Origin of the sequence: Cohnella sp. CFH 77786, assembly GCF_019400745.1 — a bacterium.
GTDB lineage: Bacteria > Bacillota > Bacilli > Paenibacillales > Paenibacillaceae > Cohnella.
This window is the reverse complement of record NZ_WJIB01000008.1, coordinates 230686-288356: the sequence shown is the minus strand read 5'-3', so window position 1 is coordinate 288356 and position 57671 is coordinate 230686. Positions and strand designations below refer to the sequence as shown.

The following is a 57671-nucleotide window of genomic DNA, read 5'->3' as shown; positions in this document are numbered from 1 at the left end:
CTGGCGGTCGGGCGGAATCGGCCTTGTTCGTCGATCACCGAAGCGTAATACTTTTCCAATGCTTCGAGGTAGGCCGGATCGAGCCCCAAGCGGTCTGCTTGGACGAGGGCGTTCACGATTCCGATATTCGGATCGGCGAACGGGGCGTCCACGAAATCGAATTTCAGGCTTTGCAGGGCGGATGCGATTTTGTCGGCCGGTTTGGTGAGGACAATCAGGGTCGGACCGGTATTTTCTTTGCTCGGGGGCATCAGCGAGATGCGATCGTCCGCGCGGATGGAAACGCCGAAATTCGCTGCTCCCCCGGTCCATTCTTTGACAAGCGGCGTCACATCCATGAACCAGGAAGGCTCCCATTTCACGATTCGGAATACCGTCTGCGCAGCTTCGTATTCCGATTCGTCTTCCATTCCTCCCTCGGCGGTCCAAAGATGCTTGCCGTCGTAGGTCAACCAATTTGCACCCGTAGTCCAGGGCTTCGTCAGCGATCGGATTCGTATCGTACGGGTTGCGTTATTTTCGAGCGTCTCGCCGTTATACAGCCGTAAATACGCTGCTTCAACCGGCGCTTGATTGATTTGCGATAAATCAAACTGGAGCAATGCGCTCCTGCGGAATCGATCCCCGGCACCTCCATCTAAATGAATGGCTTCTTCGGCGGAGAGGCTCTTTTCAGGAAAACCTTCATCGATGACCGCAACCTTGGAGGGTTTAATCAGGATGAATCCTTGCTTTTGCCGAATGAGGGATTTTGCATCGAGATTCCGTGCCGGATACGGACGCAAGGAAGCAGATTCGCGGGTGGAAAGAGCTGAAGGAAAGGTGTCGGAGGAAGCGGCGTTCTGCTTGGATAAGGCGAATGCGCTAGACAAAATCAGCAAGAAGCCGAGGATGGCCGCTAGGGATACAAGCCGGGTTCGCGACGCTTTTTTGGACCTCTTTTTGATCCAGGGCATGATCCATCTTCCCCCTTGTGCCACTGTCGGATACGTATTGTATTATGCCGGAACCCTCTCGAACATGCATGCATGCGCGATGCCGGTGCCCGCAGGAAAACGTTGCCTGCCCCGATCCGATTGACAGTGCCGCACGCACCCGGTAACATTACGTTATCGCAGTAACGCATCGGGATGGTGAGCGGACCGTGGACTCCTATTATCGGCCAACCGTGGCCGAGATTTCTCTTGACGCTCTGGCGCGCAATATCGGATCGTTCCGCAAGCGGATGCCGTCCGGTACGAAGCTGCTGGCGTCGGTGAAGGCGAATGCCTACGGGCATGGCGCCGTGGAGACGGCACGGGAAGCGGCCTCCGCGGGAGCGGAGTACTTGGGCGTCGCCTTTCTGGACGAAGCCCTGCAGCTTCGGAAAGCAGGCATCCGGACGCCGATTCTTGTGCTCGGATTTACGCCCGCGAACGGGTTGCCGATTGCACGCGAGCATGACATAGCCGTGACGATTTACCGTGAAGATATTTTGGAAGCCGCTTCGGCATTGCCCGGGGATGCGAAGAAGCTGAAAACGCATATCAAAATCGATTCCGGCATGGGCCGTCTCGGCCTGCTGCCGGGGCCGGCCGCCGAGTCGTTCCTCGAGCGGGCTTTTGGCGTCCCGCAGCTGGACGTGGAAGGGTTGTTCACCCATTTCGCGCGCGCGGACGAGGCGGACAAAACCTATACGGGGATGCAGACGGAGCGGTTCGCGAGCGTCGTCGACTACGTTCGGCGGCACGGGCTGCCGATCTCCGTGATCCATTCCGGCAACAGCGCCGCGGGGATCGACCTGCCGGAGCACGTGGGCGGCATGCTGCGGCTGGGCATCAGCATGTACGGTCTGTATCCGAGCGACGAAGTCGTTCGCGGAGCGGTGGAGCTGGAGCCGGTCATGTCGCTGAAGACGGAGCTCGTCCACGTGAAGAGGCTGTCCGCCGGCGAAGGCATCAGCTACGGGACCCGCTACTTCACGCGGCGGGAAGAATTCATCGGCACCCTGCCCGTCGGTTACGCGGACGGCTTCAGCCGGATGCTGAGCGGCAAAGCCGAGGCGCTCATCCGCGGCCGCCGCGTGCCCGTCGTCGGCACGATCTGCATGGACCAATGCATGGTCCGTCTCGACGGCGAAGCGGAAGAGGCGGCGCCCGGCGAGGAAGTCGTCCTGATGGGCCGCCAAGGCCGCGAAACCATCACGGCCGAGGAGATCGCGGCGAAGCTCGGGACGATCAACTACGAGTGGACGTGCATGGTGGCGAGCCGGGTTCCGAGGGTTTACGTACGGAACGGCGAAGTCGTGTCGGTCGTCAATCCGCTGCTGGGATAGATTGTGTTTCCGTTTTTTTCGAAGATCGGCAGGAAAACGTTCCTCTATCGCGAATGGATACGAAATAAGCCGTATAGAATGATTCTGTGACATGCATACTGGAAATTAGGTTCGGGGCTGGAAATTCTTTGGGGGTGCTCGTTCGGTGGCCAATTACCAACATACGAAACGCATTATGATCAGTTTGCCGGATCATCTTCTCCGGGAGGTGGACTTCGTCGTGGCGAAGGAAAATACGAACCGGAGCGAAATCATCCGCCAAGCGATGAAGCATTACTTGGTGGAACGCAAGAAGAGGATGATCCGCGACGCCATGCAGCGCGGGTATTTGGAAATGGCGAAAATCAACCTGAACATGGCATCGGAAGCGTTCCACGCCGAAGAGGATGCCGAAAGCACGCTCGAACGCCTCGTAAGCGGGGTGTAGCCTTTGATCGTCAAACGCGGGGACGTGTTTTATGCCGATTTGTCGCCGGTCGTAGGCTCGGAACAGGGGGGAGTGCGCCCTGTGCTCGTCATCCAGAACGACATCGGCAATCGCTTCAGCCCCACCGTGATCGTAGCGGCCATTACGGCGCAAATCCAGAAGGCGAAGCTTCCGACGCACGTCGAGATCGAAGCGAAGACGCACGGCATGGAGAAGGACTCCGTCATCCTGCTGGAGCAGATCCGCACGATCGACAAGCAGCGGCTGACGGACAAGATCACGCATCTGGAAGAAGAGACGATGCGCAAGGTGGACGAGGCGCTGCAGATCAGCGTCGGTTTGATCGATTTTTAAAGGGAAACGCCCGCGAGGGCGTTTTTTTTGTCGTATACGATCGTTAGTTACAACCGATTCGGGAGCGCTTAGTGACGCTCCGTTAATTGGACCCTCCGGAAGCGTCTACGCGTTCGGGGCTTCCAGCGTGATCCGTCTCGGGCGGAAGATTGTCCCGTTGTCTGCTATAATGGAAGTCGATTGCCAAGGAGGTTGGAAGGAAATGACGGATACGACGGAGACGGCCGCGCGGGAGGCCGCCGAGCGCATGAACCGGCAAATCGCCGCCGAGCTGGGGCTGTCCCCGGCCCAGGTGCGCACGGTCGCTTCCCTGCTCGACGAAGGGAATACGATCCCTTTTATCGCCCGGTACCGCAAGGAAATGACCGGCGAGCTGGACGAGAACCAATTGCGCTCCATTGAAGAGCGCCGGAACTATTTGAAAGGGCTGGAGGACCGCAAGAACGAGGTGATCCGGCTGATCGGCGAGCAGGACAAGCTGACGCCGGAGCTGGAAGACGCGATCCGGAAGGCCGTCAAGCTGCAGGAGGTCGAGGATCTCTACCGTCCTTACCGGCAGAAGCGCAAAACGCGGGCCAGCGTCGCCAAGGAGCGCGGCTTGGAGCCGCTCGCGGAGTGGCTGCTGTCCCAGCCGCGGCAAGGCGCCCTGTTGGCCGAGGCGGCGAAGTACGTTCGGGAAGACAAGGGCGTTACGACGCCGGAAGAAGCGATTCAGGGCGCCATGGATATTATGGCCGAGATGTGGGCCGACGATGCGGACATCCGCCGCTGGGTGCGCAAGTTCACCTGGGACCATGGCGTGCTGTACAGCAAGGCGAAGGACCCCGAAGCGGAATCGGTTTACGAAATGTATTACCAATACAACGAGCCCGTCAAACGGCTGCCGCCTCATCGGGTGCTTGCCATCAACCGGGGGGAACGCGAAGACGTGCTCAGCGTGGCGGTCGAGGTTCCCGTGGACCGCGTGGTCGAGGAGCTGCGGCGCCGCGTCATTCGAGGTCCGTCCGTCGCACGCGATACGCTTGCAGCGGCCGTTGAGGATTCATATAAGCGGCTCATCGCTCCATCGATCGAGCGGGAACTGCGGGGAGAGCTGACGGAGAAGGCAGAGGAGCACGCGATCGGCATTTTCTCGGAGAACCTGCGCAATCTATTGCTGCAGCCGCCGGTTAAGGGCCGGGTCGTCCTCGGCGTCGATCCTGCGTACCGTACGGGCTGCAAGCTGGCCGTCGTCGACGAGACCGGCAAGCTGCTGGAAGTGGCCGTCACCTATCCGACGCCTCCGCACAACAAGAAGGCCGAAGCCGAGGCGGTTTTCAAACGGATCATCGGCGGGTACGGCGTCCAGCTGATCGTCATCGGCAACGGGACCGCTTCGCGGGAGACGGAGCAATTCGTTGCCCAGGTGATCAAGTCGATGCCCGAGCGGAACCTGCAATATCTGATCGTCAGCGAGGCGGGGGCGAGCGTCTATTCCGCTTCCAAGCTCGCGCAGGAAGAATTCCCTGAACTGGACGTGGCGGAACGAAGCGCGGTGTCGATCGCCAGAAGGCTGCAGGATCCGCTCGCAGAGCTGGTGAAGATCGAGCCTAAAGCGATCGGCGTCGGCCAGTATCAGCATGACGTGACGCAGAAACGGCTGGACGAAAGCCTCTCCGGCGTCGTGGAGTCGGCGGTTAACCACGTTGGCGTGGACGTGAACACAGCTTCCCCTTCCTTGCTGTCCTACGTTTCCGGAATCAACGCCACGCTCGCCCGGAATATCGTCAAATCCCGGGAGGAAATCGGCAAGTTCACGGATCGCAAGCAGCTGCAGAAGGTGCCCCGCCTCGGCGCCAAAACGTTCGAGCAATGCGTCGGCTTCCTGCGGATCTCGGACGGGGACAATCCTCTGGACCGGACTCCCATTCATCCGGAGTCCTATGACGTGGTCAAAAGGCTGCTTCGGGAGCTTGATTTGGATGTTGCGGCCATCGGCACGGAGCCGCTCAAGGAGAAGCTGCGCGGCCTGAAGGCGGAAGAGGTGGCCGAGAAGCTGCAGGTGGGCGTTCCGACGCTTCGCGACATCGTCGACAGCCTGATGAGGCCGGGACGCGATCCCCGCGACGAGCTGCCGCCTCCTATTTTCCACACGGACGTGCTCGATATCGAAGACCTCAAGCCGGGCATGGAGCTGCAAGGAACCGTGCGGAACGTCGTCGACTTCGGCGCGTTCGTCGATATCGGCATCAAGAACGACGGACTCGTCCACATTTCCCAGCTGAGCGACAAGTTCGTCAAGCATCCGACCGAAGCGGTCGCCGTAGGAGACACGGTTACCGTGTGGGTGCTCGGCGTGGACGTGAAGAAAGGCCGGGTCAGCCTGACCATGAAGAAGCCCCGGTAAGCGCAATCTCCTTAACCCGGAATCGCCTTTCAACCGCCGCTTCCGCTTGGCGCTTCCGGGTTTTCATGGTACAATGCAGGAAAATCGCGACCCGCGCGACGGGACCGTGAGATGGCAAAGGGAGAAGCGACATGAATCCGGAAAAATGCACCGGGAACCATCATCCCAAATGGTTCGGCTTGGCGCTGCAGGCACTGGTCATTTTATCGAAGGAACAAATTCATACCTGCCCCAGCGCCGAATTGGCGAACTATCTGCAGTCCGAAGCGACGCTGCTGAGGAGAATATTGGCCGTGCTCGCGCGCGAGGGCATTCTGGAGACCCGGGAAGGCCGGGACGGCGGCTACCGCATGAAGCGCGATCCGAAGACGGTGACGCTGGCGGAAGTCTATTCGGCGCTGCAGGTGGGCGATCCGCTGTGTTACGGGATCAAGGAGACGACGGGCTCCCATCCGTTCGGGCAGGAGATGAAGGCGGCGTTTCAGGAACTGACCCAGGAAATGAACCAAAGCCTTAAGGAAGTGCTCAGCCGGTACACGATAGCGGAGTTGGCGGAGCGCACCGCGATCGGAACGGCGGAAGGCAAGGCGATTGACATCTCCCGTTAATGGTCGTATACTGTGATTAAATTCATTACAGTATCGGCCGTTTTTTTATCCCTTTAACTGTGTTTACTTTTGCGCAGTAAGGTTTTGCCGCGTTTAACTGTGCACAATCGTACGCAGTCTGGCGCTGCTTCACTTTAACTGTGTAAGAAGATACTCAGTATAAGGGGGTCGGCAATGCCGAGGCCGTACCCAAGGAGGAAAATTTGATGTCGACGACCGCAACGCAAGAGCAAGCCTTCCTCGAAGTGATCCAAAGCCGCCGCTCCGTCCGCCAGTACGATCCGCATACGGTCATTTCGAGAGAAGAACTCAAAGAAATGTTGACGCTGGCTGCCAAAGCCCCCTCTTCCGCCAATATGCAGCTGTGGCGGTTTCTCGTCATCGATTCCCCGGAACTGAAAGAGAAGCTCCTCCCCATCGCCAACTCGCAGCAGCAAGTTGTGGAAGCATCCGCGATCATTGCGATATTAGGCGACGTCGAAGGGTACCGGAAAGCCGACCGCGTCTTCGGCCAAGCGATCGAAGCCGGTTATATGCCTGAAGACGTGGCTAATTCGTTCAAGGAGCGCTACGTCTCCCTCTATTCTTCGCTGCCTTCCGATCGTATCCGCGAGGTCGCCGTGATTGACGCCAGTCTTGCCGCCATGCAGCTGATGCTCGTCGCCCGCGCGAAGGGCTACGACACAGTCCCCATGGGCGGCTTCGACCGCGAGAAATTCAAAGAGGCGTTCAACCTCGGCGAACGGTACGTGCCGGTCATGCTGTTGCCGATCGGCAAAGCGGCGAAACCCGGCCATCCAACCGCGCGATTGCCGATTGAAGACGTGACTTTCTGGAACGAAGTGAAATAATACGGAACAAATCCCCCAAAAGTGACGCGAAGCTTTATAGCACGTTCCGATTACTTTTGGGGGAGCCCCCATTCGGAAATAAAGGCCTTCGCGGGTCCTCGGCTGTTCGAGGCGACGCGAAGGCCTTATCGTTATGGTGGCGGCTTCCGTTCACGGAATTAGGCTGGCGCCGCCCGCGGAGTCCTTCGGCTTCTCCGGTTTGGCGCGGTAATAAAACCAGCAATCGTTAAGCAGACGGATTTGCCGGCGGTCTTTCTTCTGGAACGCTCTCATCAGCTGGTTGCTGAGCCACTGCGGCATCGAAATCGTCCTCCTCCCGTCGTTTCCTGTAGTATTATCATATGGGAAGGAACGTATCATCGTGCAGGTCCGACACGCGGAGTGGACGCCAGCCGCTTTCTATGCCAATCGAGTCGTTAAACCAGGCCCTCTTCCTCGTACCACTGCTCCAACTGTGCCTGAAGTGCCCGGATTTCGGTCAGCAGCGAAATGAGCGGATACGCTTGCTCGCGGACGCCGGCGAAGGCGCGCTCCAATTCGTTGACGTAATCGAGGCCGCCTGCCGGAACGACGGATTCGTCGAGCAGCTCCAGGCCGCGGCATTCCGCCACCGCTTTCGGCAGCTTCGGGACATTGTCCGCGGTTAGCTTCGACAGCTCTTTGTGCAAGCGCAAGTTCAGCGCGCTCAGCTGATACGCGTGAGAGGCGGGCATCTCCACGAACTGCAGGCTTCCGTCTTCTTGCTGGAACAACAGGTAGCTCATCTCGGACATGGCGGCGTTTTCTCCTCGGGCTTCTTCTTTTTACTACTTGACAGTGTAGCCCAACCGCAGCCTACAATTCAAGTAGTGCCGAAGGGCGGGAGGAGACGGGAAAATGAACGACCAACAGCTGCAGCAATGGGTGGAGAAGGTATCCCTGGACGCCTTCGGACTGCCGTTCCGCCATCGCGCCGTCTTCAATCCGCGGCTAAGGACGACGGGCGGACGGTATTTCATGAAAAGCCACAACATCGAGATCAGTCCGCACCAATTGGCCGTATACGGACGGGAAGAAACCGAGGCGATCATCAAGCACGAATTATGCCATTACCATCTGCACCTGCAGGGCAAGGGATATCGGCATCGCGACGCGGACTTCAAGGCGCTGCTCGTCCAAGTCGGCGCTACCCGGCATTGCCGAGCGCTGCCCGGAGCCGCCCGTACGCTGCCCGTGCGGTTCCTGCTGGTCTGCCGGGATTGCGGACAGGCTTATCCGCGCAAACGCAAGACGGACCCGCGGAAGTACGCCTGCGGAAGATGCCGCGGACGGCTCAAACTGCTTGCAGCCGATGCCGGAAGCGCGGCACGGGAAGGCTCGGCACCGGGAGCCGCCGGGAGCGCCCGCCGTTTGGCGGCAATTCCGTTCGAAAAATTGGCAGCAAAAAACGTGACGCCAGCGCTTGACTTCACTATGGGATCATGATAAATTAATCAATGTCACTTTTGATTGTTCCCTGATAGCTCAGTTGGTAGAGCACACGACTGTTAATCGTGTTGTCACTGGTTCGAGTCCAGTTCGGGGAGCCATATGGAGAGGTACCCAAGAGGCCGAAGGGGGCGCTTTGCTAAAGCGTTAGGGTGTAACAGCCGCGAGGGTTCGAATCCCTCTCTCTCCGCCAGTTTCCTTAACAAGTGACCATGATAGAGAGCCTGTCCGGTATATGCGCCGGCAGGCTCTTCTTAGTGATTCGGAAACTATAAAATCCGCCATCCTTTTCGGAATCACCGCCGATTATAAAACGTCTATCTCTATGCATCCGGTTTTCGGGGAGCGAGAGGGGGGCGTTTATGGGACTGGCGCTCCCCGTTGATGCTCTGTTGATCTTGCAGAGCGGACTTTATGACTTACAGGTTAAGCCGCACGCATGAGCGTTACAGGTGAATCTGATGTCGACAGGTCTCCGATCGTGGTGCCTCAGAGGGGGCGGGTGCCGTGAAGTCAAGTAGATGAAAGGGAAAACTTCCCTCTATTTATGCGTATTGGCCACAAGCGCGTGATTAGAAGGAAAACCTCCCACTAATTCCGGCTATATCCCCTCAATTGAAGTTTTTCACCGATATTAGTGGGAGGTTTTCCCACTAAACATCCCAAATCCGAGAAATTACCGAAATTAACGGGAGGGTTTCCCACTCAAGTTGAGCGGCGGGATGGATCCGGCATACGGTTTCGAGAAACTGCCATATTCGGACGGTATCCCAACCAAGGAATGCTGTCGCAAAGACCTTTCTAGGAATTGCTTGGCGGAACGTATGCCGGTACGTTCAAATCCGCATCCCGATCCGTGACGATTCCGCCGGCCTTCACCTGGACAACCCGGCGGGCGATCGATTCCGGTTGTTATCGTTCCCGATAAAGGGCTTCGTTTACTTGTGCTTTGGTTTGCGCTTACAGATTTTGCATGAAAAAAAGTGAGAGAAAAAGCTTGCCTTGGGCCTGGGATTCAGATATAATCATCCTTGTCGTCTGAAACAGGGTCCCGAACGAACCGGAGTCGGAAACCCGCAAATGGCCCGTTGGTCAAGGGGTTAAGACACCTCCCTTTCACGGAGGTAACAGGGGTTCGAATCCCCTACGGGTCACCATGCGAGCCATTAGCTCAGTTGGTAGAGCACCTGACTTTTAATCAGGGTGTCGAAGGTTCGAGTCCTTCATGGCTCACCAGTTTTTTGATCCGGGAGCTTCGCCTGGGTCGGACGGCAATCGAATATGCGGTCGTGGCGGAATGGCAGACGCACCAGCTTGAGGGGCTGGCGGTAGCAATACCGTGGAGGTTCGAGTCCTCTCGACCGCACCATACTTATGAAGATGAATCCCTTGCGAAGCAAGGGATTTTTTTGCGTATACGCCAATAAATCGATATTACGGAAGCGGGTGTTCCACCCGGACTGGCCTGAAACGGGTTTTGGCGGATAAATGGGAGAGCGAGCGGCGGAGGAATGGAACCAGTCCTCGCTTCGGCTTCTTTTGGCGTCCCGTGGACGTCATCGTTGGCTCACGTGACAGGCGAGACGTCTTATCTGGAGCGGATGGCGGATTGGTACGAGGAATATCTCGAAGCGGGTCTCCCGGGGTGGACGGTGAACACCCGCGCGATGGGGCACATGCTGCTCACCCTCTACGAACAGACGAACGACCGGAAATACCTCGACATCATTTTGAGCAAAATGGACTATCTCTCGAACAACGCATTGCGTTTCGGGGATCGGGTGCTTCAGCAAACGGTGTCGGCAAGAAACGATCCCGGAGCAGTGCTGGGCGGACACGCTGTTCATGGCGGGTTAATTTCATGCTGCGCGTCGGCGTGAAACTCGGGAAGAAGCCGCTCATCGGCGATGCGCTGCACCAATTCTTGTGGACAAATCGTAACAGGAGACGCTTGCATCCGATGAGAGGCAAGCGTCTTTCCCGTTCAGGCTTTCTTAGGGGATCGTTCCCTCCTGGATCAGCCGGATCAACGCATCGTATCGGTTTTGATCCTGGAGCATCTCCTGCAGCTTCGCCCCGTCCACAACGCCGAGCGATTGGATCCGGCCGTTCCGGTAATGAAGGCGGAAGGTGCCGTCGCCTTCATCATGGGAACAGAATAGAATCTGTTTCGATTCGATCGGAATCAGCATATAACCATCCTTCCGTCTCCGTCTTCGGAATCTGCTGAGCCTCCGGAAGGGGAACCGGACGACCGCCGATGACCGCCCCGTTCCCGATTACGGTGCCTTCCGGGACCCGGGCGCCGCTGCCGGCCCGGATTCCGCTGCAAAGCACGGAGTCGCGGACGTCCGTGTAAGCGGCCAACCGGTTGCCATCCCACAGGATCGCGCGCTCCAAACGACAACCGCGTTCGATCCGGTTCCCGCTGCCGATCACCGCATAGGGACCGACCCGGGCTTGCGTCCCGATGCTCGTGCCTTCGCCGATGAACGCCGGCCCTTCTACGACGCAGCCGGGTTGCAGCCTGACGCCGCCGGCGACGTATACCCCGGGTAGGATTTGCCGCGCCTGGATGTCCATCCGGATGCGTCCCTCCAGCATGTCGTACTGGCTGCGAACGTATTGCCGGATGGTGCCGATATCCGACCAGTAGGCGTTGCTCGTATACCCGTAGATCGGGATTCCCTTCTCCAGCAGCTCGGGAAAAAGCTGCCGGCTGAAATCGTAGGCCGACGCTTCGGGGATCCAATCCAACACCTCCGGCTCCATCACATAAATCCCCGTGTTCACGGTGTCGCTGAACGCCTGTTCCGGAGCCGGCTTCTCCAGGAAACGGACGATTCGTCCCTCCGGACCGGTCAGCACGATGCCGAAAGCGCATGGCTCGGCGACCCTGGACAGCATCAGGGTCAAAGGGGAGTTCCGGGTCTCGTGAAAGCGGACGAAAGCGGACAAATCGACGTCGGTGAGCGCGTCCCCGCTGACGACGACGAACTGCTCGTCCAGGAACGCGCGCGCGTTCTTCAAGCCGCCCGCCGTCCCGAGCGGAGCGGTCTCCGCGAAATAACGGAGCCGCACCCCGAACCGGCTGCCGTCGCCGAAATAATGCTCGAGGGCTTCCGGCCGATAATGGGTGGTTACCGCGATATCGCAAATGCCATACCTGCGCAGCAGCAAAATCGTATATTCCATGCAGGGCTTGCCGAGCAGCGGAACCATCGGTTTCGGCAGCGAACCCGTGAGCGGAAGCAGCCGCGTGCCTTTGCCGCCGGCCAGGATGACGCCTTTCATACGGAAACACCTCCTCTGGGATCGGGAATGGGATAGAGACGCGACAGGCGCTCCGCCAATACCGGCATATCGTACATTTCCCGCGTTTTCCGGTAGGCGCGGTCCGCCATGGAACGGGCACGGTCGGGATTGAGCAACGTCTCCGCCAAATGCTGGACAAGGGAATCGACATGGCCCGGCAGCGCTTTGAAGCCGTCTTCGCCGTGATCGATGATCTCGGCGAGGCCGCCCGTGTCGGATACGACGAGCGGCGTTCGGTGACGGATCGCTTCCAGGGCGACGATGCCGAACGGCTCGTACAGGCTGGGGACGACCGCCGCATCGGCTGCTTTCAGCCATGCTTCCTTGACAGAAGCGTCAACATGGCCCAGAAACTTCACCCGGTCTCCGTAAGGAGCTGCTTGTTCCCGCAGCTGCGCTTCCATCGGGCCCGCCCCGGCGATGACGAATCGGGCGTCCGGCACCTGCGCGAGAACGTGAGGCACGGCGTGCAGCAGGACGTGCACGCCTTTCTCGAAGACGAGCCGGCCGACATAGAACACCGTTGGCCCTTCCTTCACCACGAAGGTTTCAACCGTTTCCGTACCCGCATCCATATCGATTCCGTTCGGAATGATATGAATCCGCGATTCCGAGGGCTCAAACAACCGCCGAATTTCATCCGCCATGTGGCGGCTGCAGACGACGATTCGGTCCGCCTCCGCAGCCATCCAGGATTCCAACCTGTGAATGCGCCGCTGCAGCTCGCTCTCGATCCTTCCGCCGGTGCGGCCCCACTCCGTCGCATGGAAGGTGGCGACAAACGGCAGTCCGAAGCTGCTTTTCATTTCGCTTGCCGTATAATAGACCATCCAATCGTGAGCGTGCACGACATCGATGCGACCGCCTGCCTCCAGCCACTGCAGGAGATGATCGATCATGGCGAGGTTCATTTCGAACATCCAGTCCCAGAAATCGGTCGGCCCGGAGGCGACGACCGGCACCCGGTGAATGCAGACCCCTTCGCTCAGCTCGAAATAAGGCGAGCCGTAATGGGCGGTCGTCACGACATGAACCGCTTCGCCCCGGCGTGCCAATGCTTTGGAGAATTCGTACACCGAGCGGGAGAGCCCGCCGACATTGTGCGGCGGGTATTCCCAGGCCAACATGAAGACGTTCCTTCGCCCGCGTGTCTGTTCCTGTACGGCCAGCCACTGTGCTTCCGTCAGAATCGACACGGGGGAGAGGGGAAGAACGGACGCGAATTCCTCGAACCGGAGATCCGGGAATAGAGGCGATGCGCGTTCCAGTTCGGCGAGGTACGCCGGATCCGGTTTGTCCCGCTCGACGGCTTCGCAAAGGCGGCCAAACCGTTCCAAATGCCCTTTCGTCCTTCGCACCGCGTATTCGACGACCGTTCCCCCGTCCATGATGAACGCCCAATCGCTGCTTTGAGCCAACATCAACTCCCGGGCAGCCTGGTTCAGTGTGCGGCGAACCCAAGGAGAAAGCGCGTCCCGGTCGGCCATCGCCCGGTAATGGGTCGCAAGGCGGATCATCCGTTCCTCGGCTTGATGCAGATAGCGGTATATCCAATCGTTGCCGCCCTGCAGCCACACTTCCGCGGACGCGTTGCGCCCCCAGCTCGATTCTTCGATCCGGTCCGCCCGGACGGTCGTCTGTCCGGCCAAATATTCCGAAGGCAGAACGAGCCGGACGCGAGAGGACTCCCCGCTCAGCATGCGGCAGACCGTCTCCAGCCACTCGGGGCCTTCGTGCCACCAGTGGCCGAACAGCTCGGCATCATAGGGAGCCGTGATGAGCGGGAGGCCGCCCGTCCGGTTCAACGCTTCCTCAGCCTGCCGCTCGCGGCAGCGGACGAAATGTTCGGCGTGCGCGCGGACTTTGGCGGCTGCCCGCTCGGGGTCGTAAGGCTCCTTCCGGTCCTCGCGGCCGGTGATCCGGTAATATTTGATGCCGGTGTTGACGCGCGTGCCGTCGGCCAGGAGATAAGGGCGGATGTAGCCCCACGCGGATTCGGATTCCCATCCCAAATCCCAGCCGATATCCCGGTAGTATTCCCGGTAATCCTCGTCCCCCGGGTATCCTTCCGCAGCGCTCCACACCTGAAGAGAGGATTCCGGGTCCCGGGGAAAGACGGCGACTCCGTGCCGCGTGAGGCGCGGGACGATCAGGCCCTCTTGGAGGGGCGGGGAGGCGTAACGCACGCCGGCCGCTTCCACGAACGTATAAGAGATCCCGAGCTCCTTCAGAATCCGGTCGATTCCGCTGGTATATCCGCATTCGGGCAGCCACATGCCGGAGGGACGCCGGCCGAAATGCCGCTCGTAGTCCCGGACGGCCGTGGCGATCTGCGCCCGGATCGCTTCTTCGGTTTTGCACAGCGGAAGAAAGGCGTGGGTAGCCGCCGACGTGACGATTTCCGCGAAGCCGCGCCTCTGCAAGTCGGCGAAACGCGGAATCAGCTTCATCTCCATGCCGAGGTACAAGGATCGCAAGGAGCGGAACCGCTCCGCATACCGGCGGGCGAGCGGCAGGAAGACCGGATCGTTCGCCAGACGGCCGGTTTCCTTGTCCGCCAGCTCGATCAGGCGCTCCAGATGGTTCAGGAACCTGCCCTGCATAAGGGGGTCTTCCAGCATGGCAAGCAACGTCGGCGTCATGCCGAGCGTAAGGCGGAAGCCGGGGCATTCGCCGGCCAGCCGTTCCGCCATGTCCAGCAAAGGAAGGTACGTCTCCAGCATCGATTCGTAAAACCAGCGTTCTTCCAGGTAATCGTCGCGGTCATGATGGCGGATATAAGGCAGATGCAGGTGGAGGACCAGCATCAGGCAACCGCAGCTTGCGCCCCCCGGTTTCTTCTTCGGCGGCAGACTCATCGAACAGGTACACTCCCTTGCGCATCGCTTGGGCATAAGCCGTGAAATTGACCGGCCCGCCTGCCGGTTCGGCCGCATCGGGAACCGAATCCCGGGGGGTCACGACAACATTCGAACGCAGCAGCGGAACGAATTGCCGATGGATCGAATACGTGCCGAAGTCGGCCGTATACGTTATTCCCGGCTGAACGCCATGTATGTACCAGTTAACCGCTTCCGGCGTTGTCTCGATATCGAAATAGCCGTTCGCGTTATGTCCGTCGAAATAGACGCACGTCGTATCGTAGAGCCGGATGATTTTGGGCATCGTTCCCCAAGGGCAGCCGAAGTGGCGCTCGGTCAGATTTCGTCTCCGGCTGCCGACCTCCCAGTACAGATACAGCGATCGGGCGTTCTGAACCATCAAATGGAGCAGATCGGCGCCGGATCGGCCGTACTCTGCTCGAGCCGGGCTCCGCCGGTCGAAATGGGACACGGCTCATGGCTCCTTGTCTTCGTCTTTTGTTTACAAATCATGACCGAAAATACCGCCGTTTATGCGGAGCGGTGAGCGCGCATCTTCCGCCATTTTCCGGGCATTCTAGAACGAAAACAGCGGGAAGGCGGTGCGCGCGTGCCCAGAGATCTGCCGATCGGCAACGGCAATGTCCTTGTCAACTTCGATAGGAACTATAATTTGCGCGATATTTATTATCCTTACGTGGGCATGGAAAATCATACGTTGGGAGAAATTTGCCGCTTCGGGGTGTGGACGCCGGAAGGGTTCGGCTGGACGGACGATCCGGAAGTCCGAAGACAAGCGGCTTATGTGGAGGATTCCCTGGTAACGGAGGCGCGGTTCCGCCACGAGCGCCTGGGGTGGGAGCTGACGCTCCGCGATGCGGTCGACGCCCGCGACAACTGCCTGATTCGCCAAGTGACGGTTCGCAACGTTTGGGCGAACGAAAGAACGTTCAAGGTGTATTTTCATCTCGACCTGGATATTTACGGCTCGTCGTACGGAGACACGGCGTACTATGACCCGGATTTGCGCTCCCTGATTTTCTACAAAGGCAAACGGTATTTCTCCCTTTCCTGCCGCTCCGAGAACCCGTCGTCCGCGGATCCGAGCGGATTTGCCACCGGAAAGAAAGGCGTGGAAGGACTGGAAGGAACATGGAGGGACGCCGAGGACGGAAGGCTCGAGCGCAACCCGATTACGCAGGGCTCGATCGACGGCACGATCGAGATGACGCTTCGGGCCGCCGGCGGAAGCCAGGCGAAAGGTTGGTTCTGGATCGCCTTCGGGACCAGCATCAAAGAAATCGATCGCCTGGAATACGGCATCCGGCGCGAAGCTTCGCCGGACGCGTTCCTGGACCGTACGACGGCGTATTGGAGGGAGTGGCTGCGCAAGGACCGTCACGAGCTGGGGCTGCTCCAACCGGAGATGGCTTCGTTGTACAAACGAAGCCTGCTGATCATCCGCACCCATTTCGACAACCGGGGCGCCATTATCGCCGCGAACGACGCGGATATGCTCAAGTTCGCCAAAGACACGTACTCTTATATGTGGCCAAGGGACGGCGCGCTCATTTCCCATGCCCTCGACCGGAGCGGGTACGCCGACCTTACGGCTCTTTTTTTCCGGTTTTGCCGTACCTCCCTGTCGACCGACGGGTACATGATGCACAAATACAATCCGGACGGATCGGCGGGCTCCAGCTGGCATCCGTGGATCGATGCCCGGGGCAACAAGCAGGTTCCCATCCAGGAGGACGAGACGGCCCTCGTGCTGTTCGCCTTGTGGCACCATCATCAAATGGGCGGGACCCTCGACCGCTCCAAAGAGGATTACGAGCGTCTCGTTCAGCCCGCCGCGGACTTCCTCGTCCGCTACCGCAGCGGATCGGGGCTGCCGCTGCCTTCCTGGGACCTGTGGGAGGAACGGTACGGCGTCATGGCTTTTACCGTGTCGACCGTGTACGCGGGGTTGCTTGCGGCAGCCAGCTTCGCCCGTTGCCATGGGGATCATACGCGAGCCGGGAAGTACCAGGACACGGCGGACAGCGTCAAAACGGCCGTGGAGAACGAGATGTACTCGCCCGAGCTGGGGCGGTTCGTCCGCGCGCTCTACTGGAACGAACAGAAAGGCATGTACGAGCCTGATTTGAAGCTCGACGCCAGCTTGTACGGGCTGTTCGACTTCGGGTTGTTCGCGCCCGATGATCCGCGCATCGAACGGACGATGAGGGATCTGTATCTGGCTCTCTCCGTCAAGACGGAAGTCGGAGGCGTGGCCCGCTACGAGAACGACTATTACCACCAGGCGAGTCAGGATCTGGCGAACGTGCCGGGCAATCCGTGGTTCATCTGCACGCTGTGGTACGCGGAGTGGCTCATTGCCGTCGCACGGACGGAGCAGGATCTGGAGCAGGCCGCTTCGTTCATTCTGTGGGCGAACCGCCACTCGCTGCCGTCCGGCGTGATGGCGGAACAGATCCATCCGTATACCGGGGAGCCGCTGTCGGTGTCCCCGCTCGCTTGGTCGCACGCTTCTTACGTCAAAGTCGTTCAGGAGTATTTGTCGAAGCTGAAAAGCTTGCGCGATCGTCCGAAGCGGGAGCAGGATACGCCGGACATGAAGCTGCTTGCGGCTGCTCCATAAAGGAGATGAGCTCATATGAACACCGGTCATGAAGCCGAGATGAAAGCCGCCAAAGTCATCCGCATGAACGCCGGCCGGCAAATCGCCGTTGCCGGCCACCGGAAGCCGGAGCTCGAAGGGCCGTCCGACGTCCTCGTCCGCATCCTGTGCGTCGGTTTGGACGGCACGGATAAGGAAATCATCACGACGCCGTACGGCTGGCCGCCGGAAGGGGAGGACGAGCTGGTTTTCGGCCATGAGATGCTCGGAGTCGTAGTCGACGCGGGGAAGCAGGCCGGTCTGCGCAAGGGCGATCTCGTGACGATGATCGTGCGCCGGCCGTGCCACGACCCCGCCTGCGTCAATTGCCGGAACGGACGCGCGGATTATTGCCAGACGGGAGCCTACACGGAGCGGGGAATAAAAGGCGCGCACGGCTGCCTGACAGAATACGTGAAGGACGAGGACCGGTATTTCGTTAAAATTCCGCCGGCCTGCATGGCCTACGGCATGCTGGCGGAACCGCAGAGCATTCTCGAGAAGGTGTGGGATGAGGTGCAGCGCATCCAGCAGCGCTTGGTCTGGGAGCCCAAGCGCGCGCTCGTGCTGGGCTCGGGGCCGCTGGGGCTGCTGGCCGCATTGACGGCGCGGTGCCTGGGACTTGACGTCCACGTGTGGTCCATGGACGACAAGACGAGCCCGGAGGCGCGGATTGTCGAGCGGATCGGCGGAACGTACCAGCAAGCGCCGTCCCCCTCATCGGCCAGCGGGGAGGCCGGCCGGGAAGGTCCCGCCTCCCTGACCGATTATGTCAAACGGCAACAAGCGCCGTTCGATCTGATCTGGGAGTGCACGGGCTTCAGCCCGCTGGCGTTCGAAGCGATGAGCGCGCTCGGGCCGAACGGGGTGCTCGCTCTGCTCGGCATTTCATCCGGCGACCGGAAGGAAGACGTCCCGGCCGATCAGCTGAATTTGGGCATGGTGCTGCATAACAAGTGCGTGATCGGTTCCGTCAACGCGGCCCGGAAGCATTTCGAAACGGGGATCTACCGGCTGCAGCAGATGGAGGAACGGTACCCCGGCATCTTCCGGAGCATCGTGACGGAGAGGATTACGCTTGCGGATGTGCCAAACATCGATTTCGGAAAAGTGAAAATCAAAACGCTCGTCGACATCGTCCCGGAAGACCGTTGGGCGGAGATGGCGAAAGCCGCCTCCGAAGCCGCCTACAGCTTCTCCGTGTAGCGATTCGGATAACGGCGGCGATGCCGAATCTCAAACCAGCACAGCCATCCCTTGCAAGATATAGGGCATGGCTGTTTTGATATATTTCTCGGCCGGGAGCGTACTGTTCTGCTGCCAATCCGTACACGCCCCGTAAATCTCCCAACTGAGCAGAACCGACCATATTTTAAGCTTTTCTTTTTCGACGGCAAGGTTCTGATTGGTGAGCAGGAGGTAAAAGAGACCCTCCAGGTCTTTTTTGATTTTGTTTTCGATGATCGGACGGAACGACTCGTAGCTCTTTTTCCATTGAACGCTTAGTTCTTTTTGGAATCGGGTAATCGCGAGGAACACATTGGCGACCGTATCTTCATTCAGTCGGTCGTGGCAATTTAGGTGTTCATGCATGTTTTTGAAGAAAGTATCGGTCAGGACGGCATCCAGCAACTCGTATTTGTCCGCGAAGTGCGCATAGAACGTCGCGCGGTTTACGGTCGCGGCATCGGTGATGTCTTTGATCGAAATGCTGGCGAAATCTTTGGTCTTCGCGATCGTCATGAACGCGTCTAAGATCAGCTTCCTCGTCCGTAATATCCGCGGGTCGACCTTCTGTTCCGGCTGCATCATTCGGAGTTCCTCCCAAGTTAAACAACATTTGATATCCCATTGTTGCGTAAGCCACAGAATGCCAAAACTGACGATTGTGGTCCGAACGGTCTTCGAATACACTCAATTATACAACAGGTGTTGTGTAAGCGAAAGGTGTAAGAAAGAGGAGGGGACGGATTATGGAAATTGTCAGTTGGATTTTGCAGGGGTTGTTGGCCGCGATGTTCATCATGGCGGGGCTTGGGAAAGTTTCGGGCTCGAAAATGCACCGGGATTCTTTCGATCATTTGCGGCTGCCTCAATGGTTTCGCGTCGTGACGGGTCTGGTTGAGCTGGTTGGCGCGGCGCTGCTGATCGCCGGCTATTGGCAAACGGATTTCGCGATGGCAGGAGCCCTGGTGCTGGGCGTAACGGCGATCGGCGGAACCCTGGCTCATTTGCGGGTGAAGGACGGCTTCAAGCAAACGTTCATGATCGTGCTGCTGGGGATCGTCTCTTTTGTTTTGGTCGGTATCGTCTCCTAATCACGGGCGGGGTGAAACTCATGCTGGACCAAGTCATCGCCCCTGGAGCACTTTAAGAGGATAAGCATTCTCCGACGGCCCTTTCCCTTCGTTCGCAGGAGGAAGGGTCGAGTTATCGATAAGGGGGCACGTAAACGTGTTTAAACGGGAAATTATCGATCGCAAGGACGTCGTGCTTCGTCCAGTCAGTCCGGTGCACGCGGCTGCACCCGTGCTCGAACCGGGACTTTGGGAGAAGAACGATCCGTTTCTGGTCATGATGGAGGATCGGTTTCAACAAGGGGCGTTCGACGTTCATCCGCATCGCGGCATGGAAACCGTTACATTCGTGATCGATGGAGCCATCGAGCATTACGACAGCCATACGGGAGAACGCGGCGTGCTTGGACCCGGGGATGTTCAATGGATGACGGCGGGGAGCGGCGTCGTGCATAACGAGGTTCCGCCGCAGGGCGTCACGGCCCACGTGCTTCAGCTATGGGTCAATCTGCCCCGCGACAAGAAAATGACGACGCCGCGCTATCAGAATTTGAAGGGCGCGGATATGCCCGTAAGGCAAGAGAAGGGCGCGAAGATCCGCGTCTTTTCCGGCTCGTCACGGGGCGTCGTATCGGAGACCCTCAACCATGTTCCCGTCACGATGGTGGAGGTGAACGTGGAGCCCGGCGTATCGGTTTCGCAAGATTTGCCCGGCAGCTATCAGGGATTCCTCTATATTCTGGAAGGAAGCGGAGTGTTCGGCCGCAATGAAGTGAAGGCTTCGAAAGGCCAGGTCCTGCGGCTCGGCGAAGGCCGGGAACCGGAAAGCGAAATCGGGATCGCGGCGACGGCTCCGCTGCGCCTCGTTCTATTCGCGGGGGAACCGCTCCGGGAGCCGGTTGTGGCCCGAGGGCCGTTCGTCATGAATACGGAAGAGGAAATCCTCCAGGCTTACCGGGACTTCCGCGAAGGTACATTTTTGAGGAGTTAAGACTTCTGCGCCGGTGATCGTACCCTCGTCAATCCCGGATGTCGGGAATGGCGGTCCGAACTTCCTCCATCGTGAACGATACGCAAGGGAGGCGCTCGGAACGAACGGGCTCGTCCCCGGCGAACACGTCCAGCAAATCGTACGCGCCGGAGTCGGTCAATACGTACTGCTCCAGCGTCCAACTTGCGGGATCGATAATCCAGTATTCGGGAATCCCGTATTTGGCGTACGTGTTCCGCTTGCCGACCTTGTCCCTGCGGATCGAGGAAGGGGATAGAATTTCGGCAACCAAATCGGGAGGACCTTCGATTCCGCGCCGGGTCAGCAAGGAAAGCCGGCTGCGATGGAGGACAACAAGATCCGGTTGGCGCACTTCCCGGTCGGATAGGATCAAGTCGATGGGCGCGTCCAAAATGATATTATCCCGATCGCAGGTTTGCGTAAGCTTAAACTGGATACGGTGGCTGATCAACTGATGCAGGGTGGAGGCGCTGGGAGACATGAGCTCGAGGAAGCCGTCCACCAGCTCGTACCGGTTGCCGTCCTCCGGCAGGGATGCGTATTCGCCGTACGTCATCGGGGTTTCCCGGATGATGCCGGGTTTCTTCTCCTTTGTCACCAAACTCATCTCCTAAGCTTTGATGGCTGGTTCATGTTTTCATTATATCAAAATATGCAAGAAACAGCGGCCGTCCGGGAATGGAATCCCGTGTCGGCCGCTGCTTTGCGCTTCAGCTTAATTCCCGCTTATCATCAATTCCTGCATCTCCACGCACGCCATCACGAAAGCGCCGACGCCGTGCAGGTCGTTCTTGCTGACCGGCCGCGTGACGTAATTCTCGTAATCGCCCGCGGACGTTCCGATGCAGATATCGGGCAGCACGAGACGGCCCCGCTCATCCTGCTCCAGCCGCGCGATGAGCCCCCGATAACCGCGAACCGCCGCTTCCGCGCCTTCGCTTCCGAGCACCCCTTGGCGGACGGCCTTGGCCGCCGCATAGACGAACAAGCTGGTGCACGACGTTTCCAGCCAATTGTCCGGACGGTCGCCTTTGTCGACGACCTGGTACCACAAGCCCGTCGCCGGATCCTGGTACCGGAGGATCGCGCGGAGCAAGTCGCGTTGCACCTCCGCGAGCTCGGCCCGTTCGGCCTCCCGTCCCTCCGGCAGCAGATCGAGAAATTCCGCAAGCGCGAGCGCGTACCATCCGAGGGAACGTCCCCAGAACTCCGGGGAACAGCCGGTTTCCGGATCCGCCCACGGCATGCGCCGGCTCTCGTCCCAGGCGTGGTAGAACAGTCCGGTCCTGCCGTCGCGCATATGCCTCCGCATCAGCTGCTCTTGCAGCAGGATCAGATCCCGCAATCCGTCTTCGTCCCCATACACGTTCGCGTACCGGAGGCCGAACACGCCGCCCATGTACAAGCCGTCCAGCCACATATTATACGGGTACTTGTCCTTGTGCCAGAATCCGCCCTCGCTCGTCCGGTTCAGCGTGGCGAACAAGCCCTTGAGCTTATCGGCAGCGGCCCGGTATTTGCGCAGTCCGGTGCGTTCGTAGAGCCGGAACAGCAGCAGTCCGGCTTGGATCGCGTCCAGCTCGTCCCGTATGAACAGGAAATTGCCGCGCTCGTCCACCAAGCCGTCGACGTAGCCCCGGATGAACGAGTCGTAGCGGTCGTCCCGCGTTTTCTCCCACAGTTTCTCCATTCCGCACAGGAACACGCCCTGATGGTAGTGCCAGCGGCCGGCAGGCGGAAGCTGCAGCGGCTCGTAAGCGTTCATAAGCGAATCGCACGCGGCCGTAGCCCAATCGATCGGAAATTTCGTAACTTGTTCTCTCGCCATCTCCATTTTCCTTTCTTATCCTTTGATGGATCCGACCCAAAGCCCCTTTGGCAAAATGCTTCTGCAAGAAAGGGTATACGAGCAAGGATCGGCAGGGTCGCTACGACGATAACCGCCATCTTCACTGCCTGATCCGGCGGCGGAACGGCGAAGTGCGAAGGATGATCATGTTGAATGCGTTGATGGACAACGGCAGCACAAGCGCGGCATAAGTATCGATCAATCCGAGCTCCTTCACGACAAGGAACGTCGGAATGAGCCCTCCGCTGAACAGCATAAACGACCGGACTCTCCAGCTAAATCGTGTTCCGGTACTGGTTCGGCGTCATCCCCGTGTACTTCTTGAACACCTGGAAGAAATACTTCTCGTCGTTATACCCGACCTTCAGGGCGATATCCCCGATCCGTTTGCTGTTATCCTTCAGCAGCAAGCAGGCATGCTCAATGCGGATCTTGTGCAGATAGTCCAAGAAACCGGTTTTCAGCTGCTGCTTGAACAGCAGGCTCAGGTAGCCGGGGGTAATGTAGACTTCGCCGGCGACGGACTCGCGGCTGATGTCCTTATCGTAGTTGTTCCGCACGTATTCGAGAATGGATTCGAACAATTTGTGGTTATGCTTCTTGGCATTCAGCTTTTCGCCGATCGAAGCTGCGGTATCGAGCAGCTCCGCGAAGATGGACCCGATGTTCGACTTGGCCAGCTTGGCCGTCATTTCCTGGAGCTCCTCGCCGAATATATCGCTGACTTCGATGTCTTTATCGATACAGAGGCGGTACAGAGCGAAATAGAGCGTAAAGCAATATTTCAGCAAGAGGTCCTTGGGGGTGCTTTCCGGTTTGAGCGCGTTCCGGAACAGCTCCAGCTTCTCTTGGAGCTGCTCCGATTCGCCGGACAAAATCGCTTGGATGACGGCTCTTTCCAACTGGATGGGGTAGGCGGCGTTCATCCATTCTTCGTCCGCCGCTTCCGTATAATCGACGATTTTGCCGGGGCCCATGTAATATTTGGCGTCCAACGCGTTTGCCGCGGCCGTATAGGAAGGCCTCGCGTGCCGGATATGCCGTCCCGTGCTCCCGATTCCGATCGAGACGCTCAGGCTCAGGAATTCCGATGCGTTCTTCCGAAGGGATTCCGCATAAGGGAGAAGATCCGCGGCCTCCATGGGCGCATCGGCGTTCCAGATGACGAGTATGTCGTCGTGGTATTCGAAGGCGGCTCCATGCAGGGGCGTAGCGATCGTCTCTTCGCTGATGTTCTTCAGCCCGTATTTCAGAAGCTCCAGATCGAACGATCCGTATTGTTTCTGGAGAGCGGTGAAGTTATCGATTTGAACGACCAGCACGCCGAAGAAGGCAGACGGAAATTGAAGTCCGCTGAGCTGCAGGTTCTCGAGCAATTTGTCGTAGGGCGGCATCTCGGCGGCGACCAGCCTGCCGAGCGTCTTCTCCTTCAAAAGAGGCAGGCTTTCCCGGAAGCCTTGTTTCAACCGTTCGAGGTTCCGGTCGTGCCGCCTCTCTTTCTCGATGTCCTCGATCAGATGCAAGACGGTGTCCAGGATTTCTTGCCGCCGGCTCGGCTTCAGCAAGTAGTCGCTCGCCCCCAGCGTAAGCGCCTTCTGCGCGTAAGTGAATTCGTTATATCCGCTCATGATGATGGATTTGATGCGGGGATACGTTTCTTTGACGGCCGCGATCAAGGCGAGTCCGTCCATTTCCGGCATCCGGATGTCCGTCAGCAGGATATCCACGCGATGGATTTTCAGCAGCTCCAAAGCTTCCAAGCCGTCGCGGGCTTCGGCGACGATCGCCACTTGATGCCGCTCCCAATCGATCAAGGATCGAATGCCCGTGCGAGCGCGTTCTTCGTCATCGACGATCATGAGATGGATCATGGCCTGCGTCCTCCTCCGGCATCGTTCGAGCGGGAACGATGAGCTCCACCCGGGTTCCGACGCCCGGTTCGCTCGCATAGTTCAATTCGTAATCGTCGCGATAGTAATGCCTCAGTCTCTGAATGACGTTCTGTACGGCGTAGCCGCCGGTGTCCGGCGAAGTATAGACGTCGTTGTCGCTGCGGATTTCCGTGATTTCCTTCAGCGTGGACGCTTCCATGCCGGAGCCGTCGTCCTCGATCGTAAACCGGAGGTATCCGGACTTCAGCTCGCCATTCACGCGTACTGTTCCGCCCTCGCGTTTGCGTTCGATCCCGTGGACCAGCGCATTCTCGATGAAAGGCTGCAGCGTCAGTTTGAGCAGAATATAAGAATCGAGCTCCGGCGGAATGTCGATCTCGTATCGCAGCTTGTTTTTGAATCGCATTTGCTGAAGCGACAGATACAGCCCGATCAGCTCTTTTTCCTTGGCGACGCTCGTAAAGCTTTTTCCGCGGTTCAAGCTGAGCCGGAACAGCCGGGACAGATTGATCACCATTTCGCTGATCCGCTCCTGACCGGCGCTTTCCGCTTCCCAGAAAATCGTGTCCAGCATGTTGTACAGGAAATGGGGGTTGATTTGCGATTGCAGCGCTTTGAACTCCGCTTCCTGTTCCTTTAACCGAAGAACGTACACGTCATCGACCAGCGATTTGATGCTCGCGACCATCGTGTTGTATCCCCGGCTCAGCAGGCCGATCTCATCCCGGTACTTCACTTCGACCTTCTCGTCGAATTGGCCGTTCTGGAACCGTTTCATGGATTGAAGCAAATTGCGGATCGGCGCGGTCAGGAAAGACGTCAACACCATCATCAGGGGAACGCTGAGGGCGAGGCAGGCCAGGATGATGACGGCGACCAGCAGCTTGATCGAATTCAATTCCTTGGTCAGGGAGCTCATGGGAACCGCGTAGAGGATCCGCCATCCGTTATTGATCTGGCTGTAGGAGAGCAGCAAATCTTCGCCGCCGATGTCGACCACTTTCGAAGACGCCTGAAGCGGGGCGGCGCTGCGGGCAAAGGCCAAATCGGGATCGTCCGCGCGGTAGAAGGGCTTGCCGGCGGCCAGCAAGGGTAACCCTTGTTCGTCGAGCAGCAGGATGCCATGCTCTTCGTCGTACAGATTTTTCAAATACTGGTTGCGGATCGTGTCCTTATTGACGCCGACGAAGATGAAACCGATGTTTTTTCCCGTCAGCGTACTGCGGATGATGCGGCTCATGCCGATTTTTTCTTTGCGGTTGTTTTCGATGAACACGTTGTTCCGATCGGTAAGCGGGAACCAATACGAAGCCCCGCTCAGAGCCAAGGTTCGGCGGTACGTCTCGCTTTGCCGGATCGCGTCGAACGAGCCGGAACCGCTGCTGCCGTCGGTGGCGACTTCGTGCAGCGGGGCGTTGTCTTGGCCGTAAAGAGCCAAATAGTCGAAATTGCCGGTGATCAGCATCTGATTCATGATCGAGGACATCGTGCCGGAATACAGGGCGGCCGACAAGTCGTTCTTGTCCGAATCCGGGACCTGAAGGCTGTTCTGCACCGCGGACGACAAGCTGAAGACGGTCACCCAATCGGCGATCGTCCGCTGCATGCCGGCGATGTTGTTGTCGATGACCTTGAGCACGGCCAGGTTCGTCGAGCTGACCTTTTTGACGATTTGGGATTCCGAGGTTTGAAAAGAGTAGTAGCCCAGCGTCAAAGCCACGATCGTAATCGGCATGAAAAAGAGGATCACGATCTTATGTTTCAGGCTCATGTTCAGAAAATAGGATGCCACGGCGCGCCCCCGCTTTCTTCATTTGTTCCCCGAAACGACGAAGACGTTTTACTTGTGTAGTTTAGCTTGCGAGGACGGGTTTCACAACCGCTTCGCCGTCCGATTCGATGATTTTAAACCTTATCCGTCTATTCTCTACTGACCCGCGTCCTTCCCTGTTGCTATGATGCTATCAAGAGCCTTATCCGGTTCATACACGAAGGGGGAAATCCGATGTCGAAGCTCAGCCTGAAAACCATGGTCTCCGCGCTCGCGGTCCTCATGACCGCCCTGATCGTCCTTACCGCATGCGGCGGCAAGAACGATAACGCCCAGGAATCGAGCCCTGCCGCATCCAGCCCGGCGGCAAGCGGCGGCGCGTCCGCCTCCGCTCCGGCCGAGAACGTCACGCTCCGCTTTTTCTCCAACCTGCCGGACCGCAAATCGGGACAAGGCTTGGCCGAACAAACGGTCATCGACAACTACGTGAAGGAAAACCCGAACGTCAAGATCGAAGTCGAGGCGCTCGCCGAAGAACCGTTCAAGAACAAATTAAAAGCTTACATGGCTTCCAACGAGCCGATAGACGTCACGATGGTCCACTTCGGCGCGGAGGTCGGCACGCTCGTATCGGCCGGCTGGGTGGAAGAGCTCAACCCGAAGGATTACGAAGGCGAACAGTACAACTTCCTGCCCGGCGTCTTCAAGGGCTTCACGTTCGACGGCAAGCTGTACGGCCTGCCGCGCAACAGCGACTACGAAGTGATTTATTACAACAAGAAGCTGTTCGACGATAACGGAATCAAAGTTCCGACGACGCTGGAAGAACTCGTCGATGCCGCCAAAGCGTTCCGCGCCAAGAACATCGAGCCGCTCTCCATGAACGGCAAAGACCTGTGGAGCCTCGCGCTGCTGTACCAGAACATCGCCCAGCGCATCAGCGGCGACCAAGCTTCGATCCTGGACGCCACCGCGGGCAAGAAGAAATTCGCGGACGATCCGGCTCTGCTCGAAGCGGCCAAATGGATGAAGAAGCTCGCCGACGAGAAAGTGTTCAACACCGCGTATATGACGATGGACTACGGCGCTTCGCAAAACCTGTTTACCCAAGGCAAAGCCGCCATGTGGTACATGGGCTCCTGGGAAGCGGGCATGGCCGCCAACCAGCAGCTGTCCGAAGAGTTCCGCAAGAACCTCGGCGTGATCAAGTTCCCGACCGTCGCCGGAGGCAAAGGCAAGGACACCGACCTGCTGGCGTGGAACGGCGGAGGTTACGCCCTGGTCAAAGCCTCCCAGCATAAAGAAGAAGCCAAAAAATTCTTCAACTACCTGATGAGCGCGAACCAATGGGCCAAAGTCGCTTGGGATACCGGCGCCGCGGTGCCGGCCCAGAAGTACACGCTGACCGGCAAAGAAACGGAAGTCCAGAAGCAGCTGGCCGACATTCAGTTGAATGCGACTTCGACGGCGGGCATGACGTATATCGACGCAAGCTCGGCCGCTTACAAGGACGCGACCCAGAATGCGATCGGCAAGCTGGTGACCGGCGCGGATTCGCCCGAGAAATTCATGGAAGAGATGCAAGCGGCCGCCGATGCCGCCAATAAGAAATAAGAGGCACAATCACAATGGAAAAGGGCAGATCAAGTCCCGTCTGCCCTTTTCGATTTTATCCGGGGTTATCTGGAGGGAGTGAGATTTATGCATCGAGTATTGCGCGACAAGCTGGCGATCGCGATCTTCGTCCTGCCGGGACTTGCCTTCTTCGTCCTGACTTTCGTAGCGCCGATTCTCCTAAGCGGGTATTATTCGCTTACCGATACGCTCGGGCCGGGTACGGACGTGAAGATGATCGGGCTGGACAACTACCTGGAGCTGTTCCATGACGAGCGGTTCTGGCTGGCGCTTCGCAACGCGCTGCTGCTCGGAGCGGGTTTCGTCATTTTGCAGCATCCCGTCTGCATCGCGTTCGCCGTGCTGCTCGATCGGATCGGCGGCAAGGCGGAAAAATGGTTTCGGACGATTTTCTTTATACCCTGCGTCATTTCGGTCGTGGTGATTTCCCGGATGTGGCTTTCGCTTCTTGATCCTACATTCGGCATGTTCAACAAAGTATTGGCCGGCATCGGCCTCAGCTCTTGGCAGCATGTGTGGCTGGGCGATCCGAAGACCGCGCTGGGCTCTCTCCTGGGGATACTCATCTGGGCAGGTTTCGGATGGGGGTTGCTGTTCTACTATGCCGGCGTGAAGGGCATTCCGGAAGAGCTCTACGAAGCGGCCCGGCTGGACGGTGCGACGGGACTGAAGCTTCATCTCCGGATCACGGTGCCCCTGTTGTCTCCGGTGATTTCCGTTCAAGTGACCTTGGCGATCATTACCGCCCTGAAGCAGATGGAGACGGTGTTCCTGACGACCAACGGCGGTCCGGGAGACTCGACGCAATTCCTGGCGGTATACCTGTACAATCAAGCGTTTGCCGCAAGCCGGTACGGTTACGCGAACGCGATTTCGATCCTGTTCATCGTCGTTTGCCTGATCGCGACCTACTTGTCCAACCAATTCATCCGCGACAAAAGCACGGAATACTAAGGGGGAGAAGGACATGAGCACAACTCGGAAAAAGGTCCTGTGGGCGTTCTTCCTCTTGGTGGCGTTCGTGCAGCTGTTTCCGCTCATTTGGCTGCTCAATTTCTCGATCGTGGACGCCAATGCGTTTTTTTCCAGCAAAATCTTGCTCTGGCCCGAGGTTCCGAAGTGGCATAACTATGTCAACGCTTGGGTCGACGGCAAGTTTCCGAAATATTTCCTGAACAGCCTGATCGTCACGGGCTCCACCATCGTGCTTACGGTCGTCATGTCGATCTCGCTTGCGTACGCGTTCACCCGCATGCATTGGAAGTGGCGCAGCTTCTTCTATACGGTCATTCTGCTCGGCATCATGATTCCGATCCATGCGACGCTGCTGCCCAATTTCGCGATCTTCAAGGCGCTGGGGCTGACCGATTCCTATTGGGGACTCATTCTTCCGTACACCGCGGTGTCGGTGCCACTGAGCACGTTCATCTTAACGGGTTTCATGCGCAGCATCCCCTCCGCGATGGAGGAATCCGCCGTCATGGACGGAGCCAGCATCTACCGGATCGTGTTCCAGATCATTCTTCCGCTCACGATGCCCGCCGTCGTGACGGTCGCCGTGACGACGTTCCTCACGTGCTGGAACGAATTCATCATGGCCGCGACGTTCATCAGCAAAGACTCGCTCAAGACGCTGCCGTTCTCCGTGATGAACTTCGCCGGCTTGTACTCGTCGGATTACGGCTCGCAGTTCGCCGTCATGGTGCTGACCTCCGTGCCCGCGATCGTCATCTACGCCATGTTTAACGAGAAAATCACGAAGGGCGTTACTGCCGGCGCCGTGAAGGGCTAAGGGCAGGTACGGCCTTGGGTTGGGAAGCGAACGGGATGCCGCAGGCGTCCTCCGTTCGCTTTTTTTTCTACCGCTGACCAATTCGCTTACGGCACACATGCCAAGCAGTTTCTGATGGTGATGTCAAGCGGCAGGGCGACTTTTCGGCAGAATCCCCAAGATTCTATTCGAAATGGAATACCCTGGTCCGCGCACAAGAAAGCCGCTCTCGGTCCCTAACCTCCCGTGCCCGCACTTTAAGCCGCGCTCACCGGCTTCTCTTGTCGTTTTGCCTTGACGGATGCCCTTCCGCTGGATTTAAATAACATCGAATGGGATGACTCACCAACCAAGTCAGGAAGGATTGATGGATGATGCCGTTAGTCGACATGCCTTTGGCACAGCTTTACGAGTACAAGGGGGTCAACCCGCGCCCGGCGGATTTCGATGCGTATTGGGAGAAAGCGCTTACCGAAATGCGCGCCGTCGACCCGCAGGTGGAAATGGTCCCAAGCGCGTTCCAGACCCCGCAATGCGAGTGCTTCGATCTCTATTTCACGGGGGTCCGCGGCGCGAGAATCCACGCGAAATATTTGCGTCCGAAGAACGTGCCCGAGCCGCATCCGGCGGTGGTGCTGTTCCACGGGTATACCGGTAACGCCGGGGACTGGAGCGACAAGCTCGCCTACGCGTCCCTCGGCTTCTCCGTGCTGGCCATGGACTGCCGGGGACAGGGCGGTTCTTCCGAGGACAGCGGCGGGGTCAAAGGCAACACGCATCATGGGCATATCGTCCGAGGGTTGGACGATCATCCGGACCATTTGCTGTTCCGGCATATCTTCCTGGACGCGGCGCAGCTGGCGGGAATCGCCATCGCATTGCCCGAGGTCGATCCGAACCGCGTTTACGCGGCCGGAGGATCGCAGGGCGGCGCATTGACGATCGCTTGCGCGGCGCTCGAGCCCCGAATCAAGAAGCTCGCTCCTGTCTTCCCGTTTCTCTGCGATTACAAACGCGTATGGGAGATGGACCTGGCGAAGGACGCCTATCAGGAGCTTCGGACGTATTTCCGGTTGTTCGATCCGCTCCATGAACGGGAAGAAGAGATATTCACCAAGCTGGGATACATCGACTTGCAGTTTCTGGCCGACCGAATCCAAGGCGAGGTGCTCATGTTCGTCGGTCTGATGGACACGATCTGCCCGCCTTCCACCCAGTTTGCCGCCTATAACAAAATCAAAGCGCCCAAACGGCTCGCCATTTATCCCGATTTCGGCCATGAAGGCTTGCCGGGCTCGTCGGACCGCACGATCCGGTTCTTCCTGGAGTCCTGAAGCCTCGCGGCGATTCGAACGTTTCGTTTTGTTGGACAAAGATCGCATCAAATCATCCAAGGCCTGAACGCTTTGCGCTCCTGAAACGTAATACGGGCATGCGAATGACATCCGTACCGAAGGAGTGACCCCTGTGATACCGATCAAACCGAAATTATGGATCTTCACATCCCTCGCGGTCATGCTGGCCGTTGCGCCCGGACTTGCCGCCGCAGCCGGTGCCGCGCCCCAAGCTGCCGCAGCGGCGGAGCGGAGCGTACCGTCCGGCTACGTGCCCGTCCGCGCCATAGCCGAAGCGCTGGGCTCGAAGATCGAGTGGGAAGCGGCCAAGCGGAACATTACGGTATCGCGAGATGCCGCCGTCCTGGTAATGACTTTAGGAAGCGGGCAGGCGCTTCTGAACGGCAAACCGGTCAAAGCCGGCGGCGTCCCGGTTTCCGTGGGCGACCGTGCGTACGTACCGCTCGAACTCCTCCACACCGCATTCGGCGGCAGCTTCCAATGGGACGAAGCCGCAAAGGAATTGCGGTTTGACAAGGACGATTTCGCCGGTCTGGCCACCGCCTATCTCCATCGGCTTTACGCCGGCGAATACGGGAAGCTTGCGGCTCTCATGAGCCCGCAGCTGCGTCAGGCGCTCTCCGCCCCGGTTCTGGCAAGCATCTCGGAAAGCTATCCGAAGCTGTACGGCAGTCCGGCCATGCGGGTTTCGGCTTCCGTCGAGAAGAGCGGCGTACATACGAACGCGAAGCTTGTCTATGCGACGGACGGAGCCCCCGTGCAGATCACCGTCCGATTCGATCGCGCCGGTTTGGTAGACGACCTCGAATTCACTCCCTATGAACCGGCCCCGGCTTATTAGAAGCCGGCTTACGACAACGGCAATTACCGGGAACAAGAAGTCGTGATCGGCGAAGGGGAATTCGCCCTCCCGGGAACGTTGACCGTGCCTGCCGGGGACGGACCTTACCCGGTTGCGATTCTGGTTCACGGCTCCGGACCGCACGACCGGGATTCGACGATCGGGGGAACGAAGGTTTTCAAGGATTTGGCGGCCGGCCTCGCTTCGCAAGGAATCGCGGTTCTCCGGTACGAGAAGGTAACCGAGGAGCATACGTTCAAGGTCGCGATGCAGCCGAAATTCACCCTCGCGAACGAAACCGTGGACGACGTCTTCCGCGCGGCGAAGCTGCTCAAAACCAGAATAGAAATCGATCCGGCCCGAATTTATGTCATCGGCCACAGCCAAGGCGGCTTCGCGGTGCCGATGATGTTCGGCCGCGACGCCGCGGGCGATCTGGCCGGCGCCGTCCTTCTTTCCGCGCCCAGCCAATCGTTCGCGGAGGTGATGGTGGAGCAGCAGCATAACGTGTTGGAGCGGATGGAGGAGCTGGGATTGCCGGCCGAGGCGATCCAAGCCCAGAAGCAGACGGCGTCCATGGTCGAAACGGCGTCCAAAATGCTGAACGACCGCACCTACTCGACGGATAACTTGCCGGCGCGATTCCCGTTCCAACCCGCCTATTGGTGGTACGAACAGCGGGATTACGTCCCGGCGGCCGTCGCGGCGATCCAAACGAAGCCGATGCTGATCCTGCAGGGCGAGAACGATTGGCAAGTATCGATGAAGCAGTTCCAGGTCTGGAAGGATGCCCTGAAGAATCGAACAGGCGTCGAATTCGCGTCCTATCCGAAGGTGAACCATTTGCTGACGGAATACGACGGCATGTCCGTCGGCATGGAATATGGGACTCCGGCCCATGTGTCGCCAGCCATCGTTCGGGATATCGGGAAATGGATTCTGAAGCGGAAATGAAGCCCGGTGATACGAAACGCCCGCTCCCTGACCGGGAACGGGCGTTGCTCTTATCTCTTGCCTGCCGTCATGGCGAACCGGACGATCCGGTCGGCCACCGCTTCAGGCGTCAATCCGTCGGTGCGAACGGTGCAATGGCTGAGCCGGTAGGCGGCTTGCCGGGCGTCGAACAAGGCTTTGACTTCTTCCGGAGACTTGTTCTGGAGAATGGGCCGTCCTTCGATGAGCAGGTGATGCCGCTGAATCCAACTCTCCCAGCCGATTTCGAGAAACACAACGATAGACGTCGACAGACAGGCTCTCCGGACCTCTTCCTGCATGAAGGCTCCTCCGCCGAGAGACACGATTTTCTCCCGGGAGCCGCGGCATAGATCGACGATGAATTCCCTCTCCAGGCGGCGGAATTCCGGTTCGCCAAGCGTCGCGAAAATCTCGGTGACGGGTTTGCCGTGCCGTCTCTCGATTTCATGGTCCGCGTCGACGAATTCGCGGGACAGGTTGTCCGCGAGAAGACGGCCGACGGTCGTTTTGCCGCAGCCCATGAAACCGGTCAGCACGATATTCGTGTCCGGCATCGAATCCAGCGCGTCCGACAAGATGGCTGATCACTCTTTTCCGTAGGGTACCCCCATTATATGCGGAATCGGCATGCCGTTCAATCGGTTTGCCCGTCTGCCCGCCTCGACTCCAGGGTTACTCCTTCCTCAACGATGAAACGATTATCCAAGGAACGCGTATGTAAAGGTTAGCATTCCCGAGCAAGGACGGGGCATCGCTTAGGAGGAATATCGTTCTAGATGGACTCGGAAACGGCTCAAGTCTCATTCTGGCAACTTGTGAAAAAAGGAAACACTTCTTCGGCCGTCGCGGCGTTCGGCAACGCTTTTCTGGCGGTGGCCAAAGGGGCGGCGGCGGCGGTCACGGGCAACGGCGCCATGTTCGCGTCGGCCATGCACTCGATCGCGGACGCGATCAACCAGGCGTTCGTCTTCATCGGCAGCGTGCTTGCCGAGCGGAAGGCGAGCCGCAGGTTCCCGGCCGGCTTCGGCAGGGTCATCAACCTGTTCTGCATGGTTGCCGTGCTTGTCGTCACGTTCATGGCGTACGAGACGATCCGGGAAGGGATCCACCTTCTTCGCGAACCCGTCCATTCCACCGGCTTCTGGATCAATCTTGGCGTCCTGCTGCTTACCATGGGGATCGACGGATACGTTCTCGTCAAAGCCATGAAGGAAATCGTACGCGAAACGCGCGCGGAAGCAAGCGGATTCGCCGTCATAGCCGCCGCGTTCCGCAACGTGAATCGTGCCGCGCCGCCCACTCGGCTCGTCTTTTACGAAGATCTCGTCGCGACGTTGGGAGCGGTGCTGGCGCTTGGTTCCGTCGTCGTGGCGACCTTCACGGACTTCGCCATGATCGACGGCGCTGCTACGATCGCGATCGGATGCTTGATGGTGCTGGTGGCATTCCGCGTCGGATACGACAATATGGCGGGTTTGATCGGCGTCGCCGCGCCCCTGGTAGTGGAAGACAAGGTGGCTGCCATCATTCTGTCGGATAAAGACGTCACCGACATTTTCAAAATGAGAGTGCTGCAGGAGGGGCGCTACTACCACGTGGAAGGGATGATCGAGCTCAGGCCCGGTTTGTCGCTGGCCGACGCGGACGACATCAAGTTCAAGGTCATGGACAAGCTGCTGGCGGATCCGGACATCTCGGACGTGACGATCGGCATCCTGGAAGACAACGGGGTCCGCAACTGGAAGCCGGACCGCGAAGGGTAACGACACGAATGCAAAAAAACCGCCTCCCGGCGGTTTTTTCGCATTCGGGCGTCGATTACGAGGACAGGGCGGCTTGGGCCGATTTCTGGTCGTTCGCGAGCAGGCGGTCCAATTGGTAGGCGGGGTACAGGCCCCGTTCATGCATGAAGGCAAACGTTTTGCCGTGCAGCTGGATAGCCTTCAGCAGGTGCTTCTGGAACGTCTCGCGCAGCGCGGGCGTCGCCGTTTCCGTGATCGCAATCGCGTAGTTGCGCACGGCTGACTTGGCGTATCCCAGCAGGTGTCCGGCGAAGAAGGCGGTCATATCCGCGCCCTTAGCGGCTCTCATTTCCGCCTTCGGAGCCATCGGATAATAAGGGAGAAGATCCCGCAAGTTCTGCTCGGTTCCTTGGATCGCCTCGGTATACAGAGCTTTGAGCGCGGGGTCCTGTACGTTCGGGAGATGCATCTTGAATCCCGTCAAATGGTTGGCTTGCGAAGCGACCAATTCGTGCATTTCCAACGTTTCATGCCAGGCAAGGTGCTGCTTGGCTCTGGAGTTGTCGGACAAAATCGTATCCCTCCATCAGGTTGTTGATGGAATAACATATGCCTATTTCGGGGGATGGGAAGTTGTCCTCCGGCCGAACGTTCCGGATTTTCGTCATGTCCGCCGCCCATGGCTCGTATACTGTGGTGAAAAGGCTTCGGACTCTACGGGCGGGGATGCGTGGACCGGTGGACATGTGGGCGGTATGGCTGCTGGTCGGCGCGGCGCTGATCGCGGCCGAAATGCTGACGTTGACGTTTTATTTGCTTTGGCTGGGGATCGGCGCGTTGGCCGCCGCCGGGGTCGGGTTCCTTGTGCCTGGCAGCAGCCTGTACGCCCAGCTCCTTACGGCCGCGTCAGCGGCTCTGCTGCTGACCTTGCTCACCAAACCGCTAACCCGCAGGCTTCGACGCGGCCGGGGATACGAGGACGCGATCGACCGGATAGTCGGCCGGGAAGGGCTGGTCGTGGAGCCGATCGAACCGGGCAAGCCGGGGATCGTCAAAGTCGCCGGGGAAACGTGGAGCGCGACCGCGGATACGCCGCTGACGGCAGGCGAAACGGTCGAGGTCGTGAAGCGGGGGACGGCCGTATTGGAAGTAAGGAAAAAAGGAGGCTGACCGGATGGCAGGGCTCATCGTCGCGATCGCCGCGGTGCTGCTCGCGGCTCTGTTCGTCGCGTTATCGCTCAAAATCGTCCCCCAGCAGCAGGTGGGCGTGGTAGAACGGCTGGGGAAATACAATCGCCTGCTCACGCCGGGGATCAATCTCCTCATTCCGGTCATCGACTATGTCCGGGTGTACCACGATTTGCGGATCCAGCAGGCCAACGTGCCCCCGCAGACGGTCATCACGAAGGACAACGTGCAGGTCCAGATCGACACGATCATTTTCTACCAGGTGGTGGCGCCGGATCAGGCGACCTACGGCATTTCCGACTATGTGAACGGCGTCCGCAACATCACGACGGCGACGCTGAGGCAGATCATCGGCAAAATGGAGCTGGACGAAACGCTGTCGGGCCGCGAGAAAATCTCGACGGAGATCCGGCTCGCCCTGGACGAAGCGACGGAAAAATGGGGCGTCCGCATCGAACGGGTCGAGGTGCTCGACATCCGCCCGCCGGCCGACATCCAGGAAGCGATGGATAAGCAGATGAAAGCCGAGCGCAACAAGCGCGCGATGGTATTGGCGGCGGAAGCGGCGAAGCAGGATATGATCCTTCGGGCCGAAGGCGACAAGCAGAGCAAAATCCTCAAGGCGGAAGGCGACAAGGAAGCCCGCATCCGCGAAGCGGAGGGGCTGAGGCAGGCGCAGGAGCTGGAGGCGCTCGGCCGGGCGAAGGCGATCGAGGCGGTGGCGGAAGCGGAGAAAACGCGCGTCGAGCTGCTCCGGACGGCTGGGCTCGACGAGAAGGTGCTCGCCTATCGATCCTTCGAAGCGTTAGGCGAAATCGCCAAAGGCCCGGCGAACAAAGTCTTTCTGCCGGTACGCGCCGTGGAAGCGTTGGGCGGCGTCGGCGCGATCGGCGAGCTGTTCAAGGCGGAACCGGAACGGAAATAAGGGATGGCAGGAGGGAAAGACGCTCTAAACGGGCGTCTTTCTTTTCCTCTGTGCCAAGAGGGCGACGAAGCCGCTTTTACTTGTGAAATGATAGAGTTTATAAGTTTTCGGGGGGAGGGTAATGGTCGTGATCGTTTGAGGGAGGAGTTAACTTGGGAGCGTGGGAGTGCGTGGGAGTGTCGGGGGGTGAGATAAGCTCGCGAGAGGAGCTTAACGTGAGCGTGGGAGTGCCGGGGGCGAGATAAGCTCGCGGGAGGAGCTTAACGTGGGAGCGTGGGAGCGCCGGGGGCGAGATAAGCTCGCGGGAGGAGCTTAACGTGGGAGCGTGGGAGTGCCGGGGGTGAGATAAGCTCGCGGGAGGAGCTTAACGTGAGCGTGGGAGTGCCGGGGGCGAGATAAGCTCGCGGGAGGAGCTTAACGTGAGCGTGGGAGTGCCGGGGGCGAGATAAGCTCGCGGGAGGAGCTTAACGTTCGAGTAAGGAGGTACGAGGGGGCAGGAGGTCCGGATACGAAGAATGTGTTTGGGGTAATGTGGAACGAACGCTATCCAGGGTAAAGGACAAGTCCCGCTCCCGCGCCTTCGCTTGGGCTACGCCTTCAAGCAAAACGAAATCAAATCGGGCGGGCGTTGATGCAACTCTGATTGATCTTTGTTAAAACGTCTATTCGTCCTGGAAGGACGGCGTAGCCGGTTTCTTGTTGATTCAGCAAGGATGAGATCCGCCATCCTTTGCCTGAATCACCTCCGATAAAACGTCTATCCGTCCGCAAAGGACGGTGTAGCCGTTTTATTTGTTTTGCATTATATTCGTTTTGTTAGCGGTATGTTATAGTTGACCCATAACAAATTCCTCGAGAAGGTGGAACTGGACATCGATGAACGATCGCAAGCTGATTTTGGGGGATTGGCGTTTTCGGGAGGCCGGCGGCGCGGAGTGGAGGCCGGCTCAGGTTCCCGGCTGCGTGCATACGGATTTGCTTCGCAACGGGCTCATCCCCGATCCATTTGACGGCACGAACGAGATCGACCTGCAATGGATCGACAAAAAAGACTGGGAATACGAAACGGCCTTTGACGTACCCGGCGAGCTGCTGACGCACTCGAAACTGGAGCTGGCGTTCGAGGGACTGGATACGTATGCCGACGTGGAATTGAATGGACGGCAGGTGCTGTCGGCGGACAACATGTTCCGCGGGTATCGTGTCGACGTCAAACCCTGGATCCGCGGCAGCGGCAACACGCTGCGCATCCTTTTCCGCTCCCCGATCCGGGAAGGTCTCGCCAAGCTGGAAGCGCACGGCTATGGCCTTCCGGCCTCGAACGACGACTCCGAGACGGGCGGGATCGGGGAAAGCAAAGTCAGCGTGTTCACGCGCAAGGCCCCGTATCATTACGGCTGGGACTGGGGCCCTCGTTTCGTCACGAGCGGGATCTGGAAGGCCGTCTCCCTGGAAGGATGGAGCGGGTGCCGGATCCGCGACCTCTTCATCCGCCAGGAAGAAGTGACGGAAGCCGCAGCCCGGGTGACCGCGGTCGCGGAAATCGAAGCGGAAGCCGCAGGCGCGGCGCGATTGACCGTGACGACCGAAGGGTACGAATGGACGAAGGAGTTCGAGCTTAAGCCGGGCGTCCAAACCGTAGAACTTCCGGCTGAGATCGCGAATCCCAAACGCTGGTGGTGCAGAGGGTTCGGAGACCCGGCGCTGTACGATTTCAAGGCGGTCCTGGCGGCAGGCGGCCGGCCGATCGATGGACGCGCCGTCCGCACGGGGCTCCGCGCCATTCGCCTCGTCCGCGATCCGGATGCGCATGGCGCGGCGTTTTATTTTGAGCTGAACGGGGTTCCGGTTTTCGCCAAAGGGGCCAACCATATCCCGAACGACAGCTTCGTGACCGAATTGACGTACGAGCGCTACCGGCACGAAATCGCAAGCGCGGCGGAATCGAATTTCAACATGCTGCGGGTTTGGGGCGGGGGCGTATACGAAGCCGACGTTTTCTACGAGTTGTGCGACGAGTACGGCATCCTGGTTTGGCAGGATTTCATGTTCGCTTGCAGCATGTATCCGGGGGACGAAGCTTTCCTGGACAACGTGCGCCGGGAGGCCGAGGACAACCTGCGCAGGCTGCGCAACCATCCCTGCATCGCGCTATGGTGCGGAAACAACGAAATCGACACCGCTTGGGCGCATTACAACGAAGAAGGAGGTTGGGGCTGGAAGAAGCTGTACTCGCCGGAGCAGCGCGAGCGGATTTGGGCGGATTACGAAGCGTTGTTCCATGACGTGCTTCCGAAGGCCGTCGAACGGATGGCGCCCGGAGCCGATTATTGGCCGTCCTCCCCGATGCAAGCGCTCACCGGGAACATCGACCAGCACGCTACGAACCGGTCGGCGCGCGGCGACATTCATTTCTGGGCGGTGTGGCACGCGTCGGAGCCTTTCGAGAACTATAACGACAACATCGGGCGTTTCATGAGCGAATACGGCTTCCAATCGTTCCCCGAATACCGTACGGCCCGGTCCTACGCGCGGGACGAGGATATGGAGCTGGAATCCCGTGTCATGCTTCATCACCAGAAAAACAAGAGGGGAAACCAGCTCATCCGGGAATACTCCGACATGTATTTGAAAGCGCCGAAGGATTTCGTATCCTTCCTGTATATGAGCCAGGTGCTGCAGGCGGAAGCGATGAAAATCGCGATCGAAAGCCATCGCCGCAGCAAAAGCTATTGCATGGGCACGCTGTACTGGCAGGCGAACGACTGCTGGCCCGTCGCTTCCTGGTCCAGCATGGACTACTTCGGGCGGTGGAAGGCCGTGCAATATTATGCGCGCAAAAGCTTCAAGGACGTGCTGCTGTCGGCGGCGGAGAAGGACGGAGCGGCGTCTTTCCACGTGATTTCGGATCGGCTGGATGCCGTTCGGGGCCGATTGGCGGTCCGGCTTTACGATTTCGAAGGGCGCGTATTGAAGGAGGAAACGTTGCCCGTATCCGTCGGTTCGAATGCGGCGGAAATGGTTTTCGCGCTGCGCACCGCGGAATGGCTGGACGGACGGCAGCCGGAGCGCGTCTTGCTGGTTGGCGAGCTGACGGACGATGCCGGGGAAACGCTGGACGTGACGGCGCACTACTTCGTGTCCTCCAAACGGCTTGCCCTCGAGGAGCCGGGCATCCAGGTGCGGGAAGCAGCAGGAAGCGGAGGAACGGCGTTTACGCTGACGGCTTCGCGGCTTGCCAAGCAAGTGTATCTGGAGGCGGAGGAAGAGGGGATTTTCAGCGACAACTTCTTCGATCTGGTGCCGGGGATTCCGAAGACCGTTACGTTCCGGAGGCGGAGCGACGGGGATATCCCCTTCGTTCAGGGATCGCCGGGCAGCTTGACGGTAAGGTCGATGACGGATTTCGCGATCGTCTGAGCCGAGGGGCTGGACGCCCGCGCTTGGGATCGGGTACGATGGACGGGAATGGTCAAATCGGGGAGGATGGGTATGGCGCTTTTCCAATGCGATTTTTATTCGAACGTTCTCGGGATGGCGACGTCGATGAACGTCATCTTGCCGGGCGGTCCGGCGGGCGAGCGGCTGCCGGCGATGTTTTTGCTGCACGGCCTCTCGGACGACCATACGATCTGGCTGCGCCGAACCTCGATCGAGCGGTACGCGGAAGCCTACGGGATCGCGGTGGTGATGCCCAACGTTCACCGGGGTTTTTATACGGACATGAAACAGGGCTTTCCTTATTGGCGCTTTATCAGCGAGGAAGTGCCGGCGCTGGCGCAGTCTTGGTTTCCGTTGTCGCGGGAGCGGGAGAGCACGTTCGCGGCCGGCTTATCGATGGGCGGTTACGGCGCGTTTAAGCTGGCTTTGCGCTGTCCGGACCGTTTCGCGGCGGGGGCTAGCCTGTCGGGCGCGCTGGACATGGTGAACCGTTGGGAGGACTACGATTTCTTCCCGGACCAGGAGTACCGGCGCATTTTCGGAAGCCGCGAGGAGCTTGCGGGGAGCGAGGACGATCTTTTCTTCGTCGCCGAGAAGCTGGCGGCTTCCGGCGCGGAGAGGCCGAAGCTGTTCCAATGCTGCGGCACCGAGGATTTCCTGTACGACGCGAACGTGAAGTTCCGGGACCATGCGCGCAGGCTGGGCTTCGATCACGTGTACGAGGAAGGACCGGGAAGCCACGAGTGGGGTTATTGGGACCGGAACATCCAGCGGGTGCTGGAATGGCTGCCTTTGGGGAAACGGTAGTCCTGTCCGTCGAATGACGTTGACGGGGTTGGAAGATCGTGGTATGATTTCGATACGTTAAATTGACTTGGAAAAGCGGAAGCACCGCAAATTCCGGCCTGTGCCGGGGTTTGCGGTTTTTTTGTTTTTCCGGCGGATGGAGGGATGGGATGACCCGGAAAATCGTGCTCGCGATTCCGAATCGGGAGTATGCCGCGCGGCTCTCGGAATATTTGCGTGAAACGGAGCCCGGGTGGGAGACGTCGGTGTTTACCCACGAGACGGCGCTCAGGCTGCGGCTTCAGGAGCCCGGCGGCATCGACGCGCTGATCGGCCGTCCGGCGCTGCTTCGCCAGGCGGGCGCCTGGCTTCAGGCGTCGGCGCGAACGGCGGCATTGGTGGAAGATGCCGGGGAAACCGGCGGCGCGTGGCCCGAGCTGAACCTGTACCAGCCGCTGCCCGGCGTGGCGGCCGGCATCCGAGGCTTGCTGGCGGATGCTGCGCCGGCCTCGCAAGGGGGCTGCAGGATCCTCACCGTATTCTCGGCGACGGGGGGAGCCGGCAAGACGACGGCGGCGCTGAATTTGGTCCGCCAGGCCGGCGAGCGGGGCCGGCGGACGCTGTATCTGAACCTCGAGTCGCTCAATGTGACTTCCCGCCTGTTCGGGACCGGGGAACCGGACAGCCTTTCGAGGCTGCTGTACGCTTTCCAGACGGACCCGGAGCGGTTCCCCGAGCATTTGGCGCGGAACGTCCGCCACCATTCCTACTTGAGGGCGGACATCATCGACGCCCCGGACCATCCGGGCGAACGGGCGGCGATGACGCCGGATTCGCTGGAATCCCTGTTGGGGAGCATCCGGCAGTCGGGAAGGTACGATCTCGTGGTCGCGGACCCGGACAGCGGCATCGGCGAATGGCATGCCAAGCTGATCGGAATGAGCGATAAGGTTTTATGGCTGGTGGCGGACGATTGGCAAAATCTCGGAAAGACCGAGCGTTTGCTCGGCTATTGGCGGGAACGCGGGGCGGAGCCGCTCGGACGCGTTTCGTTCGTCCTGAACAAAGGGCACGCGACGATGTTGAACCGATGGACCCTGCCCGCGCCGCCGGAGGCGGTTCTCCCTTACGTCCCCCAATGGAAAGGCATGGACGATCCCGGAAGGGTGTTCGCGGCCGCCGCTTTCAGCGGGGCATTGGATTCGTTGCTGGACAAATGGGCATAGACGGTTGACGCGGGATAGGAGGAGGAGGCGATGGCGGAGACCTTGACGCCGGGAGAATTGTCCGAAATGCGGGAAGGCATCCGCTCCAGGCTGGCCTGGGACGCCGCGGTTTCCGACGAAGAGCTCCGGAGGCTGATCGAAACGGAGCTGTTCCGGAAGGAGCGGGCCAGACGGCTGACCGCAGCCCAGCGCAAAGCGGTTGTCGAGCGGCTGTTCCACTCGTTCCGGGGGCTCGACGCGCTACAGCCGCTGCTGGAGGATCCGGCGATTACGGAAATCATGATCAACCGGTACGACGAGATTTATATCGAACGTCAAGGAGAACTTATGTTGTCCGGCATCGCTTTCGAGACCCCCGAGCGGTTGGAAGATCTGATCCAGAGCATCGTGGGCCGCGTGAACCGGATGGTGAACGAAGCTTCTCCCATCGTGGACGCCCGGCTGCCGGACGGATCGCGCGTCCATGTCGTGCTCCCGCCCGTGGCGCTGAAGGGGCCGAGCGTCACGATCCGGCGGTTCCCGGAACGCCCGCTCGGCATGAAGGATCTGCTGGCCGCGGGCGCCCTGAGCGAAGAAGCGGCGAATTCGCTGCGGACGCTGGTGGCCGCCAAGTACAATCTCTTCGTCAGCGGAGGGACGGGATCGGGGAAAACGACGTTCCTGAACGCTTTGTCGGAGTGGATCCCCGCGGGGGAACGGATCATCACCATCGAAGACGCGGCGGAGCTTCGGCTTCGCGGGGCGTCCAACCTCGTTTCCCTGGAGACCCGCAACGCCAACAGCGAAGGGAAAGGACGGATATCCACGGCGGAGTTGATCCGGGCATCCCTGCGGATGAGGCCCAACCGGATCATCGTCGGCGAAGTCCGCGGAACGGAGGCGCTGGATATGCTTCAGGCGATGAATACCGGGCACGACGGCAGCTTGTCCACGGGACATGCCAACAGTCCGAAGGATATGATTTCGCGGCTGGAAACGATGGTGCTCAGCGGCGCCGACCTGCCCGTGCAGGTGGTCAGGAAGCAGATCGCGTCCGCGATCGACGTGATCGTTCACGTGAGCCGGTTTCGCGACGGCAGTCGGAGGGTGACGGACATTTGCGAGGTGGCGGGGATGCGCAGAGGCGAAGTGGAACTCAGGCCGTTATTCCGGTTCGCAGAAGAAGGGGAACGGAATGGACGCGTGATCGGGAGGCTTGCGCGCGTCGGCCGGCTGGCGGACGTTCGAAAGCTCCGCTTCGCGGGATTCCCGGAGGAGGACCCGGCATGACGGATTACGATAGGCTTGAACTTAGCCGAAGCCAGCGGATCTTCGCGATCGTCGCCGGCTGCGTCGCCTGTTTCGCCGCCGCGTGGCTGATCTTCCGGCATCCCGTCCTATCGGCTGCCGCCTCGCCCGCGGGGTTGCTGTACCCGAGAATGCTGCGGAACCGGCTGCTGATCAGACGCAGATCCAAGCTGCGCCTCCAATTCAAGGAAATGCTGCAAGCCTTGTCTTCGCTGCTGTCGGCCGGAAGGTCCGTCGAGAACGCTTTTCTGTCGCTGGAGAGCGACCTCGCGCTGCTCGTGGCCGATACCCGTTCGGATTTGATCCGGGAGCTGCGCGCGTTGTCGAACCGCCTTCGCAACGGCGAGCCTCTCGAGCCCCTGCTGCAGGATTTCGCCCGACGGTCCGGCTTGGAGGAGGTCCGCAGCTTCGCCGAAGCGTTCGCCGTCTGCAAGCGCGCCGGAGGAGACCTGGTCGAGATCGTCCGCCGGACGTCGCAGCTCATCGCGGAGAAGATGGAGGTGGAGCTGGAAGTAACGGTCTTGGTGGCGCAAAAACGGTTCGAATCCCGGATCATGATGGTCATGCCCTTTGCGTTCATCGGATTGCTCGGCTTCTTCGCTCCGGAGTATATGGCGCCGCTGCGCCAAGGGATCGGATGGCTGCTGACGGCCGCTTGCTTGCTGCTTCTGGGGCTATGCTGCTGGTGGATGGTTCGGATCATGAACATCGAGGTCTAACGGATGACGAGCGGCATCGTGTTTGGGGCCTTGGCGTCGCTGTATGTCGGACTTTTGATTTGGAGCTTGAGGAAGCGTCCGGCTAACCACAGAGGAGAGATTCTTGATGGAAAGCGTCCGTTTCTCGAGGTGCTGCGGCGGAGCGGGATGTTCGAACGACTGCAGCCGTTGCTGCAGCGTCCCCGGATCTGGTTGGCCGTGCTGGAAGGCGGATGCACGCCGGAGAGATTGCTGAGGTGGACCGCGGAGGCTGCGGCTTTGGCCTACGCCGCTTTGCTGGCGGCTTGGGCGATAGCCGCGGTTGCCGGCAACCCGGGAGTCGGATGGGTGGGAACGCTGATCGGGATTTGCCTGCCCGCACTCCGGGCGCGCGATTTGAACCGGAAAGTGGAGAGCCGCAGGCAGAACTTGATCATGGAGTTGCCCGTTTTCTTGAGCCGGCTGCTCGTGCTCGTGAGCGCCGGGGAGCATGTCCGCCGGGCATTGGTTCGATGCCTGGACGGGCGGCCGGCGGCCAAGCATCCCCTGTACGACGAGCTGTTTGCCGCTTTGTCGGCCATGGAACGGGGAGAGAGCATGAGCCTGGCCATGGAGGAATTCGGAAGGCGCTGCGCCATTCCGGAGGCGAAGCTGTTCGCCGCCGTGCTGCTCATGAACGCGAGACGGGGAGGAGAAGAGTTCGTGCCCGCGCTTCGCGATCTCACGCGCCAAATGTGGGAGAAACGCAAGGCGGCGGCCCGAACGCTCGGCGAGCAGGCTTCTTCCCGGCTGGCGTTTCCTTTGGCGGTTATTTTTCTGCTGATCATCGTTCTGGTAGGCGCGCCTGCAATATTCATGATGTAGTTCATTCAGGGAGGGTGTTCGAGGATGAAATGGCTGAAACGTATGAAGAAGTTCGCTTTCGGAGGCACGGCGCGTTTCTGGAAGGAGGAGGACGGGATCGGTACGCTCGAGATCGTGCTGATCGCGGCCGTGCTGATTTTGGTCGCCATACTGTTTAAGGATTGGATCATGCAATTTTTGCGGGATTTGATGGGAACCGCCGAGGAGAAGGCCGGTACGATATTCGAATAGGAGCGCGGGAGGAGCGGACGAATGGCCGGTTTCTGGAGCAAGATTCCCCGTTTATGGAGAGGCGAGAATGGGTCGATAACGCTGGAGGCTTCCATGGTTTTTCCGTGGGTCCTGCTGCTGACCTTCCTGCTGATCCTGTTCTCGCTCGTGATGATGGAGCAAGCCGCGCTCTACTATTCCGCTTCCGCGGGAAGCGAAAGGGCGGCCTTCGCCTGGTCTCACTCTTCCGCCGATGTCCGCACGGGAGCGTACCCGGCAGGCGGTTACGACGGCTTGTATTGGCGTTTGAAAGACGATGCTCTGCTTGCCGGGTTGTTCGGGTGGGAAACCGCCGGAGGCGAATCCGGAGTACGGATCGGCGGCCATGCACAGGGGGGTGGGGACGGAGGTTCGCTCGCGGAGAAGAAACTGCGTCAAGCCGCCGATTCTCTGCCCGCCGCTCTCGCCGGAAGGATGGATTACCGCAATCGGCTGTTGCTCCGCGAAGTTTCCGTGGAGGCCGAAGGCGGGCGCATCCCGGCTCCGTTGCTTCGTTTTCGGGGTACGACCCGCGGGAGAACGTCAGTCTCGGTATCGGCGGTCGTGACGGAGCCGGCCGAGTGGGTGCGAACGTTCGAGACGGTCCGTTATTACCAGGCCAAATGGAAAACCAAAGGCGAAGGCGCGGCGGCGGAGCGGGACAAGGCGGCGGACGTGCTGGGAGACAAGTGATGAGGGAATCCCTCGCGGCACAAGGCGGCCAATGTGCTGGGAAGCAAGCGATGAGGGAATCCCTCGCGCGACAAGGCGGCGGATGCGTTGGGAGACAAGCGATGAGGGAATCAGGTGAAGCCGTCCATTCGTTCGTGCATTCGTACACCGGAAGCGTATCTGTTTATTTCATCACGGTTACGGCCGCGTTCGTCTTGCTCACGGCGCTGCTCATCGACTTCTCCCGGATCGCGGCATTCCGCAAGCAAGCCGAGCTGGCCGTCCAGTCGGGCGCCCGGTCGGTGCTCTCTTCTTTCGATCCGGTTGTCTACGACCGTTATGGCTTGTTCGTCCGGGGAGGGGAAGACGGACGGGAGCTGTTTCGGACCGCGGCGGAAGGACACTGGGGAGGTCGGGAAAACGGCGGTGCTTTCCCTTACCTCGATGCGGATTGGACCGAGACCGACGTCACCGAGAGCCGTCCGCTCGGCGACCACGAGGTGTTCCGCCGGCAAGTGCTGGAAGAGATGAAGTATAAGGCGCCCATCGATTTGGCGCTGGAGCTCGCGGGCCGTTTTAGGGGTGTCTCCCCGGCCTTGAAGGAAGCAGCCGATACGGTCGATCTGCTGGAAAAGATGCGCAAGGCGTATGACCGGCGGGAGGCTGCGCTTGATCAAGCGTTGGAAATTCAGGGGAAGGCGGGGGAACGGGAGCTTACGTTGCTCCGGGAACTCGCGCCTTACCCTCCCGTTTCTCTGGGGGGCAGTCTGCCCGCAGGCGAGGTCCGACATGCGGCGGACGCCGCCATGCGGTATGCGGATTACGTCGCCAAGCGGCTGGAGGACGAGATGCCTCCCGGCCCGCCTGCCAAAGTCCGCGTAAGGAAGTATACGGCCGTCATCGCCGCATACGAATCGAGCGCAAGATCTTTGGCCTCAGCCTTGTCGGAAGCGGGAGGCCGGGTTCGCGCCGATGCCGAACAGGCCTACGGCAAGGCGGCGGAGGCGTTGCGAAGGGCACGGGCCGAGAATGAGGAGATGCGGAGACTCGCGGCGGAGGCGGCGTCGGCGGAAGGCTCGGGGGAACTGTCGGATCAGGGGGCATCGGGGGCAGTGGGTCAAGGGGCGCCGGGAATGGCGGCAGGCGGAGGGGATGTCGAAAAGGTGGATGCGGGCAAAGTGCGGACGATCGCGGATATCCGCCTAACGGCGCGGCAGCTCGTTCTTCCGGAAGCGTTCTTCGCGACTTGCGAGACCGAGCTTGCCTTGCAAAGAGACCGGGGCGCGAGTTTGGGAGCCGAAGCCGTGAACGCTTCGTCTGCGGTTTCCGGCGCTCCGTCTTCCACGGGGATGGAAGGCGCGCTTCGACAGGCTGCCGGCCGGCTGCAGGCCGCGTTGAACGGTTTCGCGGAAGCGTATGGCCCGAACGGCAGCGTCATTGGGGCTCGGCGGGCATCTTTCCGCGAACACCGGGCGCAGGATGGCGAACGCAAGTCGCTGGAGAAGGAGGCCGATGCGGAATGGTCCGGATGGAACCGGCTTCTCGGAGGGATCGGAAACGCGCAAGGTACGCCGGAGGAACGGGAAGCGTTCCGCAAGGCGGACCGGTTGTCCCGCGAGAATGCGGAATTCAACCGGAATCTGGGAACCGAGAGCGGAAATGAGAGTGGCACGGAAAGCGAAACCGGAACAGGAACGGAGAGCGGAACAAGAACGGAGAGCGGTTTCGGGGGTGGAGTGGAGAGTGGAGCGGAGAGCTTCGGGGGCAGAGAGGGAAGAGGTTTAGCGAGTGGAGCGGAGAGCTTCGGGAGCGGAGAGGAAAAGGGTTTAGCGAGTGGAACGGAGAGTGCTGCCGAAGAGAGAGACCGGGCCATGGAAGGCTCTAACGGGATGTTGGATGCCTTGGAGGGAGCTGTTACCGGACTCCGGGATTCGCTTTATTTCTCGGAATACGTTCACGGCCGGTTGTCCCGGTACTCCCCTGCCCAAGTGAAGCAGTTATTGGGTGGAGGAGAAGCGGAGCTGGCGCTGACGAGCCAGGAGGCGGAATACGTACTCTACGGTTTCGCCAATCCTTCGGGCAATATCGCGGCGGCATATGGGGAAATTTTCGCTTTCCGGCTCGCCGTCCGGACGATGGAAGGACTGGTTGAATGCCGCGGCATGGGGCATCCCCTGTTGATACTCGCGGCCGCTCTCCTCTATGGCTTGCGTGCCGCGGTACAAGATATACACTCGCTTCTGGAGCGGGACTCGGTCCCGTTATCCAAATATCTGAACGTCGAGACGAACTATGCGGATTATTTGAGGCTGTTCTATCTGTTGCACGGAGATTCGCCGAACGGCTTATCCCGCTCGATTGCGGTCATGGAGTACCGCACGGGCCTCGATTTCTCGCAGGCGTACACCTATGTGAGCGCGGAAGGAACCGCATCGCTCAGGCTTTGGTTTTTTCCGGGTCTGATGAAGGCGATCGGAAGAACGGGCCGATTGGGAGGCACGGTGAAAGGAAACCGTTATGAAGCGGCTTATACGGCGGACAGCTCTTACCAATGATCGCCTTGCGGGAGAACGGGGCGGCGTCACGCTGGAAACGGCGCTTGTGATGCCGGTCTTTCTCCTGCTCGTATTCTTCCTCATTTTTCTCGTAAAAACTTCGATAACGGCGATGGCGCTGCATGGGGCTGTCGCTCAAACGGTCCGGCTGACGGCTTCCGTCTGGTATCCGGTCTCGCTTCTGAAAGAAACGGAGCAACCGGCTCAGGATGAACGTGAACCGTCCTGGAGGGACAAGTTGAATGGGGTCAGGGAAACGGTCGGCGAAATCGGTCCGATGCTGCCTTCCCCTCTTCGCGATTGGGCGGAAGCCATTTCGGAAGGCGACTGGTCGCCGGAGGAGGAAGCGGCGAAGGCGGCCATGGGACAACTGGCGTTGCAATTGGCGGATTCGAAGGTGCTGGACGCCGCGCGCTTCCGGGTGACTTCCGTCGATCTCCCCCGCCAGGGCGACGCTGCGGAAGCTTATCTCACGATGGAAGCGGAATACCGGCTTCCGTTTCGAGTACCCTTCAGCGGACAGCCGCTGGCGATTCGGGCGTCCGCCCGCGAGAGAGTTTGGTCCGGCGGTTCCCCATCTCGGGCCGTGCAGCTGAATCCGGACGGGAACACGCTGGACGTATCGTTCGTTTCCTTGGAGCCGAACCCCGTCCGGCCGGGAAGGAAAGCGACATTGGTTCTGCGCACCCGGCCCGGCGCGGTGTTGGATCTGACTGTATTGTACAAGAGCGGGAACAGTCAAGCCAAACATTTGGGAAATGCCGTCGCGGACGATTCCGGCTTGATCACCTGGACTTGGCACGTATCCGGGAACACCACGTCCGGACAGTGGAACTGGTCGGTCCGCGGCGAGGGAGGCTCGAGTTTCTCGATGTCCTTCCAAGTTGAACGCAGGAAGTGAATAAGGGGGAGCGGTAATGGAAACCTGGATCGCCGCTATCGCGTTCGTTTTGACGGCGGCCGGCTGCTGGACGGACCTTCGGCGTATGCGGATTCCGAATGTGCTTACGGCAAGCTTTGCGGTTGGCGGATTCATCTTCCATTCGGCTTGGGACGGATGGACGGGCATAATCGAAGCGCTGTCCGGCGGAGCCGCCGGAGCGCTTCCTCTCCTGCTTTTGTACCGTTTCGGAGGCATTGGGGCGGGCGACGTCAAATGGTTCGGCGCGCTCGGAATTTGGGCCGGTGCAGTCGCCGCGCTCCAATTGCTGGCGTACTCCATTCTGCTAGCCGGATGCCTATCGGTCCTTCTGCTGTCGCTGCGACTTCCGTTACTCCGCCGTTGGGGAAAAAGGCTTCCTTGGCCATGGGGCCGTCATCCGGCCGAGCCCGGCAAAGGCGCCTCGTTTCCGTTCATGTTGGCGGTGGCGCCGGGATACCTTTGCTTGTTATTCGGACTGGACGGTTTTGGGATGTAAGTGTAGAGGGGGGACATCGGCATGGAGAGATTGCGAGTCCGTTTCGAACAGAAGAGGGGACATTATTTGATCGTGGAAGGCGATCCGCCCCTATCGCGGGGAGAATGCGACGAGTTCCAGCTCCGCATGCTTCTGGCGTGCAACGTCCCGGGATTGCTGAAGCTGGAGACGGATGAAATCGACGGACGGCTCTCGCTTCGGTATTCCCTGACGGGCACCCGGATGCTTTCCCAAGCGATCCGAACGTCAAAATGGTCGATGATGGAATTCATGGGAGCCCTGTGCCGGTTGGCGGAAGTACTGGATGATTGCCGTCTTTACGCTTTGGATGCCGAGAGAATCTTACTGGAGGATGACCGGATTTTCGTCGGGGAAGATTGGAGCGACTTGCGGTTCGTTTATCTTCCGGTTCCCGCCGATCGGGACCGTACGCTGAAGGGCGTGGAGATGCTCATCGTTCGTTGGATGATGAACGTAACGGAGCTGGAAGGGAAGGTCGTTCAACAGCTGCTGCGTTTGGCGGCTTCGCCGGATTTCAAACCGGCGGCGCTTCGCGGATTCGCGAGGCGGTATTTGGCAGGGAAGGCGGGCGGTTCTGGTTTATCCGGGACGGAAGGGCCGATGATTCGTGCGACGGCGGAAGCCTCTCCAACAGTTGAATCGCTTGTGAATCCGATAGGCGCTGTCGGGAGCCGCACTTCGGAGCGACACGGCAGCGCGGACTCCGGCTGGCGGTGGTTCGAACCGCCTTCTGCATCGGCGCATTCGTTATCCGGGATGATGGGGGAAGATTCGGAGCCGCTCGAAGCGGAAGCGGTACCGGCAGCAACGCAAGGGGCGACGGATTCCGCCGGAAGACGGCAGGTGTGGCTCATCTGCGCCGCGATCGCCGTGACCGCGGTCGCGTGGCGGTGGGGATACGCCGTTCGTCCCGGAAAAGGGAGTTTATTTTTCTCCGTTGCCGTAACCTTGGCAGCCGCAGCGGGATGTATATGGATTCGTTTCCGGCAGAGGCGCCGCCCGGCCAATCGAAACGCTCGTTCGAGGCGTAAGGAGAGCGGAGGGGAGACGGGTGCTCGAAACGATGATCCAGCTTTTCGGGAACACGATCGTTCTCGCGTGCATTCGTCGGCAGAAGTTGCCGCGGATGAAAGAAGCGTCTTTTCAAGGGTCCCCTGGGAGTACCGTGATCAGAAGGCGGACGGTCGCAAGCAGGCGGCAAGTACGCATTCGAGCTCCCCGTATGACGCGGGTTCGCATTCTAAGTCTCCGCATTCGCTTTCGCAATCGTCGCATTTCGTTCCGCATTCGTCGAGTTTGCATTCTTCGCGTTCGGTTCCGCAAAAGTCGAGTCTGAATTCTTCGCCTTCGGTTCCGCAATCGTCGAGTCTGCAATCTTCGCCTTCGGTTCCGCAATCGTCGAGTCTGCAATCTTCGCCTTTGGTTCCGCATTCGTCGAGTTTGCATTCTTCGCCTTCGGTTCCGCATTCGTCGAGTTTGCATTCTTCGCCTTCGGTTCCGCATTCGTCGAGTTTGCATTCTTCGCCTTCGGTACCGCTTCCGTCTAGTACGCATTTTACTCCTTCGGCTCTGTCCCTCGAGGAGATTTTCGAACAGACGGGCGGGTTGTCACGGGAAACCGATCGCACAGTGCAGCTAGACCGGGAGATGAAGCCGGAAGTTTTCGCCCACTACTTGGAGTGGGAGTCGAAGTCCGATTCGGGTGCTTTCGTTCTAGACGCGCCTTCTTTCGTCATCGGTCGATCGAAGGAGGCCGCCCGCCATGTCGACGAGACGCCTGGCATATCCCGCGCACATGTCGAGCTTCTTCGGTCCGGCGAGGCATGGACGGCGAAAGATCTCGGCTCCCGCAACGGCACAACGTTAAATGGCGTCCCCATGGTTCCGTACGAGAGCTACCCTCTGGTTCCGGAAGACGTTCTCGAACTTGCGGCCGGGTCGCGTTACCGGTTCAAGTACGGCAATCCGCGGATACTGGAACGTAAGGGCTGAGATCTGGGGCGGAGTGCGCCAAGATCGTGTTACACAGACACAAATTGGCGGATACCACGCGCGAATCCTCGGAAACAGCGTCGCATGGACACCATTGGAGTGCACTAAAGTGCGAAATCGCAGAAAAATGCCGCATAGACACTATATGGGTGTACCGAGTGCGAATTCGCAGAAATAATGCCGCATAGACACTATATGGGTGTACCGAGTGCGAATTCGCAGAAATAATGCCGCACAGACACTATTCGGGTTATACCGAGTGCGAATTCGCAGAAATAATACCGCAAAGATACTATTCGGGTGTACCGAGTGCGAATTCGCAAAAATAATGCCGCAAAGACACTATCGGAGTGTACCGAGTGCGAATTCGCAGAAATAATGCCGCAAAGACACTATCGGAGTGTACCGAGTGCGAATTCGCAGAAATAATGCCGCACAGACACTATCGGAGAGTACCGAGTGGGAATACGCAGAATTAATGCCGCACAGACACTATTCGGGTGTACCGAGTGCGAATTCGCAAAAATAATGCCGCAAAGACACTATCGGAGTGTACCGAGTGCGAATTCGCAGAAATAATACCGCACAGATACTATTCGGGTGTACCGAGTGCGAATTCGCAAAAATAATGCCGCAAAGACACTATCGGAGTGTACCGAGTGCGAATTCGCAGAAATAATGTCGCAAAGACACTATCGGAGTGTACCGAGTGCGAATTCGCAGAAATAATGCCGCACAGACACGATTCGGGTGTACCGAGTGCGAATTTGCAGAAATAATGTCGCAAAGACACTATCGGAGTGTACCGAGTGCGAATTCGCAGAAATAATGCCGCAAAGACACTATCGGAGTGTACCGAGTGCGAATTCGCAGAAATAATGCCGCAAAGACACTATCGGAGTGTACCGAGTGCGAATTCGCAGAAATAATGCCGCACAGACACGATTCGGGTGTACCGAGTGCGAATTCGCAGAAATAATGCCGCACGGACACTATTTGGGTGTACCGAGTGCGAATTCGCAGAAATAATGCCGCACGGACACTATTCGGGTGTACCGAGTGCGAATTGGCAAAAATAATGCCGCATAGACACTACTCGGGTGTACCGAGTGCGAATTCGCAGAAATAATGCCGCTCAGACACGATTCGGGTGAACCGAGTGCGAATTCGCAAAAATAATGCCGCAAAGACACTATCGGAGAGTACCGAGTAGGAATACGCAGAATTAATGCCGCACAGACACTATTTGGGTGTACCGAGTGCGAATTCGCAGAAATAATGCCGCTCAGACACGATTCGGGTGTACAGAGTGCGAGATCGCAGAAATAATGCCGCATAGACACTACTCGGGTGTACCGAGTGCGAATTTGCAGAAATAATGCCGCTCAGACACGATTCGGGTGTACCGAGTGCGAATTCGCAGAAATAATGTCGCACAGACACTATTCGGGTGTACCGAAGACGAAATCGCAGAATTAATGCCGCACGGACACTATCGGAGTGTACCAAGTGCGAAATCGCAGAAATAATGCCGCACGGACACTAGAAAAAAACGCCCTATCGGGTAATATCCCGAAGGGCGTTTTCCAATTCCGGATAAACGAAGCGGTAGCCGTGCTCCAGCGCTTTGCGGGGCATTGCCTGCTGGCCGGTGAGGACGAGCGTGCTCATTTCCCCGAGCACCGTGCGGAGTAACGCGCCCGGGACCGGAAACCAGTGGGGCCGACGCAGGACCTTGCCAAGCGTTCGGCCGAATTCGTCGTTCGTGACCGGATTCGGCGCGACGGCGTTGAGCGGGCCATACACGTCCGGGTTGTCCAGGCTGAGCAGGATGAGGCCGACCATATCCTTCAGATGGATCCACGGCATGCCTTGCCGGCCGTTCCCCATTCTTCCGCCGGCGAACAGCCGATAAGGCAGCCACAGCAGGGGGAACGCCCCGCCTTCGCGGGCAAGCACCATGCCTGTCCTCAGCTTGACGAGTCGCTGGGCCGGAATCCGGTCCGCTGCCGCTTCCCACTGCATGATCGTATCCCCCAGGAAATCGGCTGGCCGCGCGGGCGATGATTCGTCGAAAACGGGGCTGCCCGACCCGACGGAGTGTCCGTACAGGGAGATGCCGGACGCGTTCACGACGACGGGAGGCGGAGAGGACATTCGGTTGAGGATGTCCGCGACCCGTTCGGCGGCTTGCACCCGGGAGCCGACGATCCGCTTCTTGGCCGCCTTCGTCCAGCGCTGGCTGATCGTCTCGCCTGCCAGATTGACCACGGCATCGAAGCCGTCCCAGCGGGCGGGATCGGCAGCCCATTCCTCCCATGTGGCATATCGGAGTGAAGGCCGGTTGCCGGCACTTGCCGGAACGGCCGGCTTCTTCCGGGTCACGATCCATACCTCATCGCCCCGGGCGAGAAGTTCGTCCGCCAAGGCCGACCCGATTAACCCCGTCCCCCCACACAGCAGCAGGCGCATCGGCGCCCCTCCTCCGGCTATTCTTTTTCAATCACCGTAATGGTGTTTTCCTTATATTGAAACTTCACGCTCGTACCGGGTTCCCAAGTGGACACTTTCTCCGCGGTTTCGGCGTCGACCTGGTAGGCGACCGCTCCGATACCCGTTTCGATTTCGATCGTGTGGCTGTCGGTCAATCCGTTGAATTTGCCGGTCATGATTTGCGGCTCCGCGGATGCCGATTCGGATGGGCTTTCGGAAGCCATAGCGGGACTTGCGCTCGCGCTCTCGGAACTCGAAGCGCTTGGGGAAGCGCCGGACGCGTTGTCCTTGCCGCCTCCGCTGCTGCAGGCTGTCATCGCGAGTGCGATCGTCAAGACGGCCGCGCTCATCGCCAAAGTCTTCAATTTGCGGTGGTTCATGTTGGACACCTCCTACAGGGGTTAAACGCCTGAAATCGACAAAGGTTTCGTTTTCCGCCGCATTGCTTGACTTTCCCGCCCATTCCCCTATCCCAGCAAGTGGCGATATGAGGAGTAATCGATCTGGTTCTGGTCCAGAAAATCCCGCAAACTCTTATGGTCGCGTTTGGGCGTGGCCAGAATGTACCCCTCGATGCAATGCTGCTCGGTCACCTGGGAGGCCCCGCTCTCGACGGCAACTTGTCCGATCTTCGCGGCGATCGAGTGGCGGGCGATATCGCGGAATGCGGAAGGAACGGGAGATACGAGCTTCTCCAGAAAGGCCTTGGACTGATCCGTCCAGAGCGGGCGGCTTCGTTCGACCCAATAATTTTGCCAATCGAGCTTGGACTTGCCGTCCTTCTGCGGAAGCACCTTCAAAAATTTGCGGAACATGAAATAACCGCCGACCGTCATGAACAGGACCATCACGATCGTCCAGAAGCCGATCGACCACATGAACCAATCGGGTGCGTTTTTCAACCGTCATCACCTCATTTTGAAATTATAGCCGATTTCTAGATTTATTTCGACGTACGCGATACAATAGGGGGTGATTGTTTGGCCGTCCCGGAAGCGTCCGGGGCGCAGAGCGGAGAGGCGAAAGGAGTTCTGATTATGCTGAAGATCGGATCGCATGTGTCGTTTTCCGACAAAGGGCTGCTGACCGCGGCCGAAGAAGCGGTATCCTACGGCTCGAGCACGTTCATGATTTATACCGGGGCCCCCCAGAACACCCGGCGCAAACCGATCGACAGCCTGTACATCCCGGAAGGCAAGAAGGCCATGGCGGAAGCGGGCATCGGCGAAATCGTCGTGCACGCGCCTTATATCATCAATCTCGGGTCTTATAAGAATGATACGTACCGGCTTGCGGTGGATTTTCTGCAGGAGGAAATCCGCCGGACGCACGCCATCGGCGTGAAGAACATCGTGCTCCACCCCGGCGCCTATACGGACAAAGACGCCGAGTACGGGATCGCGAGAATCGCCGAAGGGCTGAACGAGGTGCTGGACGGGACTCAGGAATGCGACGTCAGCATCGCCCTCGAGACGATGGCCGGCAAAGGCTCGGAAATCGGACGCACGTTCGAGGAGCTCGCCGCGATCATCGAGAAGGTGTCCGCGAACGACCGGCTCACCATCTGCATGGACACTTGCCACATCCACGACGCCGGGTACGACGTGGTCGGCGACTTCGACGGCGTGCTGCGCAAGTTCGACGACGTCATCGGATTGGACAGGCTGGCCGTCGTCCACGTCAACGACAGCAAGAACCCGCAAGGAGCGGCCAAAGACCGACACGCCCCGATCGGCTCGGGCTGGATCGGCTTCGAAGCGATCGCGAACGTCGTTCGCCACGACGCGCTGAAGGACAAGCCGTTCGTGCTGGAGACCCCATGGATCGGCAAAACGGAGGGCAAGGAGCGGCCGATGTACGAAGTCGAAATCGCGCTGTTGCGCGGTGACGCGGAGGAACGGTTCGGCGGCGAGTTCCTGACGGACGTGGAGCGGCTGCATCACTTCTTTTCCAAAGAAGACATCCACCGCCGGGACTACGTACTGGCCACATGGGAATTGCTCAAATCGGATGCCAAGGCGAAAAAAGCGGATTCCCGCGAACCGATCGAGCGGTTGTTCGATCTGGTCATCGAGAACCGCGTGCTGTCCGGCGATTACAGCGAAGAAGCGGTGAATCAGCGCCTGACGGCCTGGTTTGCCGGCGAGAAATGGCTGGCCAAGCTCTAATCGAGCGGCTGTGCATGCATGACAGGAGGATCAAGAAAGGCTATGAAGGAACACCAATACCAACCGCAGGAAGCGGGGCTGCGCCCGGAAAACGCGAATCGCGCCCGCATGCTGATTTCCTGCCCCGATAAGCCGGGCATCGTGGCCGCGGTATCGCAATTTCTGTACGAGCAGGGCGCGAACATCATCCAGTCCGACCAATACACGATGGATCCGGAAGGCGGCATGTTCTTCATCCGCATCGAATTCGACCTGCAGGACTTGGAGCAGAGGCTCCCGTCGCTGCAGGAGGATTTCACGCGGGTATCGGACCGGTTCTCGATGCGCTGGAGCATTTTCCGGGCGAGCCGCCGCAAACGGATGGCCGTGTTCGTTTCCAAGGAGGACCACTGCCTGCTGGAGCTGCTGTGGCAATGGCAGGCGGGGGATCTCGACGCCGAAATCAGCATGGTCGTGAGCAACCATAACGACATGCGCGGGCTCGTCGAATCGTTCGGCATCCCCTATCACCACATTCCGGTCACCCCGGACACGAAGGCGGAAGCGGAAAGACAGCAGCTGGAGCTGACGGCGGGCAAAGTCGATCTCGTCGTGCTCGCCCGGTACATGCAGATCATTTCGCCGAAGTTCATCGAACGGTTCCCTAACCGCATCATCAACATCCACCACTCGTTCCTGCCGGCTTTCGTCGGCGGCAAGCCCTATCAGCAGGCCTATAACCGCGGCGTCAAGCTGATCGGGGCGACGGCGCACTACGTGACGGAAGAGCTGGACGGCGGTCCGATCATCGAGCAAGACGTGCAGCGCGTCAGCCATCGGGAGAACGTGAACGACCTGAAGCGGATCGGCCGCCACATCGAGCGGACCGTTCTCGCCAGGGCGATCAAGTGGCATGTGGAGGACCGTCTGCTCGTGTATCAGAACAAGACGGTCGCCTTCGTGTAACGGGGATGGAACGCCAGTCGATCGTGCACGGCCGCGTGGCGTACGACGTGGAGAACGGCGAGTGGGTCATGTACGTGGAGGACCGTTTCGTCGGGATGGCCGACGTGTACGCCGCGGTCAACCGGCTGCTCGCGGAGCGGGGCGAAGCGCCCCTGCGGGCGGGCGATGAACTGGAAATCGGCTTGCGCCGGGCTCCCGTCCGTTTATGAATGGATGGGAACTCGTGGTACAATAGGCAACAGAACAGAGGAGGTTTTCAAAAACTCATGACGAGCACCAACATTGACCAATTGTCCGTGACTACGATCCGGACGCTCGCGATCGATGCCATCGAGAAAGCGAAATCGGGCCATCCCGG

Annotated in this window: 52 protein-coding genes, 5 tRNA genes and 3 pseudogenes (2 of these 60 only partly in view); 42 read left to right on the top strand and 18 right to left on the bottom strand. The window is 59.3% G+C overall.

Annotated elements, in window-relative coordinates; all coding sequences use genetic code 11:
• On the bottom strand, window positions 1-956 hold the 5' portion of the coding sequence (locus GE107_RS13830) for a glycoside hydrolase family 88 protein (protein ID WP_219640542.1). 787 nt of this gene lie to the left of the window's left edge; only the first 956 of its 1743 coding nucleotides appear in the window; it begins with the start codon at window positions 954-956; its stop codon lies off the left edge, out of view.
• Window positions 957-1144: 188 nt separating this feature from the next.
• On the opposite strand from GE107_RS13830, the gene alr reads away from it, so the two are divergent.
• From alr to GE107_RS13800, 6 genes are all read left to right on the top strand, one after another.
• Window positions 1145-2314 (top strand): alanine racemase, encoded by a 1170-nt coding sequence (alr, locus tag GE107_RS13825; RefSeq protein ID WP_219640541.1) that lies wholly within the window; start codon window positions 1145-1147, stop codon window positions 2312-2314.
• Window positions 2315-2459: 145 nt separating this feature from the next.
• Window positions 2460-2741 carry a CopG family ribbon-helix-helix protein gene (locus GE107_RS13820; protein ID WP_370636415.1) on the top strand — a complete coding sequence of 94 codons (282 nt, stop codon included), beginning with the start codon at window positions 2460-2462 and terminating at the stop codon, window positions 2739-2741.
• Window positions 2742-2744: 3 nt separating this feature from the next.
• The gene (locus GE107_RS13815; RefSeq protein WP_219640540.1) at window positions 2745-3095 is read left to right on the top strand and encodes a type II toxin-antitoxin system PemK/MazF family toxin; all 351 of its coding nucleotides are present in this window, start codon (window positions 2745-2747) and stop codon (window positions 3093-3095) included.
• Window positions 3096-3297: 202 nt separating this feature from the next.
• Window positions 3298-5481 carry a Tex family protein gene (locus tag GE107_RS13810; protein ID WP_219640539.1) on the top strand — a complete coding sequence of 728 codons (2184 nt, stop codon included), beginning with the start codon at window positions 3298-3300 and terminating at the stop codon, window positions 5479-5481.
• Window positions 5482-5612: 131 nt separating this feature from the next.
• Window positions 5613-6089: an RrF2 family transcriptional regulator gene (locus GE107_RS13805; RefSeq protein ID WP_219640538.1), complete on the top strand. Its 477-nt coding sequence runs from the start codon at window positions 5613-5615 to the stop codon at window positions 6087-6089.
• Window positions 6090-6295: 206 nt separating this feature from the next.
• Window positions 6296-6940 (top strand): nitroreductase family protein, encoded by a 645-nt coding sequence (locus GE107_RS13800; RefSeq protein ID WP_219640537.1) that lies wholly within the window; start codon window positions 6296-6298, stop codon window positions 6938-6940.
• 150 nt (window positions 6941-7090) lie between these two features.
• Here the strand turns inward: GE107_RS13800 and cmpA are convergent, their stop codons facing one another.
• A complete protein-coding gene (cmpA, locus tag GE107_RS13795; protein ID WP_219640536.1) occupies window positions 7091-7240 on the bottom strand; it encodes a cortex morphogenetic protein CmpA in 150 nt (49 codons plus the stop codon).
• Window positions 7241-7356: 116 nt separating this feature from the next.
• Window positions 7357-7713, bottom strand: a complete 357-nt coding sequence (locus GE107_RS13790) for a hydrolase/acyltransferase (RefSeq protein ID WP_219640535.1) — start codon at window positions 7711-7713, stop codon at window positions 7357-7359.
• A 103-nt stretch (window positions 7714-7816) separates the two neighbouring features.
• Here GE107_RS13790 and GE107_RS13785 point away from each other — a divergent pair.
• The 7 genes and pseudogenes from GE107_RS13785 to GE107_RS26595 all read left to right on the top strand — a co-directional run.
• Window positions 7817-8272, top strand: a pseudogene (locus GE107_RS13785) (SprT family protein); the annotation flags it as partial.
• 160 nt (window positions 8273-8432) lie between these two features.
• Window positions 8433-8508, top strand: a tRNA-Asn gene (locus GE107_RS13780).
• 3 nt (window positions 8509-8511) lie between these two features.
• A tRNA-Ser gene (locus GE107_RS13775) sits at window positions 8512-8600 on the top strand.
• An 889-nt stretch (window positions 8601-9489) separates the two neighbouring features.
• Window positions 9490-9564: transfer RNA gene (locus GE107_RS13770), tRNA-Glu, on the top strand.
• A 3-nt stretch (window positions 9565-9567) separates the two neighbouring features.
• Window positions 9568-9643, top strand: a tRNA-Lys gene (locus GE107_RS13765).
• Window positions 9644-9690: 47 nt separating this feature from the next.
• Window positions 9691-9776, top strand: a tRNA-Leu gene (locus GE107_RS13760).
• 196 nt (window positions 9777-9972) lie between these two features.
• Window positions 9973-10337, top strand: a pseudogene (locus GE107_RS26595) (glycoside hydrolase family 88 protein); the annotation flags it as partial.
• A 64-nt stretch (window positions 10338-10401) separates the two neighbouring features.
• Here the strand turns inward: GE107_RS26595 and GE107_RS26590 are convergent.
• From GE107_RS26590 to GE107_RS13740, 4 genes are read right to left on the bottom strand one after another with little or no spacing between them, the layout of a single operon-like run.
• Window positions 10402-10599, bottom strand: coding sequence for a hypothetical protein (locus GE107_RS26590; RefSeq protein ID WP_255570484.1), 198 nt, complete (start codon window positions 10597-10599; stop codon window positions 10402-10404).
• Window positions 10553-11701, bottom strand: a complete 1149-nt coding sequence (locus tag GE107_RS13750) for a nucleotidyltransferase family protein (RefSeq protein WP_219640533.1) — start codon at window positions 11699-11701, stop codon at window positions 10553-10555. The genes GE107_RS26590 and GE107_RS13750 overlap by 47 nt, the downstream gene beginning before the upstream one ends.
• A complete protein-coding gene (locus GE107_RS13745; protein ID WP_219640532.1) occupies window positions 11698-14580 on the bottom strand; it encodes a 1,4-alpha-glucan branching protein domain-containing protein in 2883 nt (960 codons plus the stop codon). Before GE107_RS13745 ends, GE107_RS13750 begins: the two co-directional genes overlap by 4 nt.
• Entirely contained in the window at window positions 14486-15055 is a 570-nt protein-coding gene (locus tag GE107_RS13740) for a DUF4912 domain-containing protein (protein WP_370636413.1), read from the bottom strand. The genes GE107_RS13745 and GE107_RS13740 overlap by 95 nt, the downstream gene beginning before the upstream one ends.
• A 138-nt stretch (window positions 15056-15193) precedes the next feature.
• Between GE107_RS13740 and GE107_RS13735 the strand changes: the two genes are divergently transcribed.
• Complete coding sequence (locus GE107_RS13735; RefSeq protein ID WP_219640531.1) at window positions 15194-17227, top strand: glycoside hydrolase family 15 protein; 2034 nt, start codon at window positions 15194-15196, stop codon at window positions 17225-17227.
• Window positions 17228-17242: 15 nt separating this feature from the next.
• Window positions 17243-18451: a glucose 1-dehydrogenase gene (locus GE107_RS13730; RefSeq protein WP_255570458.1), complete on the top strand. Its 1209-nt coding sequence runs from the start codon at window positions 17243-17245 to the stop codon at window positions 18449-18451.
• Between the two features lie 30 nt (window positions 18452-18481).
• Here the strand turns inward: GE107_RS13730 and GE107_RS13725 are convergent, their stop codons facing one another.
• Window positions 18482-19057: a TetR/AcrR family transcriptional regulator gene (locus GE107_RS13725; protein WP_255570457.1), complete on the bottom strand. Its 576-nt coding sequence runs from the start codon at window positions 19055-19057 to the stop codon at window positions 18482-18484.
• A gap of 161 nt (window positions 19058-19218) precedes the next feature.
• Between GE107_RS13725 and GE107_RS13720 the strand changes: the two genes are divergently transcribed.
• Together GE107_RS13720 and GE107_RS13715 are read left to right on the top strand one after the other, a co-directional pair.
• On the top strand, window positions 19219-19563 hold the full coding sequence (locus GE107_RS13720; protein ID WP_219640530.1) for a DoxX family protein: 345 nt from the start codon (window positions 19219-19221) through the stop codon (window positions 19561-19563).
• 136 nt (window positions 19564-19699) lie between these two features.
• On the top strand, window positions 19700-20533 hold the full coding sequence (locus GE107_RS13715; RefSeq protein WP_219640529.1) for a pirin family protein: 834 nt from the start codon (window positions 19700-19702) through the stop codon (window positions 20531-20533).
• Between the two features lie 28 nt (window positions 20534-20561).
• Here the strand turns inward: GE107_RS13715 and GE107_RS13710 are convergent, their stop codons facing one another.
• The 5 genes and pseudogenes from GE107_RS13710 to GE107_RS13690 all read right to left on the bottom strand — a co-directional run bounded on the left by GE107_RS13710 (window position 20562) and on the right by GE107_RS13690 (window position 26087).
• The gene (locus GE107_RS13710; protein ID WP_219640528.1) at window positions 20562-21161 is read right to left on the bottom strand and encodes a Uma2 family endonuclease; all 600 of its coding nucleotides are present in this window, start codon (window positions 21159-21161) and stop codon (window positions 20562-20564) included.
• A 108-nt stretch (window positions 21162-21269) separates the two neighbouring features.
• Complete coding sequence (locus tag GE107_RS13705) at window positions 21270-22382, bottom strand: glycoside hydrolase family 88/105 protein (RefSeq protein ID WP_219640527.1); 1113 nt, start codon at window positions 22380-22382, stop codon at window positions 21270-21272.
• Window positions 22383-22397: 15 nt separating this feature from the next.
• Window positions 22398-22659: pseudogene (locus GE107_RS13700) on the bottom strand (hypothetical protein); the annotation flags it as partial.
• Between the two features lie 19 nt (window positions 22660-22678).
• Window positions 22679-24274: a response regulator gene (locus GE107_RS13695; protein WP_219640526.1), complete on the bottom strand. Its 1596-nt coding sequence runs from the start codon at window positions 24272-24274 to the stop codon at window positions 22679-22681.
• Window positions 24249-26087, bottom strand: coding sequence for a sensor histidine kinase (locus tag GE107_RS13690; RefSeq protein WP_219640525.1), 1839 nt, complete (start codon window positions 26085-26087; stop codon window positions 24249-24251). Before GE107_RS13690 ends, GE107_RS13695 begins: the two co-directional genes overlap by 26 nt.
• Before the next feature lie 213 nt (window positions 26088-26300).
• Between GE107_RS13690 and GE107_RS13685 the strand changes: the two genes are divergently transcribed.
• The 6 genes from GE107_RS13685 (at window position 26301) to GE107_RS13660 (ending at window position 32622) form a co-directional block, all read left to right on the top strand.
• A complete protein-coding gene (locus tag GE107_RS13685) occupies window positions 26301-27680 on the top strand; it encodes an ABC transporter substrate-binding protein (protein WP_219640524.1) in 1380 nt (459 codons plus the stop codon).
• 87 nt (window positions 27681-27767) lie between these two features.
• On the top strand, window positions 27768-28655 hold the full coding sequence (locus GE107_RS13680; RefSeq protein WP_219640523.1) for a carbohydrate ABC transporter permease: 888 nt from the start codon (window positions 27768-27770) through the stop codon (window positions 28653-28655).
• A 13-nt stretch (window positions 28656-28668) separates the two neighbouring features.
• Window positions 28669-29493 carry a carbohydrate ABC transporter permease gene (locus GE107_RS13675; RefSeq protein WP_219640522.1) on the top strand — a complete coding sequence of 275 codons (825 nt, stop codon included), beginning with the start codon at window positions 28669-28671 and terminating at the stop codon, window positions 29491-29493.
• A 353-nt stretch (window positions 29494-29846) separates the two neighbouring features.
• The gene (locus GE107_RS13670; RefSeq protein WP_219640608.1) at window positions 29847-30806 is read left to right on the top strand and encodes an alpha/beta fold hydrolase; all 960 of its coding nucleotides are present in this window, start codon (window positions 29847-29849) and stop codon (window positions 30804-30806) included.
• A gap of 133 nt (window positions 30807-30939) precedes the next feature.
• Window positions 30940-31668 (top strand): copper amine oxidase N-terminal domain-containing protein, encoded by a 729-nt coding sequence (locus tag GE107_RS13665; RefSeq protein WP_219640521.1) that lies wholly within the window; start codon window positions 30940-30942, stop codon window positions 31666-31668.
• A 42-nt stretch (window positions 31669-31710) separates the two neighbouring features.
• Complete coding sequence (locus GE107_RS13660; protein ID WP_219640520.1) at window positions 31711-32622, top strand: alpha/beta hydrolase family protein; 912 nt, start codon at window positions 31711-31713, stop codon at window positions 32620-32622.
• 50 nt (window positions 32623-32672) lie between these two features.
• Here GE107_RS13660 and GE107_RS13655 read toward each other — a convergent pair whose 3' ends face one another.
• On the bottom strand, window positions 32673-33197 hold the full coding sequence (locus GE107_RS13655; RefSeq protein WP_219640607.1) for a shikimate kinase: 525 nt from the start codon (window positions 33195-33197) through the stop codon (window positions 32673-32675).
• Between the two features lie 222 nt (window positions 33198-33419).
• On the opposite strand from GE107_RS13655, the gene GE107_RS13650 reads away from it, so the two are divergent.
• Window positions 33420-34406 carry a cation diffusion facilitator family transporter gene (locus tag GE107_RS13650; protein ID WP_219640519.1) on the top strand — a complete coding sequence of 329 codons (987 nt, stop codon included), beginning with the start codon at window positions 33420-33422 and terminating at the stop codon, window positions 34404-34406.
• Window positions 34407-34461: 55 nt separating this feature from the next.
• Here GE107_RS13650 and GE107_RS13645 read toward each other — a convergent pair whose 3' ends face one another.
• Complete coding sequence (locus GE107_RS13645; RefSeq protein WP_370636412.1) at window positions 34462-34956, bottom strand: spore coat protein; 495 nt, start codon at window positions 34954-34956, stop codon at window positions 34462-34464.
• A gap of 173 nt (window positions 34957-35129) precedes the next feature.
• Between GE107_RS13645 and GE107_RS13640 the strand changes: the two genes are divergently transcribed.
• From GE107_RS13640 to GE107_RS13575, 14 genes are all read left to right on the top strand, one after another.
• A complete protein-coding gene (locus GE107_RS13640) occupies window positions 35130-35555 on the top strand; it encodes an NfeD family protein (protein WP_255570475.1) in 426 nt (141 codons plus the stop codon).
• A 4-nt stretch (window positions 35556-35559) separates the two neighbouring features.
• Window positions 35560-36498: an SPFH domain-containing protein gene (locus GE107_RS13635; RefSeq protein ID WP_219640517.1), complete on the top strand. Its 939-nt coding sequence runs from the start codon at window positions 35560-35562 to the stop codon at window positions 36496-36498.
• Between the two features lie 876 nt (window positions 36499-37374).
• Window positions 37375-39918 (top strand): beta-mannosidase, encoded by a 2544-nt coding sequence (locus GE107_RS13630; RefSeq protein ID WP_219640516.1) that lies wholly within the window; start codon window positions 37375-37377, stop codon window positions 39916-39918.
• Between the two features lie 72 nt (window positions 39919-39990).
• Complete coding sequence (locus tag GE107_RS13625) at window positions 39991-40746, top strand: alpha/beta hydrolase (protein WP_219640515.1); 756 nt, start codon at window positions 39991-39993, stop codon at window positions 40744-40746.
• Window positions 40747-40895: 149 nt separating this feature from the next.
• Entirely contained in the window at window positions 40896-41951 is a 1056-nt protein-coding gene (locus tag GE107_RS13620; RefSeq protein ID WP_219640514.1) for a CpaE/TadZ family protein, read from the top strand.
• 30 nt (window positions 41952-41981) lie between these two features.
• A complete protein-coding gene (locus GE107_RS13615) occupies window positions 41982-43220 on the top strand; it encodes a TadA family conjugal transfer-associated ATPase (RefSeq protein WP_219640513.1) in 1239 nt (412 codons plus the stop codon).
• Window positions 43217-43957 carry a type II secretion system F family protein gene (locus tag GE107_RS13610; protein ID WP_219640512.1) on the top strand — a complete coding sequence of 247 codons (741 nt, stop codon included), beginning with the start codon at window positions 43217-43219 and terminating at the stop codon, window positions 43955-43957. Before GE107_RS13615 ends, GE107_RS13610 begins: the two co-directional genes overlap by 4 nt.
• 3 nt (window positions 43958-43960) lie before the next feature.
• A complete protein-coding gene (locus tag GE107_RS13605; RefSeq protein ID WP_219640511.1) occupies window positions 43961-44800 on the top strand; it encodes a type II secretion system F family protein in 840 nt (279 codons plus the stop codon).
• A gap of 24 nt (window positions 44801-44824) precedes the next feature.
• The gene (locus tag GE107_RS13600; protein WP_255570456.1) at window positions 44825-45031 is read left to right on the top strand and encodes a Flp1 family type IVb pilin; all 207 of its coding nucleotides are present in this window, start codon (window positions 44825-44827) and stop codon (window positions 45029-45031) included.
• A 21-nt stretch (window positions 45032-45052) separates the two neighbouring features.
• Window positions 45053-45742, top strand: a complete 690-nt coding sequence (locus GE107_RS13595) for a pilus assembly protein (RefSeq protein WP_219640510.1) — start codon at window positions 45053-45055, stop codon at window positions 45740-45742.
• A 101-nt stretch (window positions 45743-45843) separates the two neighbouring features.
• On the top strand, window positions 45844-48276 hold the full coding sequence (locus GE107_RS13590) for a TadE family protein (protein WP_219640509.1): 2433 nt from the start codon (window positions 45844-45846) through the stop codon (window positions 48274-48276).
• Window positions 48239-49177 (top strand): TadE/TadG family type IV pilus assembly protein, encoded by a 939-nt coding sequence (locus tag GE107_RS13585; protein ID WP_219640508.1) that lies wholly within the window; start codon window positions 48239-48241, stop codon window positions 49175-49177. The genes GE107_RS13590 and GE107_RS13585 overlap by 38 nt, the downstream gene beginning before the upstream one ends.
• A gap of 16 nt (window positions 49178-49193) precedes the next feature.
• The gene (locus GE107_RS13580; protein WP_219640507.1) at window positions 49194-49694 is read left to right on the top strand and encodes an A24 family peptidase; all 501 of its coding nucleotides are present in this window, start codon (window positions 49194-49196) and stop codon (window positions 49692-49694) included.
• Window positions 49695-49715: 21 nt separating this feature from the next.
• Window positions 49716-51707, top strand: coding sequence for a DUF6382 and FHA domain-containing protein (locus GE107_RS13575; RefSeq protein ID WP_219640506.1), 1992 nt, complete (start codon window positions 49716-49718; stop codon window positions 51705-51707).
• Between the two features lie 1557 nt (window positions 51708-53264).
• Here GE107_RS13575 and GE107_RS13570 read toward each other — a convergent pair.
• The 3 genes from GE107_RS13570 to GE107_RS13560 form a co-directional block, all read right to left on the bottom strand.
• Complete coding sequence (locus tag GE107_RS13570) at window positions 53265-54179, bottom strand: TIGR01777 family oxidoreductase (protein WP_219640505.1); 915 nt, start codon at window positions 54177-54179, stop codon at window positions 53265-53267.
• Between the two features lie 17 nt (window positions 54180-54196).
• Window positions 54197-54580 (bottom strand): hypothetical protein, encoded by a 384-nt coding sequence (locus GE107_RS13565; protein WP_219640504.1) that lies wholly within the window; start codon window positions 54578-54580, stop codon window positions 54197-54199.
• Window positions 54581-54667: 87 nt separating this feature from the next.
• Window positions 54668-55102 (bottom strand): DUF2621 domain-containing protein, encoded by a 435-nt coding sequence (locus GE107_RS13560; protein ID WP_304517093.1) that lies wholly within the window; start codon window positions 55100-55102, stop codon window positions 54668-54670.
• A 135-nt stretch (window positions 55103-55237) separates the two neighbouring features.
• Between GE107_RS13560 and GE107_RS13555 the strand changes: the two genes are divergently transcribed.
• The 4 genes in view from GE107_RS13555 to tkt are tightly spaced (at most 57 nt apart) and all read left to right on the top strand, a layout consistent with a single transcriptional unit that may run on beyond the window.
• The gene (locus GE107_RS13555; protein ID WP_219640603.1) at window positions 55238-56368 is read left to right on the top strand and encodes a deoxyribonuclease IV; all 1131 of its coding nucleotides are present in this window, start codon (window positions 55238-55240) and stop codon (window positions 56366-56368) included.
• A gap of 42 nt (window positions 56369-56410) precedes the next feature.
• Window positions 56411-57313: a formyltetrahydrofolate deformylase gene (gene purU, locus GE107_RS13550; RefSeq protein ID WP_219640503.1), complete on the top strand. Its 903-nt coding sequence runs from the start codon at window positions 56411-56413 to the stop codon at window positions 57311-57313.
• A gap of 5 nt (window positions 57314-57318) precedes the next feature.
• The gene (locus tag GE107_RS13545) at window positions 57319-57522 is read left to right on the top strand and encodes a hypothetical protein (RefSeq protein WP_219640502.1); all 204 of its coding nucleotides are present in this window, start codon (window positions 57319-57321) and stop codon (window positions 57520-57522) included.
• A gap of 57 nt (window positions 57523-57579) precedes the next feature.
• On the top strand, window positions 57580-57671 hold the beginning of the coding sequence (gene tkt, locus GE107_RS13540; RefSeq protein WP_219640501.1) for a transketolase. Its footprint extends 1918 nt past the window's final position; only the first 92 of its 2010 coding nucleotides appear in the window; the start codon lies at window positions 57580-57582; its stop codon lies off the right edge, out of view.

Coding starts and splice junctions, on each gene's coding strand:
- GE107_RS13810 (WP_219640539.1), top strand. CDS start 3,298: ATGACGGATACGACGGAGACGGCCGCGCGGGAGGCCGCCGAGCGCATG.
- GE107_RS13805 (WP_219640538.1), top strand. CDS start 5,613: ATGAATCCGGAAAAATGCACCGGGAACCATCATCCCAAATGGTTCGGC.
- GE107_RS13800 (WP_219640537.1), top strand. CDS start 6,296: ATGTCGACGACCGCAACGCAAGAGCAAGCCTTCCTCGAAGTGATCCAA.
- cmpA (WP_219640536.1), bottom strand. CDS start 7,240: ATGCCGCAGTGGCTCAGCAACCAGCTGATGAGAGCGTTCCAGAAGAAA.
- GE107_RS13790 (WP_219640535.1), bottom strand. CDS start 7,713: ATGTCCGAGATGAGCTACCTGTTGTTCCAGCAAGAAGACGGAAGCCTG.
- GE107_RS26590 (WP_255570484.1), bottom strand. CDS start 10,599: ATGCTGATTCCGATCGAATCGAAACAGATTCTATTCTGTTCCCATGAT.
- GE107_RS13750 (WP_219640533.1), bottom strand. CDS start 11,701: ATGAAAGGCGTCATCCTGGCCGGCGGCAAAGGCACGCGGCTGCTTCCG.
- GE107_RS13745 (WP_219640532.1), bottom strand. CDS start 14,580: ATGAGTCTGCCGCCGAAGAAGAAACCGGGGGGCGCAAGCTGCGGTTGC.
- GE107_RS13730 (WP_255570458.1), top strand. CDS start 17,243: ATGAACACCGGTCATGAAGCCGAGATGAAAGCCGCCAAAGTCATCCGC.
- GE107_RS13725 (WP_255570457.1), bottom strand. CDS start 19,057: ATGATGCAGCCGGAACAGAAGGTCGACCCGCGGATATTACGGACGAGG.
- GE107_RS13720 (WP_219640530.1), top strand. CDS start 19,219: ATGGAAATTGTCAGTTGGATTTTGCAGGGGTTGTTGGCCGCGATGTTC.
- GE107_RS13710 (WP_219640528.1), bottom strand. CDS start 21,161: ATGAGTTTGGTGACAAAGGAGAAGAAACCCGGCATCATCCGGGAAACC.
- GE107_RS13705 (WP_219640527.1), bottom strand. CDS start 22,382: ATGGCGAGAGAACAAGTTACGAAATTTCCGATCGATTGGGCTACGGCC.
- GE107_RS13695 (WP_219640526.1), bottom strand. CDS start 24,274: ATGATCCATCTCATGATCGTCGATGACGAAGAACGCGCTCGCACGGGC.
- GE107_RS13685 (WP_219640524.1), top strand. CDS start 26,301: ATGTCGAAGCTCAGCCTGAAAACCATGGTCTCCGCGCTCGCGGTCCTC.
- GE107_RS13680 (WP_219640523.1), top strand. CDS start 27,768: ATGCATCGAGTATTGCGCGACAAGCTGGCGATCGCGATCTTCGTCCTG.
- GE107_RS13675 (WP_219640522.1), top strand. CDS start 28,669: ATGAGCACAACTCGGAAAAAGGTCCTGTGGGCGTTCTTCCTCTTGGTG.
- GE107_RS13670 (WP_219640608.1), top strand. CDS start 29,847: ATGCCGTTAGTCGACATGCCTTTGGCACAGCTTTACGAGTACAAGGGG.
- GE107_RS13655 (WP_219640607.1), bottom strand. CDS start 33,197: ATGCCGGACACGAATATCGTGCTGACCGGTTTCATGGGCTGCGGCAAA.
- GE107_RS13650 (WP_219640519.1), top strand. CDS start 33,420: ATGGACTCGGAAACGGCTCAAGTCTCATTCTGGCAACTTGTGAAAAAA.
- GE107_RS13640 (WP_255570475.1), top strand. CDS start 35,130: ATGTGGGCGGTATGGCTGCTGGTCGGCGCGGCGCTGATCGCGGCCGAA.
- GE107_RS13635 (WP_219640517.1), top strand. CDS start 35,560: ATGGCAGGGCTCATCGTCGCGATCGCCGCGGTGCTGCTCGCGGCTCTG.
- GE107_RS13630 (WP_219640516.1), top strand. CDS start 37,375: ATGAACGATCGCAAGCTGATTTTGGGGGATTGGCGTTTTCGGGAGGCC.
- GE107_RS13625 (WP_219640515.1), top strand. CDS start 39,991: ATGGCGCTTTTCCAATGCGATTTTTATTCGAACGTTCTCGGGATGGCG.
- GE107_RS13620 (WP_219640514.1), top strand. CDS start 40,896: ATGACCCGGAAAATCGTGCTCGCGATTCCGAATCGGGAGTATGCCGCG.
- GE107_RS13615 (WP_219640513.1), top strand. CDS start 41,982: ATGGCGGAGACCTTGACGCCGGGAGAATTGTCCGAAATGCGGGAAGGC.
- GE107_RS13610 (WP_219640512.1), top strand. CDS start 43,217: ATGACGGATTACGATAGGCTTGAACTTAGCCGAAGCCAGCGGATCTTC.
- GE107_RS13605 (WP_219640511.1), top strand. CDS start 43,961: ATGACGAGCGGCATCGTGTTTGGGGCCTTGGCGTCGCTGTATGTCGGA.
- GE107_RS13600 (WP_255570456.1), top strand. CDS start 44,825: ATGAAATGGCTGAAACGTATGAAGAAGTTCGCTTTCGGAGGCACGGCG.
- GE107_RS13595 (WP_219640510.1), top strand. CDS start 45,053: ATGGCCGGTTTCTGGAGCAAGATTCCCCGTTTATGGAGAGGCGAGAAT.
- GE107_RS13590 (WP_219640509.1), top strand. CDS start 45,844: ATGAGGGAATCAGGTGAAGCCGTCCATTCGTTCGTGCATTCGTACACC.
- GE107_RS13585 (WP_219640508.1), top strand. CDS start 48,239: ATGAAGCGGCTTATACGGCGGACAGCTCTTACCAATGATCGCCTTGCG.
- GE107_RS13580 (WP_219640507.1), top strand. CDS start 49,194: ATGGAAACCTGGATCGCCGCTATCGCGTTCGTTTTGACGGCGGCCGGC.
- GE107_RS13575 (WP_219640506.1), top strand. CDS start 49,716: ATGGAGAGATTGCGAGTCCGTTTCGAACAGAAGAGGGGACATTATTTG.
- GE107_RS13570 (WP_219640505.1), bottom strand. CDS start 54,179: ATGCGCCTGCTGCTGTGTGGGGGGACGGGGTTAATCGGGTCGGCCTTG.
- GE107_RS13565 (WP_219640504.1), bottom strand. CDS start 54,580: ATGAACCACCGCAAATTGAAGACTTTGGCGATGAGCGCGGCCGTCTTG.
- GE107_RS13555 (WP_219640603.1), top strand. CDS start 55,238: ATGCTGAAGATCGGATCGCATGTGTCGTTTTCCGACAAAGGGCTGCTG.
- purU (WP_219640503.1), top strand. CDS start 56,411: ATGAAGGAACACCAATACCAACCGCAGGAAGCGGGGCTGCGCCCGGAA.
- GE107_RS13545 (WP_219640502.1), top strand. CDS start 57,319: ATGGAACGCCAGTCGATCGTGCACGGCCGCGTGGCGTACGACGTGGAG.